At 63.0% G+C, this 56,190-nt stretch carries 52 protein-coding genes, 1 other RNA gene and 1 riboswitch (2 of these 54 only partly in view); of the genes, 32 read left to right on the forward strand and 21 right to left on the reverse strand.

Going from position 1 to position 56,190, the window contains the following annotated elements; all coding sequences use genetic code 11:
* The 7 genes from MKI86_RS05250 to MKI86_RS05280 form a co-directional block, all read right to left on the reverse strand.
* A protein-coding gene (locus tag MKI86_RS05250) for an ABC transporter substrate-binding protein (protein WP_241598308.1) crosses the window boundary here: on the reverse strand, positions 1-469 show its 5' portion. Its footprint begins 686 nt before the window's first position; the window shows 469 of its 1,155 coding nt (coding positions 1-469); the start codon lies at positions 467-469; the stop codon falls past the left edge of the window.
* A gap of 460 nt (positions 470-929) precedes the next feature.
* The gene (locus MKI86_RS05255) at positions 930-1,406 is read right to left on the reverse strand and encodes a 6,7-dimethyl-8-ribityllumazine synthase (protein WP_241598310.1); all 477 of its coding nucleotides are present in this window, start codon (positions 1,404-1,406) and stop codon (positions 930-932) included.
* Between the two features lie 86 nt (positions 1,407-1,492).
* A riboswitch (FMN riboswitch) is annotated at positions 1,493-1,639 on the reverse strand.
* Between the two features lie 104 nt (positions 1,640-1,743).
* A complete protein-coding gene (locus MKI86_RS05260) occupies positions 1,744-2,805 on the reverse strand; it encodes an ABC transporter ATP-binding protein (protein WP_241598312.1) in 1,062 nt (353 codons plus the stop codon).
* Positions 2,806-2,814: 9 nt separating this feature from the next.
* A complete protein-coding gene (locus MKI86_RS05265; RefSeq protein ID WP_241598314.1) occupies positions 2,815-3,597 on the reverse strand; it encodes an ABC transporter permease in 783 nt (260 codons plus the stop codon).
* A complete protein-coding gene (locus MKI86_RS05270) occupies positions 3,594-4,481 on the reverse strand; it encodes an ABC transporter permease (protein ID WP_241598315.1) in 888 nt (295 codons plus the stop codon). The genes MKI86_RS05265 and MKI86_RS05270 overlap by 4 nt, the downstream gene beginning before the upstream one ends.
* 91 nt (positions 4,482-4,572) lie before the next feature.
* The gene (locus MKI86_RS05275; RefSeq protein WP_370879890.1) at positions 4,573-5,676 is read right to left on the reverse strand and encodes an ABC transporter substrate-binding protein; all 1,104 of its coding nucleotides are present in this window, start codon (positions 5,674-5,676) and stop codon (positions 4,573-4,575) included.
* Between the two features lie 100 nt (positions 5,677-5,776).
* Complete coding sequence (locus MKI86_RS05280) at positions 5,777-6,658, reverse strand: MurR/RpiR family transcriptional regulator (RefSeq protein WP_370879909.1); 882 nt, start codon at positions 6,656-6,658, stop codon at positions 5,777-5,779.
* A gap of 191 nt (positions 6,659-6,849) precedes the next feature.
* Here MKI86_RS05280 and MKI86_RS05285 point away from each other — a divergent pair, with 191 nt between their 5' ends.
* From MKI86_RS05285 to MKI86_RS05325, 9 genes are all read left to right on the forward strand, one after another.
* On the forward strand, positions 6,850-7,611 hold the full coding sequence (locus MKI86_RS05285) for an N-formylglutamate amidohydrolase (RefSeq protein WP_241598320.1): 762 nt from the start codon (positions 6,850-6,852) through the stop codon (positions 7,609-7,611).
* Positions 7,612-7,745: 134 nt separating this feature from the next.
* Positions 7,746-8,255 (forward strand): TRAP transporter small permease subunit, encoded by a 510-nt coding sequence (locus MKI86_RS05290; protein WP_241598322.1) that lies wholly within the window; start codon positions 7,746-7,748, stop codon positions 8,253-8,255.
* Positions 8,252-9,574, forward strand: coding sequence for a TRAP transporter large permease (locus MKI86_RS05295; protein ID WP_241598323.1), 1,323 nt, complete (start codon positions 8,252-8,254; stop codon positions 9,572-9,574). Before MKI86_RS05290 ends, MKI86_RS05295 begins: the two co-directional genes overlap by 4 nt.
* A gap of 133 nt (positions 9,575-9,707) precedes the next feature.
* A complete protein-coding gene (locus tag MKI86_RS05300) occupies positions 9,708-10,763 on the forward strand; it encodes a TRAP transporter substrate-binding protein (protein ID WP_241598325.1) in 1,056 nt (351 codons plus the stop codon).
* A gap of 74 nt (positions 10,764-10,837) precedes the next feature.
* A complete protein-coding gene (locus tag MKI86_RS05305) occupies positions 10,838-12,208 on the forward strand; it encodes a glutamine synthetase family protein (RefSeq protein ID WP_241598328.1) in 1,371 nt (456 codons plus the stop codon).
* Between the two features lie 118 nt (positions 12,209-12,326).
* Positions 12,327-13,712, forward strand: coding sequence for an aldehyde dehydrogenase family protein (locus tag MKI86_RS05310; RefSeq protein ID WP_241598330.1), 1,386 nt, complete (start codon positions 12,327-12,329; stop codon positions 13,710-13,712).
* Positions 13,709-14,854 carry an iron-containing alcohol dehydrogenase gene (locus MKI86_RS05315; RefSeq protein WP_241598332.1) on the forward strand — a complete coding sequence of 382 codons (1,146 nt, stop codon included), beginning with the start codon at positions 13,709-13,711 and terminating at the stop codon, positions 14,852-14,854. The genes MKI86_RS05310 and MKI86_RS05315 overlap by 4 nt, the downstream gene beginning before the upstream one ends.
* A gap of 218 nt (positions 14,855-15,072) precedes the next feature.
* The gene (locus MKI86_RS05320; RefSeq protein ID WP_241598334.1) at positions 15,073-15,780 is read left to right on the forward strand and encodes an AAA family ATPase; all 708 of its coding nucleotides are present in this window, start codon (positions 15,073-15,075) and stop codon (positions 15,778-15,780) included.
* Positions 15,781-16,033: 253 nt separating this feature from the next.
* A complete protein-coding gene (locus MKI86_RS05325) occupies positions 16,034-17,557 on the forward strand; it encodes a globin-coupled sensor protein (RefSeq protein WP_241598344.1) in 1,524 nt (507 codons plus the stop codon).
* A 366-nt stretch (positions 17,558-17,923) separates the two neighbouring features.
* Here MKI86_RS05325 and MKI86_RS05330 read toward each other — a convergent pair whose 3' ends face one another.
* A complete protein-coding gene (locus MKI86_RS05330; RefSeq protein WP_241598347.1) occupies positions 17,924-19,336 on the reverse strand; it encodes a L,D-transpeptidase family protein in 1,413 nt (470 codons plus the stop codon).
* Positions 19,337-19,565: 229 nt separating this feature from the next.
* Between MKI86_RS05330 and MKI86_RS05335 the strand changes: the two genes are divergently transcribed.
* Together MKI86_RS05335 and MKI86_RS05340 are read left to right on the forward strand one after the other, a co-directional pair.
* Positions 19,566-20,420 (forward strand): DUF4432 family protein, encoded by an 855-nt coding sequence (locus MKI86_RS05335; RefSeq protein WP_241598349.1) that lies wholly within the window; start codon positions 19,566-19,568, stop codon positions 20,418-20,420.
* A gap of 70 nt (positions 20,421-20,490) precedes the next feature.
* Entirely contained in the window at positions 20,491-20,829 is a 339-nt protein-coding gene (locus tag MKI86_RS05340) for a protein tyrosine phosphatase family protein (protein WP_241598354.1), read from the forward strand.
* A gap of 144 nt (positions 20,830-20,973) precedes the next feature.
* Here MKI86_RS05340 and MKI86_RS05345 read toward each other — a convergent pair whose 3' ends face one another.
* From MKI86_RS05345 to MKI86_RS05360, 4 genes are all read right to left on the reverse strand, one after another.
* Entirely contained in the window at positions 20,974-22,623 is a 1,650-nt protein-coding gene (locus MKI86_RS05345; protein WP_241598355.1) for a thiamine pyrophosphate-binding protein, read from the reverse strand.
* Positions 22,620-23,816, reverse strand: coding sequence for a succinate--glutarate CoA-transferase (gene caiB / locus MKI86_RS05350; RefSeq protein WP_241598356.1), 1,197 nt, complete (start codon positions 23,814-23,816; stop codon positions 22,620-22,622). The genes MKI86_RS05345 and caiB overlap by 4 nt, the downstream gene beginning before the upstream one ends.
* A 162-nt stretch (positions 23,817-23,978) precedes the next feature.
* Positions 23,979-24,923: a DMT family transporter gene (locus MKI86_RS05355; RefSeq protein WP_241598358.1), complete on the reverse strand. Its 945-nt coding sequence runs from the start codon at positions 24,921-24,923 to the stop codon at positions 23,979-23,981.
* Complete coding sequence (locus tag MKI86_RS05360) at positions 24,920-25,879, reverse strand: alpha/beta hydrolase (RefSeq protein WP_241598360.1); 960 nt, start codon at positions 25,877-25,879, stop codon at positions 24,920-24,922. The genes MKI86_RS05355 and MKI86_RS05360 overlap by 4 nt, the downstream gene beginning before the upstream one ends.
* 175 nt (positions 25,880-26,054) lie before the next feature.
* Between MKI86_RS05360 and MKI86_RS05365 the strand changes: the two genes are divergently transcribed.
* The 5 genes from MKI86_RS05365 to metF all read left to right on the forward strand — a co-directional run bounded on the left by MKI86_RS05365 (position 26,055) and on the right by metF (position 30,700).
* A complete protein-coding gene (locus MKI86_RS05365; RefSeq protein ID WP_241598362.1) occupies positions 26,055-26,198 on the forward strand; it encodes a hypothetical protein in 144 nt (47 codons plus the stop codon).
* A gap of 210 nt (positions 26,199-26,408) precedes the next feature.
* Positions 26,409-26,819, forward strand: coding sequence for a ribonuclease T2 family protein (locus MKI86_RS05370; RefSeq protein WP_241598369.1), 411 nt, complete (start codon positions 26,409-26,411; stop codon positions 26,817-26,819).
* Between the two features lie 109 nt (positions 26,820-26,928).
* A complete protein-coding gene (ettA, locus tag MKI86_RS05375; RefSeq protein ID WP_241598371.1) occupies positions 26,929-28,578 on the forward strand; it encodes an energy-dependent translational throttle protein EttA in 1,650 nt (549 codons plus the stop codon).
* Positions 28,579-28,785: 207 nt separating this feature from the next.
* Positions 28,786-29,793, forward strand: a complete 1,008-nt coding sequence (locus MKI86_RS05380) for an ArsR/SmtB family transcription factor (RefSeq protein ID WP_241598372.1) — start codon at positions 28,786-28,788, stop codon at positions 29,791-29,793.
* A 1-nt stretch (position 29,794) separates the two neighbouring features.
* Positions 29,795-30,700 carry a methylenetetrahydrofolate reductase [NAD(P)H] gene (gene metF, locus MKI86_RS05385; RefSeq protein ID WP_241598373.1) on the forward strand — a complete coding sequence of 302 codons (906 nt, stop codon included), beginning with the start codon at positions 29,795-29,797 and terminating at the stop codon, positions 30,698-30,700.
* 484 nt (positions 30,701-31,184) lie between these two features.
* Here metF and MKI86_RS05390 read toward each other — a convergent pair whose 3' ends face one another.
* From MKI86_RS05390 to MKI86_RS05405, 4 genes are all read right to left on the reverse strand, one after another.
* The gene (locus MKI86_RS05390; protein ID WP_241598374.1) at positions 31,185-32,120 is read right to left on the reverse strand and encodes a DMT family transporter; all 936 of its coding nucleotides are present in this window, start codon (positions 32,118-32,120) and stop codon (positions 31,185-31,187) included.
* A gap of 115 nt (positions 32,121-32,235) precedes the next feature.
* On the reverse strand, positions 32,236-33,432 hold the full coding sequence (locus tag MKI86_RS05395) for a lytic murein transglycosylase (protein WP_241598375.1): 1,197 nt from the start codon (positions 33,430-33,432) through the stop codon (positions 32,236-32,238).
* A gap of 127 nt (positions 33,433-33,559) precedes the next feature.
* The gene (locus tag MKI86_RS05400; RefSeq protein WP_241598376.1) at positions 33,560-34,339 is read right to left on the reverse strand and encodes a glycoside hydrolase family 25 protein; all 780 of its coding nucleotides are present in this window, start codon (positions 34,337-34,339) and stop codon (positions 33,560-33,562) included.
* Between the two features lie 155 nt (positions 34,340-34,494).
* Complete coding sequence (locus MKI86_RS05405; protein WP_241598377.1) at positions 34,495-35,169, reverse strand: outer membrane protein; 675 nt, start codon at positions 35,167-35,169, stop codon at positions 34,495-34,497.
* Between the two features lie 233 nt (positions 35,170-35,402).
* Between MKI86_RS05405 and MKI86_RS05410 the strand changes: the two genes are divergently transcribed.
* On the forward strand, positions 35,403-36,962 hold the full coding sequence (locus MKI86_RS05410) for a putative bifunctional diguanylate cyclase/phosphodiesterase (protein WP_241598378.1): 1,560 nt from the start codon (positions 35,403-35,405) through the stop codon (positions 36,960-36,962).
* A 73-nt stretch (positions 36,963-37,035) separates the two neighbouring features.
* A complete protein-coding gene (locus tag MKI86_RS05415) occupies positions 37,036-38,442 on the forward strand; it encodes a serine hydrolase domain-containing protein (RefSeq protein WP_241598380.1) in 1,407 nt (468 codons plus the stop codon).
* On the opposite strand, the gene MKI86_RS05420 is transcribed toward MKI86_RS05415, so the two are convergent.
* Complete coding sequence (locus tag MKI86_RS05420) at positions 38,427-38,828, reverse strand: ketosteroid isomerase-related protein (protein WP_241598382.1); 402 nt, start codon at positions 38,826-38,828, stop codon at positions 38,427-38,429. The two genes, MKI86_RS05415 and MKI86_RS05420, sit on opposite strands and share 16 nt — an antisense overlap.
* Positions 38,829-38,909: 81 nt before the next feature.
* On the opposite strand from MKI86_RS05420, the gene MKI86_RS05425 reads away from it, so the two are divergent.
* The gene (locus MKI86_RS05425) at positions 38,910-39,497 is read left to right on the forward strand and encodes a GNAT family N-acetyltransferase (RefSeq protein WP_241598384.1); all 588 of its coding nucleotides are present in this window, start codon (positions 38,910-38,912) and stop codon (positions 39,495-39,497) included.
* Positions 39,498-39,506: 9 nt separating this feature from the next.
* Here MKI86_RS05425 and MKI86_RS05430 read toward each other — a convergent pair whose 3' ends face one another.
* The 3 genes from MKI86_RS05430 to MKI86_RS05440 form a co-directional block, all read right to left on the reverse strand.
* A complete protein-coding gene (locus MKI86_RS05430) occupies positions 39,507-40,430 on the reverse strand; it encodes a lytic transglycosylase domain-containing protein (RefSeq protein ID WP_241598386.1) in 924 nt (307 codons plus the stop codon).
* A gap of 131 nt (positions 40,431-40,561) precedes the next feature.
* Positions 40,562-41,191, reverse strand: coding sequence for a LysE family translocator (locus MKI86_RS05435; RefSeq protein WP_241598388.1), 630 nt, complete (start codon positions 41,189-41,191; stop codon positions 40,562-40,564).
* A 66-nt stretch (positions 41,192-41,257) separates the two neighbouring features.
* A complete protein-coding gene (locus tag MKI86_RS05440) occupies positions 41,258-42,472 on the reverse strand; it encodes a pyrophosphate--fructose-6-phosphate 1-phosphotransferase (protein WP_241598390.1) in 1,215 nt (404 codons plus the stop codon).
* Between the two features lie 239 nt (positions 42,473-42,711).
* Here MKI86_RS05440 and MKI86_RS05445 point away from each other — a divergent pair, with 239 nt between their 5' ends.
* The 5 genes from MKI86_RS05445 (at position 42,712) to rnpB (ending at position 46,862) form a co-directional block, all read left to right on the forward strand.
* Positions 42,712-43,452: a J domain-containing protein gene (locus tag MKI86_RS05445; RefSeq protein ID WP_241598392.1), complete on the forward strand. Its 741-nt coding sequence runs from the start codon at positions 42,712-42,714 to the stop codon at positions 43,450-43,452.
* Entirely contained in the window at positions 43,449-44,213 is a 765-nt protein-coding gene (locus MKI86_RS05450; RefSeq protein ID WP_241598395.1) for an N-acetylmuramoyl-L-alanine amidase, read from the forward strand. The genes MKI86_RS05445 and MKI86_RS05450 overlap by 4 nt, the downstream gene beginning before the upstream one ends.
* A 225-nt stretch (positions 44,214-44,438) precedes the next feature.
* A complete protein-coding gene (locus MKI86_RS05455; protein ID WP_241598404.1) occupies positions 44,439-45,125 on the forward strand; it encodes a lytic transglycosylase domain-containing protein in 687 nt (228 codons plus the stop codon).
* A gap of 79 nt (positions 45,126-45,204) precedes the next feature.
* A complete protein-coding gene (locus tag MKI86_RS05460) occupies positions 45,205-46,386 on the forward strand; it encodes an NAD(P)/FAD-dependent oxidoreductase (protein ID WP_241598406.1) in 1,182 nt (393 codons plus the stop codon).
* An 80-nt stretch (positions 46,387-46,466) separates the two neighbouring features.
* Positions 46,467-46,862: RNase P RNA component class A (gene rnpB / locus MKI86_RS05465), an RNA gene on the forward strand.
* A gap of 86 nt (positions 46,863-46,948) precedes the next feature.
* Here rnpB and MKI86_RS05470 read toward each other — a convergent pair.
* Positions 46,949-47,335: a hypothetical protein gene (locus MKI86_RS05470; RefSeq protein ID WP_241598408.1), complete on the reverse strand. Its 387-nt coding sequence runs from the start codon at positions 47,333-47,335 to the stop codon at positions 46,949-46,951.
* A 162-nt stretch (positions 47,336-47,497) separates the two neighbouring features.
* Between MKI86_RS05470 and MKI86_RS05475 the strand changes: the two genes are divergently transcribed.
* The 8 genes from MKI86_RS05475 to mraY form a co-directional block, all read left to right on the forward strand.
* Positions 47,498-48,304, forward strand: a complete 807-nt coding sequence (locus MKI86_RS05475) for a hypothetical protein (protein WP_241598411.1) — start codon at positions 47,498-47,500, stop codon at positions 48,302-48,304.
* Between the two features lie 519 nt (positions 48,305-48,823).
* A complete protein-coding gene (gene mraZ, locus MKI86_RS05480) occupies positions 48,824-49,264 on the forward strand; it encodes a division/cell wall cluster transcriptional repressor MraZ (RefSeq protein WP_134649582.1) in 441 nt (146 codons plus the stop codon).
* A gap of 14 nt (positions 49,265-49,278) precedes the next feature.
* A complete protein-coding gene (gene rsmH / locus MKI86_RS05485) occupies positions 49,279-50,304 on the forward strand; it encodes a 16S rRNA (cytosine(1402)-N(4))-methyltransferase RsmH (RefSeq protein WP_241598423.1) in 1,026 nt (341 codons plus the stop codon).
* A 3-nt stretch (positions 50,305-50,307) separates the two neighbouring features.
* Positions 50,308-50,697 (forward strand): cell division protein FtsL, encoded by a 390-nt coding sequence (gene ftsL / locus MKI86_RS05490; RefSeq protein WP_241598424.1) that lies wholly within the window; start codon positions 50,308-50,310, stop codon positions 50,695-50,697.
* Positions 50,697-52,439: a peptidoglycan D,D-transpeptidase FtsI family protein gene (locus MKI86_RS05495; protein ID WP_241598425.1), complete on the forward strand. Its 1,743-nt coding sequence runs from the start codon at positions 50,697-50,699 to the stop codon at positions 52,437-52,439. The genes ftsL and MKI86_RS05495 overlap by 1 nt, the downstream gene beginning before the upstream one ends.
* 62 nt (positions 52,440-52,501) lie before the next feature.
* Positions 52,502-53,953, forward strand: a complete 1,452-nt coding sequence (locus MKI86_RS05500; RefSeq protein ID WP_241598426.1) for a UDP-N-acetylmuramoyl-L-alanyl-D-glutamate--2,6-diaminopimelate ligase — start codon at positions 52,502-52,504, stop codon at positions 53,951-53,953.
* Positions 53,950-55,383 (forward strand): UDP-N-acetylmuramoylalanyl-D-glutamyl-2,6-diaminopimelate--D-alanyl-D-alanine ligase, encoded by a 1,434-nt coding sequence (locus MKI86_RS05505; RefSeq protein WP_241598427.1) that lies wholly within the window; start codon positions 53,950-53,952, stop codon positions 55,381-55,383. The genes MKI86_RS05500 and MKI86_RS05505 overlap by 4 nt, the downstream gene beginning before the upstream one ends.
* Before the next feature lie 114 nt (positions 55,384-55,497).
* Positions 55,498-56,190 carry the 5' portion of a phospho-N-acetylmuramoyl-pentapeptide-transferase gene (gene mraY, locus MKI86_RS05510; protein WP_134649576.1) on the forward strand. The gene runs 408 nt beyond the window's last position, so 693 of the gene's 1,101 nt are visible here — the first part of the coding sequence; its start codon is at positions 55,498-55,500; its stop codon lies off the right edge, out of view.

Raw genomic sequence — 56,190 nt, forward strand, 5'->3', positions numbered from 1 at the left:
TGCCCTGTCTGGTGAAACGGGCATTCTGGGTGCGTGCGTCGAAATTCGGCAGGCGGGACAGGTCCAGCGGATCGATCAGGCCGAGATGGGAATAGGTGGAGATCGTGTAGTTCGTCGGCACGAACAGATCCCATCTGGCGCTGTCGGTCTGAAGCGCTTCCAGCATCTCCTCGTTCGAGCCGAAGATGCTGACCTCCACCGCGACGCCGGTTGCGGCGGTAAAGGCCTCGAAGGTGGCGGGGTCGTGATAGTTCGGCCATGTCGCAATCGCCATGCTGGCGCCGAGATCGCCGCTGGCATGGGCGACCGAAGAAAACCCCGGCTGGCGGGCGAGCACGGCGGCCGCAAGGCCGAGCCCGGTGATGCCTAGAAATTGGCGCCGCGAAATCGAGCCGCGCTTGAGGCGCATGAAGGCGTCCGTCAGCGCGCCGGCATCCATGGGGGCATGTTCTCTGAACCATTTCGACATCGCGCTGTTCCCCTGTCGTTAAGACGGCCTCGCGTCACGGGCCGGAAGGACGAGCGTTCCGGTGGCGCCGTGCATGCCTTCCGAGACAGCCCGTGCGGCGATGTCGGGGAACGGCGGTGGCGTCTGAGCCGTACAGCCTTTGCGCGATCATCGCGCGATGACGCCGCGTGGTTTGCAGGGCCTGTCGGCACGCTTCAGGTCGCCGGCATGCACCCCGCGCAACAGGCGGTCGTCTGCACGATAAGCAGGGAGAGGTGTTTTATCCGTAAATCGCGCATCCCCCACATTAGCATTCCATCCGGAATGTCGATCGGATGCAGGAGGCCGGGCGCGCAACAAGGCAATGCATTGCCTTGTGACCAACATCGCAAACCCGGCGGTTGGCCGGGTCTGCGGTTTGTCTTTTCAATGTGTTACCGCCCTGCGCTGGCAGGGAGATTCCGGTCGTTGATGTGTCGATTCAAGCGACGGCTGCGAGGGCGGCCTGCGCGCGGGCATCGATGATCTGGCGCGCTGCGTTGGCGGCTTCCTTGCCCTTGATGACGAAATGGTCGCGGAAGAAGGCGATATGCGCTTCCGATTCCTGGAAATTGTGCGGCGTCAGCACGGCCGAGAGAACCGGCACGTTGGTATCGAGGCCGACGCGCACGATGGCATCGACCACGGTGCCGGCGACGAAATCGTGGCGGTAGATGCCGCCGTCGACCACGAGCGCAACGCCGAGAATGGCGGCATATTTTCCGGTGCGGGCGAGCAACTGCGCATGGAGCGGAATTTCAAGCGCACCCGGCACGTCGATCACGTCGACATCCTCGGCGCGACCGCCGAGCGCTTTCCATTCGGCGACGAAGGAATCGACCGCCTGATCGACGATGCCGGCATGCCAGCGGGCGCGGATGACGGCGATACGGGAGGAGGGGGTGGTATTCGCATTCATGTCTGAGGCCTTTCAAGGGTTGAGCCATTTTTCAACGGTCCCCTTGGGCGAACACGCAGAACTTCCGCCAACGCGGCGGTGGTCCTGCTTGCTCTCTTTCATCCGGACTGTGACCGTCGGCTCCGGCATCGCACCGGATCTGCTGACCCTTTCATTCGCGAAAGGCGCTCGCGGGCTCCCGGATTGCTCCGGATACCGCCGGTGGGGAGTTTCACCCCGCCCTGAGAACAGACAGACCATAACGGGCAAACGCCGGCGGATCAAATCCGCGGGCGACGCAAATAACGACTTTCACGACAGAATTTTTCAAGCTTCGCCAGAAGGCGGGAACGAACTGCTAATCGCGGATGATCAGCAGGTCACTCGCTACGAAGTGCAGCGTGACGGTCTCGCCTACCACCGGCGGGACGAGGCCGGGGCTGTTGAACATGTCGAACGAGATGACGCTTTCGCCGACCTTCATGCGGGTGCGGATGACCGAGCCGAGGAAATTGGTGGAGACGACGTCGCCGGAGAGCGCGGTATCGCCCTTGGCATCCGGCATGATCGACCCGGCTTCGGGGCGCAGCGCCAGCGAGATCGTGTCACCGACCTTCACGTCTCCGAGCGGCTCGCGCAGGGTGACGCCCTGGTCGCCGATCGACACACGGTGGGAGGCGGGATCGACGACCTTCGCCTCGATGAGGTTCAGCGTGCCGACGAAGTTGGCGACGAAGCGCGTGGCGGGGCGGTTGTAGATATCGGCGGGGGTGCCGATCTGGTCGGCGCGGCCGGCATTCATCACGACGATGCGGTCGGAGATCGACAGCGCCTCTTCCTGGTCATGCGTGACGAAGACGGTGGTGATGCCGAGCTGCTGCTGGATCATGCGGATTTCCTCGCGCAGCGACACGCGGATCTTGGCGTCGAGGGCCGACAGTGGCTCGTCGAGCAGGAGAACCTGCGGCTTTGGCGCCAGCGCGCGGGCAAGCGCGACGCGCTGCTGCTGGCCGCCCGACATCTGGTAGGGGTAGCGGTCGGCGAGGTGATCGAGCTTGATGAGACCGAGCATTTCCTTGACGCGCGCGTCGATCTCCGCCTTCGGGCGGCCGGCGACCCTCAGGCCGAAGGCGACGTTTTCCGCGACATTCATGTTCGGGAAGAGCGCATAGGCCTGGAAGACCATGCCGATGTTGCGCTGGTTGGGGCGCAGGTTCGCCTGGCTCTTGCCGTTGATGGTGATGGTGCCGCCGGAAGGCGTCTCGAAGCCGGCGATCATGCGCAGCACCGTGGTCTTGCCGCAGCCCGACGGCCCGAGGAACGAGATGAACTCGCCCTTCTCGATGGACATGTTGAAATCCTTGACGACCTGGACGGTGCCGAAGGACTTCAGGAGGCTGGTGAGGGTCAGGAAGCTCATAAAGGGTCCTTAGGCGGGGCTTTGCGCGCCCTTCTGGAGACGAGAGACAAGCTGGATAAGGCCGAGGCAGCCCCAGGTGATGCCGAAGGCGATCACGGCGAGAGCGGCTGGCTCGTAGGCGCGGTTGGCGCCGAGCAGCTGCATATACGGGCCGAACGCGGGACGGTTCAAAAGAGCAGCCATAGTGAACTCGCCGATGACGATGGCGAAGGTCAGGAAGGCACCCGAGAGAACCGCGACCAGCACATTCGGCAGAATGATCTTTGCGAGGATCGTGGTCCAGCCGGCGCCAAGGCTCTGGGCGGCCTCCGTCAGCGTCGCAATGTCGATGGCGCGCAAGCCCGTATCGACGGAGCGATACATGTAGGGCAGCGCCAGCGTTGCATAACCGAACATAAGAAGGATGTTCGTGCCAGTCACGCTACCTGTCAGCGGCAGCCAACTCGAGGTGTTGTAGAGCCTAATATAGCCGAAGACGATGACGATGGCCGGGATGACGAGCGGCAGGAGCGTGACGAATTCAACATAGGGGCGCAGACCTGGAAGCTTCAGGCGGATCCAATAGGCCGTCGGCACGACGAGCAGCACGCCGAAGGCGATGGTGAACAGCGCCATCACTACCGAATAGGTGAAGGTTTCTTGGAAACGCGGATCGCTGAGAACGACAGCATAGGCATCGAACGAATAAACGCCGCGCCGCATTTTGAGCGAAAAGTTGGTCATGCCGATGAGCGGCAGAAGGAAATAGAGCAACCCGAAGATGAGGGCGCCCCAGGCCCAAAACCTCTTCATTTCAGCCACCTTTCGCTGCGGGCACGAAGCCAGATGTAAACCGCATTGGCGATGCCCGTCACGACGATCATGCCGAAGGCGAGGGCATAGCCGAGATGCGGATTTCCGAGCACGTCGCCACGGATTTGGGCGAAGAGCAGGATCGGCGCAATGTTAAGCGACGAGCCGGTGAGCGCCATTGCTGTAGCGACCGCACCAAAGGAATTGGCGAAGAGCAGGGCGAAGGCACCAAGGAAGGAGGGTAGCAGGATTGGGAAGGCGACAAGGCGCCAATATTGCGCGTTCGTCGCGCCAAGGATTTGTGCAGCCTCGCGCCACTCGCGCTTCAGCGCGTCGATCGCAGGCGTGATGATCAGGATCATCAGCGGGATCTGGAAAAACAGATAGGTGATTGTGAGACCCCAGAACGACAGGAGGTTGAAGCCGAGCATCCGCAGGTTGATGCCAAACTGGGTCTGGAGAAACAGCGTGATCAGGCCGGCCGGCCCAAGTGTTGCGAGAAAGGCGAAGGCCAGCGGAACGCCGGCGAAGTTGGACGCGACCCCCGAGAATGTGAGAAGCGGGCCGCGTATGCCTCTGGGCAAGCCGCCCAGAACGACCGCAGCCGCTACGGCAAAGCCCACCAGACATCCGAGCAGGGCCGAGGCCACGCTGATCTTTATGGAAACCCAATAAGCCGAGAGGATCGTCGGGGTGAATAGGCCCTGTATATTCTCGAGCGTGAAGCCGCCGTCGGAGGTTTGGAAAGCGCCCAGGACGATGCGGAACGTCGGCAGGATCAGGAACAGAATGACGAACACGGCAAAGGGAACCGCACCAAGCCAGTGCAGAGGCAAACGCAACGCATTGTCTGGCTGCTTCGCTGGTGAGCTGTCTGACGACATCAGGATTGCCTCATGGGGTGGCGGTACAGACGCCGGATAGGCTCTTGGTGGCCACCGCCCCGGCCTGTCTGCCGGGGCGGTGAGGGGCGTATTACTCTACGTTTGCGCCGACGACGCTGTCCCACCCGCCGGTGACTGCAGCCTTGTTGGCGTCAACTTCCTCGAGCGTCGGGAAGTAGGCCTTTTCATAGGAAGCCGCCGGCGGCAGGGCGTCAATCAGGTCCTGCGGAACCTTGCCAGCCTTGACCATGGCGTTGAAGCGTGCCGGATGGCAATAGCCCTTCAGCCAGCCGAGCTGGCCGTCGTCGGAATAGAGGTGTTCCATCCACAGCTTGGCAGCGTTCGGATGCGGCGCGTAGGCGGAAATCCCTTGCACGTAGACGCCGGCCAGAACACCCTTTTCCGGAACCACGACTTCGGTCGGCGGGTTGCCGTTCAGCGTCTTGGCCCAGCCGAGCGCGTTGTAGTCCCACGCGACGATGATCGGTGTCGAGCCCTGCGCCAGCGTGCCGGACTTGCCGGTGACCGGAACGAAGTTGCCTGCCTTGTTCATTTCAGCAAAATAGGCAAGGCCGGCCTCACCAGCTTCCTTCCCGGACTTGGCGTCTTTGGCAAGGCCAGCGGCGAGAACGCCAAGAATGGCCTGGTTCGACGTGCGCGGGTCGCCGGCGAGAGCGACCTGGCCGGCATATTCCGGCTTCAAGAGGTCGGCCCAGTCCTTCGGCGTATTGGCAACAAGGTCCTTGTTCACGAAGAACGACATGACGCCGTAGTAGTCACCGTACCAGTAGCCTTCAGCGTCCTTGATGCTGTCGGGGATTTCGTCCCAAGTCGAGACCTTGTAGGGCTGCAGCAGGCCGTCGGCCTTGGCCTGCGGGCCGAAGGCGAGGCCGACGTCGATCACGTCGGGCGACTGCGGGCCCTTGTTGTCCTTGTTGGCCTTGATGGCTTCGATCTCGTCGGCCGAACCGGCATCCGGGTTCAGTTCATTGACCTGGATTTCCGGATACTTTGCCTTGAACGAGGCGATGACGTCACCGTAACCGCACCAGTCGTGCGGCAGGGCGATGGTGGTGAGCATTCCTTCCTTCTTGGCCGCTTCGATGAGTTCGGCGCTCGGCTCGGCAAGGGCGAGCGAGGGAAGGGCGATCGCCAGCGCGGTGGAGAGCGAGAGCAGACGTTTCGTAGATGACATCACGGGTGTTCTCCTTTTGTGTGTCAGTCAACTTCGGCGAAGCTGATACTGGTGGCGCATGAACCTTATGTGACAGTTCTGTATCGCTTTTTTCTTTTATTTATCGTGGTTTGTCGGTGACCTCCGGCCGGGGCTTGCGAAAAAGCCGGCTGGCCTCGAACAGGCCCTCCAGCGTCTTCATTCGGTCGCTGGTTTCCTCCCAGCCCGAACTCTGGACGGCCTCGATCAGCGCCTCGACGATGAACAGCGTCACGACGGAGGAATCCCAGGCGGAGGGCGCCTCGATATGCACGCGGAAAACCTTCGCGGCGGCCTTGGCTACCGGCGAGGCCCACTGGTCGGTGAAGAGCACGATTTCCACGCCGCGCTCGCGCGCCACGCGGCCGAGCGTCTCCATCTCCTGCTCGTAACGGCGGATATCGAAGATCACCAGCACGTCGCCGGCCTTCATGTTCAGCACGTAATGCGGCCAGGATGCAGGATTGGCGGCGATCTGCGTGACGTTCGGGCGGATGACCTGGAGATGGGTGAACAGATAGTCCGCCAGCGCCTTCGTGATGCGGCCGCCGATGATGTAGATGCTGCGCTGGCGGTCGGCCAGAAGGGCGCTTGCGCTGTCGAAGTCGGCGGTCTCCACCTGAGAGAGCGTCTGACGCATATTGTTCATGATCGCGTCGGCGAAGCGGTTCAGGATATGGGTACCGGGCGCATTCGCGGCCCAGCGGTCATGCTTGGTTATGGGGTTGGAGAGCGTCGCCTCCAGTTCGTGGTGCAGGCGCGTCTGAAAATCCGGGAAGCCGCGAAAGCCAAGCTTCTGCACCATGCGGGCGACGGTGGGTGTCGATACGCCAGCATTATCCGCCACGGTGGTGATGCTGCCCAGCCCGGAGACCGGGTAATTGTCGAGCAATGATGTTGCGAGCTGCCGTTCGGCGCGTGTCAGCGCATCGAAGTGGGCAGCGATAACATCCGACACCGTCATAGATGCTTGATTGAGTGTCAAATTTTTCCCCTGCAGCCCCGGTCTCCGCCAGGGTTTCAACGATAAAACGCCCTGTCACAATTCGAGTCAAATGTTTTTTTGAAGAGATTTCTTCACGCGACGGTTGACAGCGGCTGTTGAGTGAAGAATTCTTTTCAGTAACGATAAAAGCCGGTCGAGGGGATCAGGCTATGGCAATTCTGACTGGAGAGGAGGGCGACCCTGTCGCCCTGGAGAATGCTGTTGCGCAGGGCCGGGTGATCCTGGTTTGCGAACATGCATCGCGCCTGCTACCGGCGTCGCTCGGCACACTCGGCCTTTCCGTCGAGGCGCTTGCCAGCCATATCGCCTGGGATCCCGGCGCGCTCGCGGTTTCGCGGCTGATGGCGGAGCAACTCGACGCTACGCTGCTGTTCCAGCGCTTCTCCCGTCTCGTCTACGATTGCAATCGCCCGCCGGAATCGCCGGCCGCCATGCCCGAGAAGAGCGAAGTCTTCGACGTGCCCGGCAATGTCGGCCTCGACCAGGCGGCGCGCGATGCCCGCACCCAGGCGCTCTACATTCCCTTCCGCGATACGCTGCGCGACCTCGTGGAGGCGCGGATTGCGGCAGGCAGCCAACCCGTCATCGTGACGATGCACAGTTTCACGCCGGTCTATTTCGGCAAGCCGCGCGATGTCGAGATCGGCATCCTGCACGATGCCGATACGCGCCTTGCCGATGCCATGCTGGCGGCCGCGGGCACGGACGGCCGCTATACCATTCGCCGCAACGAGCCCTATGGGCCGGATGACGGCGTGACGCACACGCTTCGGGAGCACGGCCTGTCCAAGGGCCTTCCCAATGTGATGATCGAGGTCCGCAACGACCTTATTCAGGACGAAGCCGGTCAAGAGGTCGTGGCCGGCTATCTGACGGGGCTGCTCGGCGCGGCCCTGTCGGCAATTCAATAAAAAAGACCTGGGAACGAACGGCCCGTGGAAACGGAACTGAAAACGAACTGGAGAGGCGAAGCGAATGCTTGCGTTATCGCAATGGAGGGATGGTCCGGCTGAGAGACCCGGCGCTGCCGACGGAGGCAGAGACCATGCCTGATATCATCAAGAGCTATGTACGCTTCGTCGACACGTTCAACCGGCGCGTCGGCATTGTCGCGATGTACCTGATCTTCGCCATGTTCGCGATCCTGCTCTACTCCTCGCTGTCCAAGGCCTTCCGCCTGCCGGCGAACTGGACGCTTGAATCTGCGCAGTTCACCATGGCCGCCTACTATATGCTGGGCGGTGCCTTTGCCATGCAGACCGGCGACCACGTCCGCATGGACCTGTTCTACGGCACCTGGTCTGTCCGCAAGCGCGCGATCTTCGACATCGTGACCAGCATCGCGCTGATCGTCTTCCTCGGGTTCATGCTCTATGGCGGCATTTCGAGCACGACCTACTCCATACAGTTCAAGGAAAAGAGCTTCACCGCCTGGGCGCCCTATATGGCGCCGATCAAGATCGTCATGACATTCGGAGTGTTCATGATGCTCGCACAGTCGCTCTCCTCGCTCTTCAAGGATATCGCCGAATTGCGCGGAAGGCCGATCGCATGAGCTATGAATTCATCGCAATCACGATGTTCGCCGGCATGATGGTGCTACTGCTCACAGGGCAGCGCGTCTTCGCCGTGATCGGCTTCGTCGGCGTTGTCGCCGCCTTCCTGCTGTGGGGCGAGGGCGGCTCCGAGATGGGCTTCTCGTCTGCCATGAAGCTCGTCAAATGGTATCCGATGCTCACGGTGCCGATGTTCGTTTTCATGGGCTACATGCTCTCTGAATCGGGCATCGCCGAGGACATGTACAAGGCGATCCATGTCTGGATGGGGCCGATCAATGGCGGTCTGGCGCTCGGAACCGTCGGGCTCATGGTGATCATCTCCGCCATGAACGGGCTGTCGGTCGCCGGCATGGCGATCGGCGCGACCATCGCGTTGCCGGAACTGCTGCGTCGCGGTTATGACAAGGTCATGATGACGGGCGTGGTGCAGGGCGGCTCGACGCTGGGCATCCTGCTGCCGCCAAGCGTGGTGCTGGTGCTCTACGGCATGATCGCCCGCGTTCCGGTCGGCCAGCTCTGGCTTGCCGGCCTTCTGCCCGGCCTGATGATGGCGGCGCTGATGGCGATCTACGTCTATGTGCGCTGCCGTGTAAACCCGGCGCTCGGTCCGGCGCTGCCGCTGTCGGAGCGCAATGTGCCGTTCCGCGAGAAGGTGCGGCTACTTTCGGCCGGCATCGTTCCCCTCGGCATCTTCGTGCTCATGATGTGGCTGTTCCTCAGCGGGATCGCGAGCCTTGTCGAAAGCTCGGCCGTTGGCGCGATCTCCTCGGCGCTCGTCGCCTGGTGGCGTGGCCGCCTCAGCGCCCGGCTGTGGAACGATGTGCTGCAGAAGACGCTCGGCATCACCTGCATGTTCATGTGGATCCTGATCGCCTCGCTCTGCTTCGGCGCCGTGTTCGACGGTCTTGGTGCGGTGAAATCGATCGAGCGTTTCTTCCTCGGCGACCTCGGCCTCGAGCCCTGGCAGGTGCTGGTGCTGATGCAGCTCTCGTTCCTGGTCATGGGGATGTTCCTGGACGATACCGCGATGCTCGTCATCGTCGCACCGCTCTACATTCCGCTGGTGCAGAAGCTGGGCTTCGATCTCGTGTGGTACGGCGTGCTCTACACGATCACGTGCCAGATCGCCTACATCACGCCGCCCTTCGGCTACAACCTGTTCATGATGCGTGCGATGGCGCCGCCCGAAATCGGTATGCGGGACATCTACAAGTCGATATGGCCCTTTGTCGGGATCATGGCCGCAAGCCTGATCATCATCGGCGTGTTCCCGGAAATCGCGACATGGCTGCCGAACAATTACTACAGCAAATGACCGGGTTCCCGGCGGTGGGAGCCGCCGGGCATTCGATGGACACCACGAGGCCGACAGAAGAAAAAGGATTTTCCGACCGGGATGAACGGCCTGCCCGGCACCAGAAGAGTTATATAACCAGAGGGATAGAGACATGACGAACAGACGGCAATTTCTTACGCGCGCCGGCGCGGTCACCATCGGTGCGGCCGGAGCCGCCACGCTGGCGGCACCCGCAGTGGTGAAGGCCCAGACGACCATCAAGTGGCGCTTCCAGACCTATGCGGGCGCCGCGCTCGGCGAACACGTCACCAAGCCGATCATCGACGCGATCAATTCCGCGGCGCAGGGCGAACTGGAGATCGAACTCTACTTCGCCGACCAGATCGTGCCGACAGGCGAGCTCTTCCGCGCGCTCCAGGCCGGCACGATCGACGCCGTGCACTCCGACGACGACTCCATGGCTTCGCCGGCGGATGTCGCGACCTTCGGCGGCTATTTCCCGCTCGCCACCAAGCAGATCCTCGACGTGCCCGTGCTGTTCAAGCAGTACGGTCTCGCCGATATCTGGAAGTCCTCCTATGAAAAGGTCGGCGGCGTCGTATGGCTGTCGTCCTCTGGGCAGGACCCGTGCCACTTCAACACCAAGAAGGCGATCACGTCGCTCAAGGATCTCGATGGCCTGCGTCTCTATACATTCCCGACGGCCGGCCGCTTCCTGACCCAGTTCGGTGTCGTGCCCGTCACCATTCCCTACGAAGACGCGCAGGTGGCCGTTCAGACCGGCGAACTCGACGGCATGGCCTGGTCCGGCATCACCGAGGACTATACGGTCGGCTGGGCCGATGTGACGGACCACTTCCTGACGAACAACATTTCGGGTGCCTGGATCGGCTCCTTCTTCGTCAACGAGAAGAAGTGGGCGGAACTGCCCGATCACCTGAAGAAGCTGGTCATGACGGCCATCGAGGCCGGCAACAACTACCGCGACCAGTGGTACTGGGGCGGAGAGGCGAAGCTGCGCGCCGAGGGCACGAAGCTGAAGCTCACCAGCATCCCGAGCGAAGAATGGAAGGCCGTCGAAGATGCGGCGAAGGTGTTCTGGAAGGAAATCGCCGAACAGGGCGAGACGGCCGCCAAGGTCGTGAAGATCTTCGAGGACTACAACGCCATCATCAACAAGGCCGGCCCGCCCTACGTCAACGGCTGATGCCACAATGCTATCGAACCGGGCCCGCCAAGGCCCGGTTCATCACGACGCCATAACCCCGCAGGAACACCCCGATGACTGTGCGCTATACATTTGACGACCTGAAGAAGGATGTGGCCGAAGGCCGTATCGACACCGTGCTGGCCTGCCTTGTCGACATGCAGGGGCGCCTGATGGGCAAGCGGTTCCACGCGCAGTATTTCGTCGACAGCGCCTACGAGGAAACGCACAGCTGCAACTACCTGCTGGCGACCGACATGGAGATGGAAACCGTTTCCGGCTACAAATCCACCAGCTGGGAGGCTGGCTACGGCGACTATACGATGAAGCCGGACCTCGAGACGCTGCGAAAGCTGCCCTGGCTGGAAGGCACGGCGATGGTGCTGTGCGATGTGCTTGACCACCATACCCATGAAGAGGTGCCGCATTCGCCGCGCGCCATCCTCAAGAAGCAGGTGAAACGGTTGGAGGCCATGGGCCTCAAGGCCTTCATGGCAAGCGAGCTCGAATTCTACCTGTTCGACCAGACCTTCGATCACGCGCGCGAAAGCGGCTATCGCGATCTGCTGCCGGTCAGCGGCTATAATGAGGATTACCACATCTTCCAGACCACCAAGGAGGAGGATGTCATGCGCGCGCTGCGCAACGGCTTGCAGGGCGCCGGCATTCCCGTTGAAAATTCGAAGGGCGAGGCCTCTCCCGGCCAGGAAGAAATCAATGTGCGTTATGCCGAGGCGGTCACGATGGCCGACCGGCATTCCATCATCAAGAACGCCACCAAGGAAATCGCCTGGCAGCGCGGCAAGGCCGTGACGTTCCTGGCCAAATGGAACTACAACGCCGCCGGGTCTTCCTCGCACATCCATCAGTCGCTGTGGAGCCTCGACGGCAAGGAGGCGAAGTTCTTTGAGAAGGACGCCAAGTACGGCATGTCCGACCTGATGCGGAACTATATTGCCGGGTTGCTCGCCCATGCCAGCGAGATCACCTATTTCCTCGCGCCCTATATCAATTCCTACAAGCGCTTCGTCGCCGGCACCTTTGCGCCGACCAAGGCGATCTGGAGCAAGGACAACCGCACCGCAGGCTATCGCCTGTGCGGTGAGGGGACGAAGGGCATCCGCATCGAATGCCGCGTCGGCGGTTCCGACCTCAATCCCTATCTGGCGATGGCGGCCCTTCTCGCGGCCGGCATTGCCGGCATCGAGCAGAAGCTGGAACTGGAGGCCCCCTTCGAGGGCGACGCCTATCGCGGCAAGGATATTCGCGAAATCCCCAAGACGCTGCGCGCGGCGTCTGCGGTGCTGAAAACGTCCAGCATGCTGCGCGAGGCCTTCGGCGACGACGTGATCGACCACTATGTCCGCGCGGCCGAATGGGAGCAGGAAGAGTATGATCGCCGCATCACCGACTGGGAGGTGGCGCGGGGCTTCGAGAGGGCGTAAGGCTCAAGCCAGTCAAGGTCGAACCGACCCCGGCTTATAACCCTTCAGGGATATTTGCCGCGTGCCCGGATCGGCTATTGTCGGGCGGAAACTTCATATCGGAAACAGGAAATCGATCATGACCGTGATCAAATGCATATCCCCCGTGGACGGCTCGGTTTACGCCGAGCGTGAGGCGATGCCGCTGGCGACCGCACAGGCGGCCGTGGCCCGCGCGAAGAAGGCGCAGAAAGCCTGGGCCAAGCGCCCGCTCGACGAGCGTATCCAGCTCGTCCTGAAGGGCGTTGCCCGCGTCAACGAAATGGCCGACGAGATCGTGCCCGAGATTGCCTGGCAGATGGGCCGCCCGGTGCGTTACGGCGGCGAGTTCAAGGGCTTCAACGAGCGCTCGAACTACGTGGCCGAGATCGCCGGCTCGTCGCTGGCGCCGATCGTCATCGAGAATTCCGAGCGTTTCGAGCGCCGCATCGAGCGCGAGCCGCACGGTATCGTCTTCGTCATCGCGCCGTGGAACTATCCCTATATGACGGCGATCAACACGATTGCGCCGGCGCTGATGGCCGGCAATGTCGTGATCATCAAGCACGCCGCGCAGACGCTGCTCGTCGGCGAGCGTCTGGTGCGCGCCTTCAACGAGGCCGGTGTGCCGGAGGATGTTTTCCAAAACGTCTTCCTCGATCATGACACAACCTCGGCGCTGATCGCTGGCAACGCCTTCGATTTCGTCAATTTCACGGGCTCCGTCGAGGGCGGTCGTGCCATCGAGCGTGCCGCCGCAGGAACCTTCACGCCCGTCGGTCTCGAACTCGGCGGCAAGGATCCGGGCTATGTGATGGAGGACGCCGATCTCGACGCCGCCGTCGACACGCTGATGGATGGTGCGACCTACAATTCGGGGCAGTGCTGCTGCGGCATCGAGCGCATCTATGTCAACGAGGCGCTCTACGACGAATTCGTCGAGAAGTCGGTGGCCTGGGTTTCGAACTACAAGCTCGGCAACCCGCTGGACCCGGAAACCACGCTCGGCCCGATGGCGCACAAGCGCTTTGCCGCGACCGTTCGCGCGCAGATCGCGGATGCCGTTTCGAAGGGCGCGAAGGCTCTGGTCGATCCCAAGCTGTTCCCGGCCGATGACGGCGGCGCCTATGTTGCACCGCAGATCCTTGTCGATGTCGATCACTCCATGGAATTCATGACGGAGGAGACATTCGGTCCTGCCGTCGGCATCATGAAGGTGAAGAGCGACGCCGAAGCGCTCGCGCTGATGAACGACTGCAAGTACGGCCTCACCGTCTCGCTATGGACGAAGGACAGCGAACGCGCCGCCACCATCGCCCGCGATCTGGAAACCGGCACGGTGTTCCAGAACCGCGCCGACTATCTCGATCCGGCGCTGTGCTGGACGGGCGTGAAGGAAACCGGCCGAGGCGGCTCGCTCTCCGTGATCGGCTTCCACAACCTGACCCGCCCGAAATCCTACCACTTCAGGAAAGCACTCGCATGACCATCACCGCCAACTGGAGCTATCCGACCGCGATCAAGTTCGGGGCCGGGCGCATCAAGGAACTGGCCGACCACTGCAAGGCCGTCGGCATGAAGAAGCCGCTGCTGATCACCGACCGCGGCCTTTCGACCATGGCAATCACCCAGGGCGCGCTCGACATTCTCGACGCGGCTGGCCTCGGCCGGGCGATGTTTGCGGAGGTCGATCCGAATCCGAACGACAAGAACCTCGAAGCCGGCGTCAAGGCGTTCAAGGCCGGCGGCCATGACGGCGTGGTCGCCTTCGGCGGCGGTTCCGGCCTCGACCTCGGCAAGGCCGTTGCCTTCATGGCCGGCCAGACGCGGCCCGTCTGGGATTTCGAGGATATCGGCGACTGGTGGACCCGCGCCAATTCCGACGGCATCGCGCCGATCGTCGCCGTGCCGACGACGGCCGGCACCGGCTCGGAAGTCGGCCGCGCTTCGGTCATCACGAATTCCGAGACGCACACCAAGAAGGTGATCTTCCATCCGAAGTTCCTGCCGTCGGTGACGATCTGCGATCCGGAACTGACGGTCGGCATGCCGAAGGTCATCACGGCTGGAACGGGCATGGATGCCTTCGCCCATTGCCTGGAAGCCTACAGCTCGCCGTTCTATCACCCGATGAGCCAGGGCATTGCGCTGGAAGGCATGCGCCTCGTCAAGGAATACCTGCCGCGCGCCTACAAGGACGGCACGGATATCGAGGCCCGCGCCCATATGATGTCGGCCGCCGCCATGGGCGCGGTTGCCTTCCAGAAGGGGCTCGGCGCGATCCACTCGCTGTCGCATCCGGTTGGTGCGATCTACAACACCCATCACGGCATGACCAATGCCGTCGTGATGCCGCCGGTCCTGACCTTCAACCGCCCGGCCATCGAGGCGAAGATTGCCAGCGCCGCCGCCTATCTCGGCATTGCCGGCGGCTTCGACGGCTTCTTCGACTATGTGCTGCGGCTGCGCGAGGAACTCGGCGTTCCCGACAAGCTCTCGGCGCTCGGCGTCGGCACGGACCGGATCGACGAAATGTCGGAAATGGCGATCGTCGACCCCACCGCCGGTGGCAACCCGGTGGAACTCACGCTCGAGGCTGCCAAACGGCTCTTCAGCGAGTGCATCTGACTTCTCACCCGTGACAATTGATAGAAGCCCGGAAAGCCTTGGTTTTCCGGGCTTCTTCGTTTTCCGGACCCGACTTTTCACCCGCTTCCCCATCTTGAAGGTGCGGATATTTGCATTTCGTTAACCCTGTTTTGAAAGATTCGATTAACCGACGCCATTCCCTTCCGGCGCCTTGAAGAGAGCGATGACGCCGCTCAACCGCATCCATGAGGAACGCCATGCCAGTCATCACATTCGCCAATGCCAAGGGCGGCGCGGGCAAGACCACCGCAGCGCTGATCCTCGCGACCGAGCTTGCAAGCCAGGGATATCGCGTCACGATCCTCGATGCCGATCCGCAGCGCTGGATCAGCCATTGGCACGAGGTTACCGGCCGCCAGCGCAACATCGTCGTCATCTCCGAAGTGTCGATGGCATCCCTACAGGGCCACATCCGCGAAAACCGGGATACGACGGACTATTTCGTCATCGACCTCGCCGGTGCGCGCGATGCGCTCGTGGCCACCGCCATGGGCCTTTCCGACCATGTGATGATCCCCGTGCAGGGCTGTGCGATGGATGCGCGCGGGGCCGCACAGATCCTCGACCTGCTCGGCCAGCTTGCCGAGAAGGCGGGCATCCGCATCGCCCATTCCGTGGTGCTGACGCGGATGAACGCGCTGGTCACTACCCGCGCCATGACCGCCATCAAGACGCTGCTGTCGGCAAAGGGCGTGCATGTGCTGGATACGCCGATTGCAGAGCGCACGGCGTTCCGCGACATCTTCGACTGTGGCGGAACGTTTGCCACGATGGACCCGGCCAAGGTGAGCAATCTCGACAAGGCGCGTGAGAATGCACGGCTTCTTGCGCAGGAGGTGCTCCGGCTCGTGCCGGCGCGTCGTCGCAGGACGGGCGGCTCCGGCATGTCCCGGTTGGCAGCCTGATGAAGGACATTGATGGAATACAGGAACGGCTGCGACGATTTGTGAAGCCAGATCATATGGATAATCGCGTGGAGCGGTAATCAACAATTTACCATGGGCATCTAAGAGTGGCGCATCAGAAAGCCTCCACGGAAGGCCCTGTGCCTTCTGATAAACCCATGATGGGTGCGGGCTCTTGCATGCCGTCAGGCCTGCGTCCCGATGGAACAGTGCTGCTTTTCACATTCTCCATTTTTGCCGGGGTATTTTCAGTATGAAGTCCTTATCGCCCACTGCCGGACCTAATCACGATATTGCCCGTCGCCTCGACTATCTCGGCCTGGATGCGGCCGCGCTGGAACGGCTGCGCAGCCTGAAGCCTTTCATCGAGAAGGAGCTCGGCACGGCGCTGGACAAGTTCTATTCCGTCGTGCGCAACAGCCCGGAAGTGAACCACCTCTTTTCGAACGACGCCCATATGAACCGGGCGAAGACCGCGCAGCTCGGGCACTGGGCCAATATCGCCGCGGGTGACTTCACCGGCGACTACGCCGCAAAAGTGACGACGATCGGTCACGTTCACGCGCGTATCGGGCTTGAGCCGCGCTGGTATATCGGCGGCTATGCGCTGATCATCGAGCACCTGCTGACGGAGTCGGTTCGCTCGCTCTGGCCGAAGCAGGGCCTGTTCGGCCGTCAGGAAATCAAGCCGGAGGAGTTTTCCGCCCGGCTCAGCAGCCTCATCAAGGCGATCTTCCTCGACATGGACCTGTCCATATCGGTCTACATGGATACGTCCGACGTCGCCAAGCAGCAGGCGGTGCAGGCACAGGTTCTCGCCGACGAGCGCCAGCTCGTCAGCGATGCCTTCGGCGCGGCACTGAAGCGCATTTCGGACGGCGACCTGACCGCACGCATCACCGGCCCGCTGCCCGAAGCCTATGGCGCGCTGCGCGAGGACTTCAACCACGCCATTTCGGCCCTGTCGCAGGCAATCGGCAATATCGGCGTCGGCGCGGGATCGATCCATCTCAGCGCGCGCGAAATCGCGTCGGCGTCCGACGACCTTGCCAAACGCACGGAACGGCAGGCGGCCAATCTCGAGGAAACGGCGGCCGCCGTCGAACAAGTGACGACCACCGTTCGCCAGACCGCGCAGAGCGCCAACGAGGCCAATGCGCTGGTGATGGCCGCGCGCGACAATGCACAGCGCAGCGGCGAGGTGGTGGAAGAGGCGATCACCGCCATGGGCGAAATCCAGGCGTCGTCCGCCGCCATCGCCAATATCATCGAGGTCATCGACGAGATCGCCTTCCAGACCAACCTGCTCGCGCTCAATGCCGGCATCGAGGCCGCGCGCGCCGGCGAGGCGGGCCGCGGTTTTGCCGTCGTCGCTTCGGAAGTGCGTGCGCTCGCGCAGCGCTGCGCCGATGCGGCGAAAGACATCCAGAACCTCATCGCCAAGTCGCATGGGCAGGTGGAGGGCGGCGTGCGTTCGGTCAACGAGGTCGCCCAGTCGCTGCGCCAGATCGTTTCGCAGGTCGTGGAGGTGAGTTCGGTGTTTAACACCATTCGCGCCAGCACCGCCGAACAGGCGACCGGCCTCCAGGCCGTCAATCAGGCGGTCAACGCCATGGACCAGATCACCCAGCAGAATGCCGCCATGGTCGAGCAGGCCAATGCCGCGAGCCAGGCGCTGACGCAGGAGGCCGCCTCCATCGCCGCGCAGCTCTCCACCTTCCGCACCGACGGCACCGCGCGACCGGCGCAGGGCTCGGGCTATACCCGCGCGGCCTGAACCGCATCCTTCGACGAAAGGCCGGGCAGAGACCCGGCCTTTTTCATTTCTGCATGCGGGTCTTCAAAAGGTCCATCAACTTGCCGTGCCGGGCAGCGTGGCGCGTCCCAGAAGGCGATGAGATCGGCGGCGAGGGGCCGTGATGGGAAGCGTGGTGGCGAGGCTGAGGCTAAGCAGGTCCGACCGGAGTTTGTGGGCATTGATCACCGAAGAAGGGCTTTCGCCCCTTTGGAACGGGATGAGCGCACTTTCCGGGTAAAGTCAGCCGATTTCAGGCCGCGTAATGGCAGGGTGTTTGTTTCGCCGTTATGCTCGAAAGAAAAAGCCGGCCAAGAGGCCGGCTCGTTTCGGTTGCTTCCCCATCCGTCAGTCGACGAATTCGACGGTGACACCGCCGCTCGTCATCTTGGCGAGTTCGGTGGCGTCCCAGTTGGTCAGGCGGATACAGCCGTGGCTCTGGGTCTTGCCGATCTTCGACGGCTCGGGCGTGCCGTGGATGCCGTAGGTCGGCTTGGAGAGCGCGATCCACACCGTGCCGACAGGGCCGTTCGGGCCGGGCTGGAGGGTCAGCACCTTGTCGTTGCTGCCCTGCTTGAAATTGATCTTCGGATTGTAGGTATAGCCCGGATTGAGCGCGATGCGCTCGACCGTGACAGTGCCGGACGGCGAGGGGGTGTCGGCTGACCCGATGCTGGCCGGATAGGCGGCGATGAGCGTGCCGTTGGCATCGTAGGCCAAGACCTGCTTGCGGCCCTTATCGGCGAGGATCTTGGCGACCTTGCCGGTCTTCGGCTTGCCGATGTCCACGACCTTCACGAGCGTGCCGGGAATGGTGAAGTCCACGCCCGGATTGATCTCCTTCAGGTAAGCCTCGTCCATATGAAACTTCTCGGCCAGCATTTCCGTGGTCGAGGTGAAGGAGAGATGCGGCAGGGCCGCCTTGTGGGCATAGTCGTCCGGGATCGACGCCACATAGGGGCCCGCCGCGTCGGCGGCGGTGATCTCGTAGGTGGTGAAGGCCATGCCGCCGGACAGGCGCAGGCGTTCCAGGATGTCGTCGGTATTGTTCGGATCGAGCGTTTCGCCCGTCGCGTTCTGCCACGCCTCTATGGCCTTGGTGACGTTCGAGCCCTTCTTGCCGTCGATGACGCCCGGCGAGAAGCCCTCACGGTCGAGGAAAACCTGGAGCGCCGTGACCTCGTTGGACGACATCTTGCCGAGCGCCGTGGCGGGCGCGAATTTCGGGCCGGGCACGAACTCCTGGTTCGGATCGGCCGGCAGGGCGGCCATGTCGTCGTTGTTGAATTCGGGCAGGGCCTGCGAGCCGCCAAAATCGGCATCGGGGAGTTGCTGGCGCTCGATGTCGCCCGGCAGCGCCTCGCGCATCTCCGGTACGGATCCCGTCGTTACGTCGTCGCCATAGTCCGAGCCGGGTGCCGGCGGAAAGTATTCAGGGTTGGTTTCGTCATAGCCGCGCACCGGGCGATAGCGGTCGCGACGGGGGCGATAGTCATCGCCGCGGGCGAAGTAGCGGTCGGCCGGCATGGCGGTGGCGATGACGTCACCCCACGAATCGACCAGCACCGAGCGGCCGCGATTGTCACGCGTCCAGCGGACGCTGCCATCGTTGGGAACGTAGTCGAGAATGTCGCCATCAGGCGAAACGAGAACCGTATCGCGGGGCAGCTGGTGCTGTTGCGCGGCGGCGGGCAGGGTGGCGATTCCGAGAGCGGAGATCGCAGCAATAAGCGAAATGCTTGATTTCAATATCGATTTCACGGTCTTAACCTGCCAGACTGCATATATCGCGCGGACGGAACACTTGAATTCAGACCTTAATATGGAAAATCTGAATCGATGGTGAACGTAACGTCAACGCATCGTGCAAATAGTTGTTACCAATGCTTTGAGCCGCCGGAAATATGCGGGCCTCCACGCGCTGCCGGTGGTGTTGCGTGACCGTTCGCTCTAGCATCTCGTCCTCCTCAATCCCTGGCCGGAGCCACTCATGACCTTTGCCCTCACCGCCTCGACGGAAGACCAGGCCTTTCGTCTTGAGCTGACGCCGCACTCGGCACTCGATGTCGGCACCGCCGTGTTTCATGGCGTGGACATCACTCCAGGCACGGCCATACCGTCTGACGGCGATCCTCGTATCGATAAGGCGCTACCCGGCTTTTTGTTCACATGCGGGCCTGATCACATCCGCCACCCCGTGCCTGTGGAGGGGGCGGCGGACGGCAGTCGCTACCCGTTGCACGGGTCGCTGTCCTCCCATCCCGCCCGCGATATCCAGATCGAGGCGGACGAGGACGAGGTGGTCTGCGAGGGACAGGTCGATGTTGGGCTGGCGCATGGCGGCGCGGCGACGCTGTCGCGCCGCTGGCGGGCCGACCGGCTGACCGGCCACATCACGCTTGATGATCTCGTAACGAACACCGGTGAAACGTCCTGGCCGCCGTTCGCGATGTACCACATCAATTTCGGCACGGGGCTATTCGATGCCGATACGCGATTGACCGGCGCCATGCTGCCCGGCGGCAGCGTGCCGTGGCGCTTCGAGGACGGCGACATGCGGATCTTCTGCGTGTCGGCAACGGACACGGCTGAGCATGGCTGGGCCGAGATATCGGTCGGGCCGATCGCCGCGCTGGGTGGGCGCAGCGTGCATATCCGGTTCCGGACCGATACGCTGCCCTGGCTTCAGGTGTGGCGCAACCAGTCGCCGGGATGCGCGGTGCTCGGCATCGAGCCGGTATCCCATCGCCTTGCTGCGCGCGAAGAGTTGATCGCAAGCGGCGAGGCGCCGGATTTCGCGCCTGGCGAAAACATCGGTTATGCGCTCTCCTTCGAGGTGCGCTAGCGCATATGATTGACGGTCCCGCGGCACAGGCTTAAACGGTGGGCGCATCTTTTTTGGAAAGGACACGTCCATGGATATCCGCGAGATCAACGACGAATATTCCGTTTCCGGCCAGATCACGGTCGAAGACCTCGACGCGATCGCCGCCATGGGGTTCAAGTCCATCGTCTGCCACCGCCCCGACCATGAGGAAGCCGGCCAGCCGGAATTTTCCGCGATTGCCGCGCGCGCCAGCGAATTCGGCATCGAAACGGCGCATGTGCCTGTCGGCCCGATGGGCGTGACGCCGGAGGCGGTGAGGGGGATGGTCGACGCGCTCGACGAACTGCCGCGCCCCATGCTCGGCTATTGCCGCTCTGGCATGCGCTCGACGAAGACCTACGAACAGACCCAGCATATTCGCGGCTGAAGCGCGCGGGTGAGGGCAGTCCCTCATCCGCCTGCCGGCGCCTTCTCCCCGCAAGCGCGGCAAAGGGGCATGCCGAACCGGTTTCCAGAACCATCACCTATGCAAGGGAATGGCCATCGGGATGCGGGGCCTCCGGCCGTGCGGTTATTTTCCACCCCGGATATCCGAGAGCGTGCGCATGGGCGTGATCGCTTCCGGGTCGAGTTTCACCTCGATGATCGCCGGCTTGCCGCTGGCGCGCGCGCGCAGGAAGGCGGGCGCGAAGTCTTCCGTCTTCTCCACCGTCTCGCCGTGGCCGCCATAGGCGACGGCGAGCGCCGCAAAGTCCGGGTTGGTGAGGTCGGTGGCGCTCACGCGGCCGGGGTATTCCCGCTCCTGATGCATGCGGATCGTGCCGTAGATGCCGTTGTTGACGACGACGGTGATGATCGGCAGACCGTAGCGCACGGCTGTCGCGAATTCCTGACCGTGCATCATGAAGCAGCCGTCACCGGCAAAGCAGACGACTTCGCGCTCGGGAAAGAGCTGCTTGGCGGCGACTGCCGCCGGCAGGCCATAGCCCATGGAGCCTGAGGTCGGCGCGGCCTGCGTTGCGAAACGGCGGAAGCGATGAAAGCGATGCACCCACGTCGCGTAGTTGCCCGCGCCATTGGAGAAGATCGTGTCCTCGGGCGTGTTTTCCTCGATCCAGGCCATGATAGGGCCCATCTGGACGTCGCCCGGGCCTACCATCGGCGGTGTCGACCATTTCAGATAGGCCTCATGCATGGCTGCCGTGCGGGCGGCCCAGCGCGGGGCGGCTTTCGGGGCGAGGTCATCCAGTGCGGCGACGAAATCGTCGGGTGCGGCGCAGATGGCGAGGTCCGGACGGTAGACACGGCCGAGTTCGGACGGATCGGGATAGACATGGACCAACGTTTGCTGCGGGTAGGGGCTTTGCAGCAGGCTATAGGTAGATGAGGGCATTTCCGAATAGCGGCCGCCGAGCAGAACGACGAGGTCGGCCTCGCGGATTTCCTTGCCCAACACCGGGTTTATGCCGATGCCGGAATCGCCGGCGTAGTTCGGGTGCAGGTGATCGAACAGCATCTGCCGCCGGAACGAACAGGAGACCGGCAGCGACCAGCGCTCGGCAAAGGCGGTGAAATCCGCAACTCTTTTCTGCGACCAGCGCGTGCCGCCGAGAATGACGATCGGGCGCTCGGCCTTTTCGAGCAGGGCGGCAAGTTCGGCCATCTGTTTTGCGCCGGGATGGGCCTCCACCGGCATATAGGCCTTTGCGTCCACGGTCTCGACCGCGTCCCTCAGCATGTCCTCGGGCAGGGCGAGCACGACAGGGCCGGGGCGGCCTGAGGTCGCGACGGCAAAGGCGCGGGTGACGAATTCCGGGATGCGACGGGCGTCATCGATCTCCGCCACCCATTTGGCCACCTCGGTGAAGGCGCGGCGATATTCGACCTCCTGAAAGGCCTCGCGTTCGCGCGCGTCGCGCTGCACCTGGCCGATGAACAGGATCATCGGAATGGAATCCTGCCGGGCGATGTGCAGGCCGGCAGAGGCGTTGGTTGCACCCGGGCCCCGCGTGACCATACAGATGCCGGGCTCGCCGGTGAGCCGGCCCCAGCAATCCGCCATCATTGCCGCGCCGCCTTCCTGGCGGCAGACGAGCACGTCGATATCGGTGTCGTGCAGCGCATCGAGCACGGCGAGATAGCTCTCGCCCGGTACGCAGGCAATGCGTTTGACGCCATTGGCGACGAGGGCATCGACGATCAGCTGGCCACCGGTCTTCATGCGCTTTTCTTTCCGGTTTCAAGGGTTGCGAGTTCGGCCATCACGGCCTCGGTGTGCTCGCCGAGTCGCGGGCTCGGCCGGTCATAGGCGAGGGGTGTGCCGGAAAAGACGATGGGTGTGCGCACGCCGGGAATGATATTGCCGTCGGCGTCCTGCAGGTCGATGCGCAGACCGCGTGCCTTGACCTGCGGATCGTCGAAGGTCTCCGCAATCGAGTTGATCGGACCCGCGGGCACACCGTCCCTCTCGCAGGCGGCCAGCAGTTCGGTCTTGGCGATCGTGGCCGTCGCGGCGGTGACACGGCGGCGCACCTCGTCGCGATTGGCGACGCGCGCGCGGTTGGTGGCGAAGCGCTCGTCGTCCGCCACGCCGTCGAGTTTCAGGATGTTGCAGAGCTTGCGGAACTGCCCGTCGTTGCCGACCGCCAGAATGATATGGCCGTCCGATGTCGGCACCACTTCATAGGGCGAGATATTGGGATGGGCGTTGCCCAGACGCGCCGGCGCCTTGCCGGAAGCGAGGAAATTCATGTTCTGGTTCGCCATGACGGCGGACTGCACGTCGAGCAGCGCCATGTCGATGTGCTGGCCCTGACCGGTCTTCATGACATGGATGAGGGCGGCCTGAATGGCGGTGACGGCATAGATTCCGGTGAAGATATCGGCGATGGCGACGCCCGCCTTCATCGGCTCGCCGTCCGGCGCGCCGGTGACAGACATGAAACCCGACATGCCCTGCACGATATAATCGTAGCCGGCGCGTGCGGCATAGGGGCCGTCCTGCCCGAAGCCGGTGATCGAGCAGTAGATGAGCTTCGGATGCTGTTTGACGAGGCTCGCAAAGTCGAGCCCGTATTTCACGAGGCCGCCCACCTTGAAGTTTTCGATGACCACATCCGCCGTGGCGATGAGGCGGTGAACGGTGTCACGGCCTTCCTCGGTCTTCAGGTCGACGGCGATGGAACGCTTGCCGCGGTTGGTGGAGTGATAATAGGCGGCAGACAGGTTTTCGCCGTCCTTGCCCATCACGAAGGGCGGCCCCCAGGCGCGGGTGTCGTCGCCGCCATCCGGGTTCTCGATCTTGATGACATCGGCGCCCAGATCGGCCAGCATCTGCCCTGCCCAGGGGCCGGCCAGGACCCGTGCCAGTTCGATGACCCTGATGCCGGCAAGTGGCAGGTTCGACTTGTCCATGGTGCACTCCTCCGCGATGGGCGCATGCATGCCCAACGGGCTTTCCGCCTGTTTTCCCTTGGATAACAAAAAGCCTGCAGGCCGCATAGCGGCGGGGGCACGGCAGATGATGACGGCTCAGACTGAGTTGATGCCTGCCGCGCGCGCCGCATTTCGCTTTCGTCAGATCGGTGTGTTGACCGTCGGGATGGTTGCGGTCTTGCCGACCTGGCGTTCGCGCCAGATGACATAGAGGCCCGAGCTGATGATGATGGCGATGCCGAGCCACTTGATGGCATCCGGCAGATGATCGAACACCCACCAGCCGAGCACCGTCGCGGAAACGATCTCCAGATATTGCAGGGGCGCGAGCGTCGAGGCGGGCGCGGAGCGGTAGGCATAGACCCCGAGCACGCCGGCAATGGTGGCGGCGATCGCGGCGCCGGCAATATAAAGCGTATTCGTCATGTCGGGCATGACAGGGGTCAGCATGCCGATGCCGAGGCTGCCGCCGGCGGCGAGCAGCAGGCCTGAGAACAGCGCGCCCCAGAAGCCTGCATAGAACTGCATCGACCACGGATCTTCCTTCTGCGCCACCAGCCGGGTGAGCAAGTAGAAGAGTGCGATGGAGAATGCCGCGACGACAGGCATCAGCGCGATGAGACCCACTTCCTGCAGACTGGGCTGGATGACGAGCAGCGAGCCGAAGAAGCCGACGGCGCAGGCGGTGTAACGCCGCCAGCCGATGGTCTCCTTCAGGACGATCGACCCGAGGATCGTCAGGATGATCGGCTCGACGAAGAAGATGGCGATGGCATCCGCCACCTCCATGACGGCGAGCGCCGTGACGAAGCTGATCATGGTGATCGCCATCAGCAGACCGCGGGCCGCGTGCAGGCCCATCTTGCGCCAGGTCACATCCAGCAGCGTGCCGCGCGCCAGGCAGATCGGTGCCAGCACCACCATCTGGAAGAGCAGGCGGACGAACGTGATCTCGGTGGCCGGCACGGCGGTGACGGCGAGCTTGGCGAAGATATCGATGACCGGGGAGACCAGCACCGAGAGGACCATGAGGAAGAGGCCGAGGCTCACCTCGTTGCGCAACGGTGTTACGGCAGACGTGCTCATGCGGCTTCGGGGCTCCGGCGTTTCTTTTCCGCCACGCGCCGGCACCAGCCGGCAAAGGCGCCCACGGCCGGGTCGCGCAGGGGCGGGATCTCGTTCAGCGTCTCGTGGCGCATGCCGGGATAGACGATCATCGTCACGTCCTCAAGCCGTGATTTTTCAAGCCGCGCTGCGAAGGCGCGCGTCGCGTTGCCGTGGTCCGTCGCCGGATCCTCCCCGCCGCCGACCAGATGGATCGGCAAGGCTTTCGGCAGGCGGCCGAGCCCCTCGGCGGAAGCGCCGGCGAAGGTGACGGCGAAGATGTCGAGCCACATGGAGACATTCACATCGAAGCCGCAGAGCGGATCGGCGATATAGGCGTCCACCTCGGCTGCATCGTGCGACAGCCAGTCGAAGGGCGTGCGCGCGCCGGCGATGCTTTTGCCCCAGGCGCCAAATGTCAGGCGGGGCAGAATGCCGCTCGGCACATCGGACCCCTTCAGCATGCGTTCCGCGGCCAGCACGACCTGGGCGACCCGCCCGGCCGTCCCCGGTTCCAGGTTGGAGTTCCACACGGCCAGCGCATCGATATCGCCCGGATGGGCCTCGGCATAGGCGAGCGCGAGCAGCCCGCCCATGGAGTGGCCGAAGAGCACGAGGGGCAGGCCCGGATGCCGGCTGACGGCCAGGTCGCGGACCGCGCGCATATCCTCCAGCACGCGGACGATGCCGTTCTTCGGCGCAAACTGACCACGCGGCGCATCCCGCGCCGTGGTATGGCCGTGGCCGCGATGATCGTGCGTATAGACGTGGAAGCCTTCATCCGCCATGCGCGCCGCGAATGAGGCGTAGCGCGCGCTGTGTTCGGCTAGGCCGTGGCTCAGGAGCAGGATGCCGCGTGCCTTGCCGCGTGCCGGCGCATGCCGCAACGCAAGCATCGCACCGCTCGGGCTATTGAGCGTCTGGACTTCGCAAAACACCGGCCATTCCTCCCGTTTGCCCAGAGGACAACGTGATTTGCGCAGGAAAGACAATGGGATGCCGCGTGTAATTTTGGCTTCGTTCGCGTTTATCTCGATTTTTGTCCTCTGGGGTTGCATTTTGGTGATTTTTGGTTGCATATGATCTTGTTTTGTTCTCATCGGGGAGCCCGTCATGAAGACGATCGTCACCTTGCCTGCTCAGGTCGCATTATCCCTGCTTATCGCTTATCTCCTTGTTCTCGCTCCGCCCGCAGCATGGGCGCAATCCGCGGTCGCGACGGGCGGCACGCGCGAGGTGCTGTCCGTCGGCTGGTAGGCCGGCTACTGTGCGGCGCGGCCGAAGAGCAAAGGCTGCGCAGGGTTTTCGCCGTCCGCCGATGCGGCACGACGCTTCTCGCTGGTCGGCCGTTTCCAGCCGCGCAAGAGCTATTGCGGCATCGAGGCCGGCCTGGCGCAGAAGGCGAAGAAGGGGGCATGGACCGATCTGCCCGAGGTCAGGCTCGCATCGGCGACCAAGGACCGTCTCATGGCCGCCATGCCGGCTGCGCGATCCGGTTTCGACCGCAGGCTGTGGCTGAAGAGCGGCAGCTGCGTCGCGGCTTCGGCGGAAGCCTACTATGGCCGGTCGCTGGACCTGCTCGACCAGCTCAACGCATCGCCGGTGTTGACCCTCCTTACCCGCAAGGCCGGCGGCACGGTCACGCTGGCGGAGGTGCGCGCGGCCGTCGACACCGCCTTTGGCGCGGGGGCCGGCGAGCGTGTCCGTCTGACCTGCCGCAAGGCCGGCAACCGCACCGTCGTCACCGGCCTGACCATTGGCATCGGAGCCGGAGAAGGAACGCTGACAACGCTGATCGCAGGTGCGAAGCCGACGACGTCGCGGTGTACGGAGGGGTGGACGGGCATGCCAACGGTCGACCGGGCGGCCTTGCAATAAGACGCTGGCTTATCGCATGTGGCTTGTATGCGCTGGCTTCAAGAGATTGCCGCGGGCGGATAATTCGCCTACATAGCGGGCAAATTTGTCCGACCCGGAGCGCGTTTGCATGGCACGTCAATTCATCTATCACATGTCGGGGCTCAACAAGGCCTACGGCGCCAAGAAAATCCTCGAGAACGTCAACCTGTCTTTCTACCCGGATGCCAAGATCGGTATCCTTGGTCCCAACGGTGCGGGTAAGTCGACCGTTCTGCGCATCATCGCGGGCAAGGACAAGGAATATACCGGTGAAGCCTGGCTCGCCGAGGGCGCGACTGTCGGTTACCTGGAGCAGGAGCCGCAGCTCGATCCGGCCAAGACCGCCTTCGAGAACGTGATGGAAGGCGTGGCCGACAAGCAGGCCGTTCTCGACCGCTACAACGAACTGATGATGAACTATTCCGACGAGACGGCGGATGAGGGCGCCAAGCTCCAGGACATCATCGACAGCCAGAACCTCTGGGACCTCGAGCAGCAGGTCGAGATGGCCATGGAAGCGCTGCGCTGCCCGCCGAAGGATTCCGATGTCACGGTGCTGTCGGGTGGTGAGCGCCGCCGTATCGCGCTCTGCCGCCTGCTTCTGTCTCAGCCGGACCTGCTCCTGCTCGACGAACCGACCAACCACCTCGACGCTGAGACCATCGCCTGGCTGGAAAAGCACCTGCGTGACTATCCCGGCGCCGTGATGATGATCACCCACGACCGCTACTTCCTCGACAACGTTACGGGCTGGATTCTCGAGCTCGACCGCGGCCGTGGCATTCCGTACGAGGGCAACTACTCCGCATACCTGCAGGCTAAGGCCAAGCGCATGCAGCAGGAATCGCGTGACGAAGCCGGCCGCCAGAAGGCGCTGTCGCGCGAACAGGAGTGGATCGCCTCCAGCCCGAAGGCCCGCCAGGCCAAGTCCAAGGCCCGTATCAAGGCGTATGAGCAGCTGGTCGATGCCGCCGAGAACATCCGTCCCGGCGATGCGCAGATCATCATTCCTGTGTCCGAGCGCCTCGGCAACGTGGTCGTCGAGCTCGAGGGCATCAAGAAGGGCTTCGAAGGCCGCACGCTGATCAACGACCTGTCGATCAAGCTGCCGCCGGGCGGCATCGTCGGCATCATCGGGCCGAACGGCGCGGGCAAGTCGACGCTGTTCAAGATGATCACCGGTCAGGAGCAACCGGATGCGGGTTCCATCCGCGTCGGCGACACCGTGCATCTCGGCTATGTCGACCAGAGCCGCGACACGCTCGACCCTAACAAGACCGTCTGGGAGGAAATCTCCGGCGGTGCGGAAGTCATCAAGCTCGGCAAGTTCGACATGAACAGCCGCGCCTATTGCGGCGCCTTCAACTTCAAGGGCGGCGACCAGCAGCAGAAGGTCGGCAATCTCTCGGGCGGCCAGCGCAACCGCGTGCACCTGGCCAAGATGCTGAAGGCCGGCGGCAACGTGCTGCTGCTCGACGAACCGACCAACGACCTCGATACGGAAACGCTGGGTGCGCTGGAAAGCGCGCTTGAAAGCTTTGCGGGTTGCGCGATCATCATCAGTCACGATCGCATGTTCCTCGACCGTCTCGCGACGCATATCCTCGCCTTCGAAGGGGACGGGCATGTCGAGTGGTTCGAAGGCAACTTCGAAGACTATGAGCAGGACAAGGTCCGCCGCCTCGGTCCCGATGCCCTCAATCCGGGCAGCCAGTCCTACAAGCGCCTGACGCGCTGATAACTGGTGCCAGCGAGCTTGAAAAACCCCGGTTCTCCGGGGTTTTTCTTTGCCACCGTTAGTGGGAAGATCAGTATGCAGCGGTTCACTGGTTTTCCTGCGCACGGACGCCGGGGCCGGACCGGCGGAACTGGTTGGTGTGGATTGGCTCTTGCAACGGCCAAGTTAATCACATAAACATATCTTTATGTCTTGATTGGAAAAGCCATGGGCGACGCGCAGAAACTCGGACTTGATGACATCGTGGAGATCCTGAAGGCCGCCGGCGAGCCGACGCGCCTCCGGCTGCTTGCGCTGCTTTCCCATGGCGACCTGACCGTGACCGATCTGACCGACATTCTCGGCCAGTCGCAACCGCGCATTTCGCGTCACCTGAAGCTTCTCGCCGAAGCCGGGCTTGTCGACCGGTATCAGGAAGGGGCGTGGGCCTTCTTTCGGCTCAGCCAGGGCGGTGCGGCCGTCGCGCTGGCGCGGCGTCTCCTGGAGGCGGCCGATGAGGCGGATGCGGTTCTGGCGCGTGACGACGAGCGGCTGCGGGTGCTGAAAAAGGTGCGCGCCGACAAGGCGCAGGCCTATTTCAGCCGCAACGCGGCCGACTGGGATGCGATGCGCCGCCTCCATGTCAGCGATGCGGAGGTGGAGGCGAAGCTTGCCGCGATGATCGGCACCGAGCCGGTCGATGCCTTTCTCGATCTCGGCACCGGCACAGGCCGCATTCTCCAGCTCTTCGAAGGGCTTTACCAGCGCGGCGTCGGTGTCGATGCCAGCCGTGACATGCTGGCGGTAGCGCGTGCCAACCTCGACCGTGCGGGCATCACGAAAGCCTCCATCCGCCACGGCGACATCTTCAACCTGCCGCTCGAGCGCGACGAGTTCGACGTGGTGACGATCCACCAAGTGCTGCACTTCCTCGATGAGCCCGAGGCGGCCATCGTGGAAGCGGCACGCATGCTGGCACCGGGCGGACGCCTCGCCATCATAGACCTTGCGCCGCACGGCCTGGAGCATCTCAGGGACGACCACGCCCATATCCGCCTCGGTTTTTCGCACCAGATCCTTACGGACTGGATGGAGAAGGCAGGGCTGGATGTCGAGGAGATCGTCGATCTGAAGCCCGCGCATTCGGCCGCCGATGCGCTGACCGTGACCATATGGCTTGCCCGCGACCGGCGTGAACCGGCGGCCGGCAAGATTGCAATTCGCAGAAGGAGTTGACATGACCAAGGCGACCGACAGCCCGTCCCGCAGGGATATCCGCCTGTCTTTCGAGTTCTTCCCGCCCAAGACGGCGGAAGCGGAAAAGCAGCTCTGGGAAACGGCCACGCAGCTTTCGGCCTATGATCCGGCCTTCCTGTCGGTGACCTACGGTGCCGGCGGTTCCACCAAGGCGCCGACGCTGGCGACGGTGCGTCATCTCCTCAGGATGGGGCTGCCTGCCGCCTCGCATCTCACCTGCGTCGGTGCGACGAAGGACGAGGTCAATGCCGTCGTTGCGGAGTTCCAGGCCATCGGCGTCAAGAATTTCGTGGCGCTGCGCGGCGATCCGCCGGGCGGCGTGGGCACGGCCTACCAGCCGCATCCGGGCGGCTATGCGAACGCGGCGGAACTGGTCGCCGGGTTGCGCGGCCTTGCCGATTTCGAGGTCTCTGTCTCCGCCTATCCGGAAAAGCACCCGCAAAGCCCCGATGTCACGGCTGATATCGACATGCTCAAGCGCAAGGTCGATGCGGGCGCGACACGGGCGCTGACACAGTTCTTCTTCGAAAACGACCAGTTCGAGCGCTACCTGGAGCGTGTCCGCCGGGCCGGCATCACCATCCCGATCGTGCCGGGCCTGCTGCCGGTGCATAATCTTTCCCAAGTGCAGAAATTCGCCGGAATGTGCGGTGCCACCGTGCCGGTATGGCTCGCCGAGCGGCTGTCGCCTGTCGACGAGAACCCGCAGGAGCGTATGGCAGTCGCAGTGGAACTCGCCGTGCGCCAACTCGAGGATCTCGTGGCACGCGGCATCGACGAATTCCATTTCTATACGATGAACCGCGCCAATCTCGTCTCGGCGGTCTGCGATGGCGCGGGGCTCGCGACGATCGACCGCCGTCCGGCTGCCGGCGCCGCGGCCTGAACAAAAGCTTACTTATCCCCCAAATGAAAAATGCATGGCACCGTCTCCGGGGCCATGCATTTTTCCAAAAGGTTCGGGCAGGGATTTCTGGTTTGTAGCCTGCCGCTCGGGTTTCGCTTGTATCGCCTCAGATGAAGATCATCGTTGCGATGAAGAGGAATGCTGCACCGATCATCAGAACATTCAAGGAATGTGTGAGTCCCATGGCGACCTCCTTGCGTTAACTGTTCGATATTACGACCGAAAAAACCGGATTGAAAAGGTGTTTTGTTGCTGCGTTGCAACATTCGTACTTTGGCAGTCGGTTATTCACAGGTCTAACGCATTGTAATTTCTGCGCAAAAGCATCCGCCACAAAAATTTCACAATCCCTACCAGATGACGAATGCCGGCAATGTTCATTTACCAGTATGGCGCAACCGTGGCATCGCAAGGCTGCATATTTCGCAAAAACGGCCGTGAAAGGCCTTTGTTCCTGAGGCGATTAACGTTTTGGAAACCGGGCAAGGAGGCGGCCGTCTAGAACGACGAGGCCGAGCAGGACCAGCGCCATTCCCAGCATTCCGAGCATCGTCAACCGCTCGCCAAGGAACACCGCGCCGAGCACAATCGCGCTGGGCGGCACCAGCAGGGTAACGAGAGAGGTGTTGGTGGCTCCGGCTGCCGCCATGATTCGGAAATAGAGGATATATCCGTAGGCCGTGGAAAGAAGCGCCAGCGCCAGAACAGCGAGGATGGCGCCGGTCGGGGGCAGGGAAAGCTGCCAGGGCGCGTCGATGGCGAGTGAGACCGGCAGCATGAGCAATGTAGAAGCCGTCAGTTGCCCGGCTGCGATGACCGGCGGGGCGGTGCCGCGGAAACGCTTGCCGTAAGTCGCGGCGAAACCGTAGGACACGGCGGCGAGCACGGGAAGGACGACGGCCCAGAGCGGCGGGCCGCTGTCGCCGGTGAACGGCGCAAGCGCACGCGGGCCGATGAGGACGGCGGTGCCGGCAAGGCCGATGAGGCAACCCGCAATCTTTGCGGGCGAAAGCTTCTCGTCCGCAGTCATCCGGTTGGCGATGAGCACGGTGAAGATCGGCGTCGTCGCATTGAGGATGGAGGCGAGGCCGGCGCCGATCTGCGTTTGACCGAGAAAGATCAGCATATGCGGCACGGCATTGTTGATGAGGCCGAGCAACAGGAAGGAGCGCCAGCGGGCGCGCAGCGTGGCATAGATCGAAAAGCGGCCGGCAATGTAGATGTGCAGGGCGATGGCGGCGATGGCCACGCGCAGCAGGACCAGCGTCGCCGGCGGCACATGGGGAACCGCCACGCGCGCGAAGAAGAACGAACCGCCCCAGATGAGGCCAAGCAGGCTCAAAAGCCCCCATGTGGCTGCAGTCATGCGCGTCGAAGCCGGTGATGCCTGCTGTTCCATCGGATGTTCCAAGCGTCAGGATGAAAATGAAGCGGCGCCGCCGGTCTCGGCCGGTAGCGCCGCTCAGGTTTTCAAAGTCCTAGCGCACGGGATGGCGCCACGCCACCCGATTTCGTCAGAGCGCGGCGAGCAGGGCCGGCGTCGCCCAGCCATCGGCGGGCATGCCGAGGCGCAGCTGTTCCTTCTGGATGGCCGCGCGCGTGCCGGAGCCGAGAATGCCGTCGATCTTGCCGACATCGTGGCCGTGGGCCTGCAGCTTCGTCTGAAGCTCCTTCATGGCGTCGCCGGACAGGCCTTCCTCGGGCGTGCCGCGCTCATAGGGCGGGGCACCGGCCAGGCGCGTGGCGAAATAGGCAGCCGACGTCGTGTAGATGAAGGACTGGTTCCAGGCGAGGTAGATATTGAAGTTCGGATAGGTGATGAAAGCGGGGCCCTTGCGGCCCTGCGGCAGCACGAGCGAGGCTTCGAGATTGCCGAAGGAGGTATCGCCGTCGCGCGGCTTCACACCAAGGGCAAACCAGTCCGATGCCTTCATGCCCGGCTGGAGCCCCGTCTTTTCGAAGGGCAGGACATCGGGAACGGACACTTCCTGGATCCACGGCTGACCCTTTACGAAGCCGAGATGCTGGATGAACTTCGCGGCCGTGAGGATCGCGTCGGGCGCGCTCTGCTTGACATTGATGTGGTTGTCGCCGTCGCCGTCGACGCCGAATTCGATGATATCCTTCGGCAGCATCTGTACCTGACCGATCTCGCCGGCCCAGGCGCCCGTCGTGCCGTTCGGGTCGAGGTCGCCGTGACCGACCATCTCGACGGCAGCGATCAGCTGCGGACGGAAGAGTTCCGGGCGGCGGCAGTCATGCGAGAGGGTGACGAGCGCGTTGCGGGTGTTGAAATCGCCCTGCACTGCGCCGAAATCCGTCTCCATGGCCCAGAAAGCGGCAATAACGGGGCCGGGAACGCCGAATTCCTGCTCGGCGCGGCCGAACACCGAAGACAGCTCGCTCAGCTTCTTGCGACCAATATCGAGGCGCGACTGGCTGACCGTGCGCTTGGAGAATTCAAGAAAGGTCTGGCGGAAGACGCCCTGCGCGCGGTCGCGCGACAGAACCTTCTGGTCGATGGCGGCGCCGGCAAGCGCGCGGTCGGCCACATCGGCGGAGACACCGTGTGTCAATGCTTCGGCCTTCACGCCTTCAAGAAAGGCGCCGAGGTCGCCGCCGCAGGCCGTTGCCGTCTGGGCCTGCGCGCCGCCGGCCAGCAGGAAGGCCGTCAGGCCCGCTGCGAGTGTCGTCTTCAGGTTCTGCCGCATCTGGTGCTCCTTGGGTCCGCTGCCCTTCTGTAACATAGGGCGGCTGTCTCAGATGAATGTGACGGAAGCAAGAAGAAAAAGGCAAGCCAGGAGGCTCGCCGTTATTTCCCTCGTCAGTGTTGCGTCGTCAGCGGGAAACGGAGGCGACCCACTTGTTCCAGTTCTTTGCGGAACCGGCGAAGACGTTGATATCGGTGTTGCCGGAAAGGCCGGGCACGACGCCGGTCGAGGTATATTGCCAGAACGCCCACTTGCGCGCCGGGTAGATGTTTTCCGGGTGGTTGGCGACCGAGCGTAGCCAAAAGTGATAGCCCTCGAAATGACCGACGAGATTGTCGCGGTGGAAATCCACGGTCGTGTAGATGATCGGCCGCTTGCCGTAATGGGCTTCCAGGCGGTCCATGAAGCGTTTCAGGACCGTGCGCACCTCGTCGGCCGGTGGGCGCAGTTTGCATGTCGGCGAGGCCGCGTTCCATTCGGCGTCCAGAACCGGAGGTAGGTGCACGGCCTCCTTCGGCACATTGGCAATGAACCAGTCCGCCTGCGCATCGGCCGTCGAGCAGAAATAGTAGAAATGGTAGGGCGCGTGAGCGACGCCTGCGGCCTTCGCGCCGCGCCAATATTCCGTAAAGCGGCTGTCGAGACGGTCCGTGCCTTCGGTGGCCTTCAGGAAGGCGAAGGAAACCCCGCCTGCCTTGGCGGCGCGCCAGTCGATATCGCCGTTCCACTTTGAGACGTCGATGCCGTGGACCTCGTGACGATGCGGATTGCGGGCGCCGAAATCCTGCGGATCCTTGTCCTCGAAGCGCGGCGGCACGGTAGAGGTGACCCCGAGATCGTAGTCGGTGGTGGAACAGGATGTGGCGAGAAGGGCGAGCGGCAGGAGGGCCAGAATGAGCCGACGCATGTGTGTTCCGTTGTTACGCGTTTACCGATCCTGCCTCGAAAGCGGCGGAGCGTAAAGAGCAGCGCGCGAGACGGCCCACGACCTATCGCATATTCTGGTAAAATTACGGTTAGCAGAGCGTTAAGCCGGGGCGATGGACCGCCCCGGCTTCAACCTCAGAATTTCATGCTAACGCCAAGCATGAGGGAGTGCGTCTTGAAGTCGCCCCGTACGCCCTGCGCGTCGAACACGTCCGACTTGCCGTAGTCGCTATAACGATATTCAAGACGGCCGGTTACTGTGTCGGTGAAGGCCTGTTCGACACCAGCGCCGATCGTCCAGCCATGGAGCGTGTCCTTTTCCCGAACGCCGGTCGTCTCGTTTTCCAGAGCGGCGTTGGTGAAGGCGTAACCGCCGGTGCCGTAGATCAGCGTGCGGTCGATGGCGTAACCAACACGGGCGCGAACCGAACCACCCCAGAGGGTTTCCGCCTTAAGGGTATCACCGGCGAAATCGAAGCGCTCGTCGTTGAAGTCGCGCTTGACGTCCGCTTCGACACCGTAGACGAAGCCGTTGTTGAAGAAGTTGTAGCCCGCATAGGCGCCGACCGCCCAACCGTTGAGGTCACGATCGTACAAGGGCGTCCCGGACCCGGCCGCGGAGTAGTCGGCACCGGTCCAGCCATAGCCGGTGTTCACACCGACGTAGAAGCCGCCCCAATCATAGACGCCGGCAACTTCCGTGATGGGCGTTTCCATAGGCGGTTCGGCGACCGCCATATCGGCGGCGAATGCCGGCAGTACGCCAGCGGTTACGATGATGCCTGCGGCACCGAGGATCATGGATTTCATGTAAGGGTCCTTCCCACTCTATGGTCGCGCGAAGCCCCGCACGCGAATGACAACACCCCCCAAACGCCCGATTGCCGGCTTGGTTCCGAGAAAAATTACCCCCGTTAATTCTTGTGATGCGAACGCCAATACACTCTTAACACTCTGTCATCCTTTGTCCGCTAGAACCGTGATGCGCTGATATGTGGCTGGGCGCGTCCTGTTGTCATGATAACAACGGTTTAGGGTGCATGATGTTCAAAACCTTGTTGCCAGGGATCGAGCGGCGCTATGCGCTTGCGGGATCGATCTTCGGTGCCTTCCTGCCAACGATCTGCCTGGTGGCGGATCACGTCACACAAACCGAGATTCACGAAAGCATCTTCGATTTTTCGGTGCCGACGGCGACGGCGCTGGCGCTGATGCCCGTCTTCTTCGGGGTCGGTTTCTACCAGATCGGCCGATCCAAGGCGCAGCTGATGCGCGAGCTCAACCAGCGCCGCCAGACGGAGCGGCTTTTGGCGCATGAGGCCCATCACGACCGCCTGACGGGGCTTTCGAACCGGTGCTGCCTCGAGCGCGATATTCAGACCCTCGTGGAGGCGAGCGGAAAAGGGGCGCACTCGGCGCTGCTGCTTCTCGATCTCGACCGTTTCAAGTTCGTCAATGACAGTCTCGGCCACGATGCTGGCGATCTTCTCCTGGCGACAATTGCCTGCCGGTTGAAGCACACGCTCTCCCCGGCAGCGCAGGTCTACAGGCTGGGCGGCGACGAGTTCGTGGTGACGATCCCGGGCAGCCCGTCACAGGGCAAGGTAGAGGACGTCTGCCGCACCATCTGCCGTCTCTTCGAAGTGCCGATGGACCTGAAGGGAAATCGCGTGACGAGCGGCTGCAGCATCGGCATCGCGCTGATTGCCGATGCGGACTGCAAGACAAGGGAACTGTTGAAACGGGCGGATGCCGCGCTCTACGAGGCCAAGGCCATACCCGGAAACAGCTACCGCTTCTTCGACGCCGTGCTTGCAGCCGACATCGAGGCGCGCGCGTCTATCGAACGCGATTTGACGCGGGCGATCGATGCGCAGGAATTCTTTCTTGAATACCAGCCCATCGTTGGCGTCGAGAGCGGTTCGGTTCGTGCCTTCGAGGCATTGCTGCGCTGGCGGCACCCGGACAAGGGGATCATCTTGCCCGACGTGTTCATTCCCGCTGCGGAGAAGACAGGCCTCATCCTGCCGCTCGGAAGCTGGGTGGTGCGCGAGGCCTGCCGACAGGCCAGCGGATGGCCGGCGCCGACGGGCGTGGTGGTCAATGTGGCGAGCGCCCAGTTCCGGGACAGGGGGTTCGTGGATCACGTGAAGCATTGCCTGGACGAGGCCGGCCTTGCGCCCGGTCGCCTTACCGTCGAGGTCACGGAAGCGGTATTTTCGTCCGATGATGCGGCCGTGTGCGAGGGGCTTCGCGCACTGCGCGCTCATGGCATCCGCGTCGCGCTCGACGATTTCGGCATTGGCTTCTCGTCGATCAACAACCTGCGCACATTCCCGATCGACCAGTTGACCGTGGACCGCTCCTTCGCCCGAGCGATGATGGAGAGCAAGCGGGAGGCCGATCTCGTCGACATCATTCTCAAGCTCGGCCAGACCTTTCAGGTGACGACGACGGTCAAGGGCATCGAGTCGGAAGAACAGCTCGACTTCATTCGCCAGCGCGGTGCTTGCGAGGCGCAAGGCTATCTTATCTCGGCGCCGGTGCCGGCGGCGGACGTGCCCACATTTCTCGCGAGACCGGAAAGCCGGCTTTCGGCCTGACCTATCACGCGCCTGAAAGGTCTTTTCATGACGGTCAAATCCTGATTGTGTCCGTAGTGGAAGGAGAGGCTGCATGAGACGATTCTACAGGCGTCTGGCCTGGACAATCTCCGCGCTCGCATTGTTCGTTGCAGTGGCGGCGAGTTGGCTCATCGTTTCGCCGCCGGCACTGCTCAGCGTCGGCTCCGGCTATGCCGCCAAGATCGTGTGCTCCAACACGTTCATCGCCGGCCGCGACCCCGCTCAGGTGTTGAACGAGGATGTGCAGGCGCCGGGTCATCCGCTGCTCAAGCTCATGCGTCAGGACGTCGATCTCGACGGAAAGACGGTGACGACCCGCCTATTGGGCCTTTTCGCACCCGGCTACGCGGTATGGCACGAGGGCTTCGGCTGCACGGGGGTGCCGGACGGCGACTTTCAGGCGGCGCGCCAGGCCGTGTCCGACGTGGCTCTTCCCTCGATTCCCGCGGGAAATCCCGCTATCACCTGGCCTGACGGGGAGGGGGTGTCGCAGGACGAGCGCATTACCGCCCTGCTTGCCGATCCAGAACTGACGGGGCCCGGAATGCGGGCGGTCGTCGTCGTTCATGACGGCCGGATCGTCGCGGAAACTTATGGTCCGGGCTTTTCGGCACAAACGCCGCTGCTCGGCTGGTCCATGGCGAAGTCGGTCAATGCGGCACTCCTCGGCCGGCTGATGCAGGCGGGCGCGCTGTCGCCGGGCATATCAGGGCTGTTTCCTGAGTGGCAGGGCGATGCGCGGTCCGGCATCACGATCGCCCAGCTGCTTGCGATGGAGAGCGGGCTTGCCTTCAATGAAAGCTACGGTTCCGTCACCGACGTCACGCGCATGCTTTTCCTCGAGCCCGACATGACGCGTTACGTCATCTCGCTGCCGCTGCAGGCCAATCCGGGCGAGGTGTTCAACTATTCGAGCGGTACGTCGATGCTGCTGACGCGTCTGTGGATGAGTGCGGCCGGCGGACGGGCGCAGGCGCTGTCCTTTCCCTCGCGCGCGCTGTTTGCGCCGCTTGGCATGGCGAGCGCGGTTCTGGAGCCGGACGAAACGGGTATCTTCGTCGGCTCTTCCTACATGTACGCGACGGCGCGCGACTGGGCGCGCTTCTCGCTTCTGCTGCTGAATGACGGGGTCTGGAAGGACGATCGCCTGCTGCCTCCTGGCTTCGTGACCGCCATGGCGACGCCGACGAAGGCCTCAGGGGGCGCCTATAGCCATATGCAGACATGGACGAAGGGGCCGGGCGAAAAGACCGACGCGGAATACGGCCTGCCGCCGGGCTCCTTCTGGATGTTGGGGCATGACGGCCAGTCGGCCGCGATCATGCCGGCCCGCAGGCTTGCGGTGATCCGGCTGGGGCTGACGCCGTCGAAACTCGGCTATCGGCCCCAGCCGCTGGTCAGGCGCATCCTCGAGGTGCTGGATGCGTCGGGCACTCAGGCGGATCAGCCGCCGACCTGAGCGATCCAATCGTTGAGGTTGTAGGTGTTGGTGATGCGCGCGACCTTGCCGTCACGGATTTCGAAGAAGGCGCCGGCGGGCAGCACATAGGTCTGGCCGTTGGCTTCCGGCAGGCCCTCATCCGTTGCCAGATACTGGCCGTTGACGACGAATTCAGCTGAGCCGCGCGTGCCATCCTCGTTCGACATGATGACGATGTCGGTCAGCGTTTCACGATAGCTGCGGTTCATGTGGGCCATGAAGTCGCGGAAGGCGTCCTTGCCGACCTGACGTCCGCCCTGGTTGATATCGTGGACAACCTCATCATGCAGGAGGTCGAAGAAGGCCTCCATGTCCTGCCTGTTGAAAGCGTCGTAATAGGCGCGGATTGTCTCTTTTGCTGGCATGTCATCCCTCATATCTTTATCTCTCGGCCGAAGCCGACCGACTTATAGCACTGTTCAAGCCCCTGGGAACATTCGCGTATCATGCAAATCAAGATTGTCCATGGCGACGCCGTGACGCCTTACATCGTCGACCTTGCCCGCCTGCGCATTGCCGTGTTCCGCGCCTTTCCCTACCTCTACGAGGGCAGCGAGGACTACGAAGCGTCCTATCTTGCGACCTATGCGAAATCGCCCGAAAGCCTGTTCGTGCTGGCGCTCGACGAGGACCGCATCGTGGGCGCTTCGACGGGCGTGCCGATGACGGACGCCTCCGGCGAGTTCAAGGCGCCGTTCATCGATGCGGGCATCGATCCGCAGACTGTTTTCTATTTCGGTGAATCCGTATTGCTGGACAGCTATCGGGGCAGGGGGCTCGGCGTGCGTTTCTTCGAGGAACGCGAAGCCTATGCAGGCCGTCTCGATCGGTTCGACTGGTGCGCCTTCTGCGCCGTCGAGCGCCCCGCCGGTCATCCTCTGCGTCCGGCCGGCTATGTGCCGCTCGACGCCTTCTGGGGCAAGCGCGGCTATAAGAAGCGCGCGGATCTGCGCGCCATGCTTTCCTGGCAGGATATCGGCGAGGGCGAGGAGACCGAAAAGCCCATGACGTTCTGGCTGAAGCCGGCGCGCTAGGGCTACGGCTTAGCGCAGGCCGGTCTCGTCAAGCAGGCCTTTTCGCTTGGCGTGATAGTAGTAGCCCGCCGCGTAGAGGCGCACGGCGCCGTCGTTCTTGTCATCAGCAACCAACCAGGCGCCACGCAGATACTTGCCGGCATATTTGATGTTGGTCTCGGCGTCGAACAGGCCCTCGGCCGGGCCTTCGTAGCCCATGCTCCTGGCCGTCGCATACTTGATCTGCATCAGACCATAGTGGCCGCGGTTATAGGCCCTCGGATTGTAGGTGCTTTCGCGCCTGACGACGCGATGCAGAAGCGATTCCGGAATGCCGTAGAGGGCGGCATATTTGGTGATGATGTCGTCGATCGGCGTGCCGGACTTCCTGAAGGGCTGTTCGGCGCGCGGCACGACGAGGCCGGTCTGCGTGGTAAGCACCGCGTTGCTGATCGTCGGCTTGGCCATCGGCACGATCTTGTGTGTCGCGACGAGCTGCTCGAGACCCTCCGGTTCACCCGTGTCGAAGCCCGGCTCCATGACCGAGACGCCGATAACGGTATCGGTCGCCTGCGGCATTTCGGCGACGGCGACCACACCGCCATTCGTCTGGCCGGCAAGAGCAACCGTCGCGGCAGCGGCACCGGTTACAGCCTTCGTCTCTGTCAGGGCGGAGACGGGGGCATTTTCCGTCACGCCTGCCACGGCGATCGGGGTTGGCAGCGCCATGGCGGTGTTTTCCGTGCCGGGCTTGGCGACAGGCAGGGCGGCGTAGGCCACTTCCGTCGTCGCACCGTCGGTGGCGGCAAGCTCCGTCGTCGTGGCTGTCGGCGTCACCGTCTTTGCCGAGGTAGCATCGTCGGCAACGCTGGCGCAGCCGGCGAGCGTCACAAGGAGACCTGCACAGGCTAGCGCGGAGATGCGCGCCGGACGGAAAACGGGGGTATCAGCCATGATCGTCGTACTCGGTTTGCCGGGATGCGGGGCACCGGAACGCCCCTGCTTTTGCAAATCAATCGGCCGTGGCCGTCAGACGCTCTTAACCGATCAGGCGTGCCGCGGCAACCCGCCGAACCGGGTCTGGCCTAGGCGGAGGCCCGCTTGAGGCCCGCCGTCAGCAGTCCGGCACCAATGAGAAGCGTGCCGCCCGTGCGGTTGACGACCTTCTGGACGGAGGGTTTCCGGATGGTTTTGCGAGCGGCTGAGGCCACCAGCGCATAGGTGAAGGCGTTGAGTGTCGCCAGCACGAGGAAGGTGATTTCGAAGATCACCATCTGCGGCAGGACGGGCCGGGAAAGATCGAGGAACTGCGGGAGAAAGGCGACGAAGAACACGATGCTCTTGGGATTGAGCGCGGTGACGACATAGGTGTGCGCGAAGACGCGCAACGGCTTTTCGTCTGCGGGTGCCGCGGCGTCCGCGCCCGCTCCGACCGGCGCGCGCCACAACTTGATGCCGAGCCAGACAAGATAGGCGGCGCCGATCCACTTGAGCACGGTGAAGATCGCCGCGGAGGTGGCGAGCAGTGCGCCGAGACCGAGCATGGAGGCGGTCATGGCCGTGAAGTCGCCGAGCGCCACGCCTGCAACCGTGGCGCCTGCGGTGCGGCGCCCGTGTCCCAGCGCGTAGGAAATGACGAGCAGGATCGTCGGACCGGGAATGGCCAGCATGACGGCCGAAGCGGCGGCGAAGGCCAGCCAATGTTCGAAAGACATGAAAAACTCCCCGGATCGATCTTATCCGGGGAGCAAGCCATTCTCTGTTCGGGACGTCAAGCGGGTTTAAGCCGCGGGCTTCCACTTCTGGCCGATCACGTCCATCACCTCGCCGAACCACTTTGCAGACGTGTCGAAGTGCTTGCCGCCCTTGATGCGCGGGAACTCGATGGTGCGCAGTTTGCCGCCCTGGCCCTCGTCATGGCCGGTAACGCCCGAGACCTTGTTGAGCGCGCTCTCGACGGCAAGGTCGGTCATGCTCTGGATGAGGCGCAGATCGTCACGGTTGGCCGGTGCCGAGCGGGCATAGTAGCCCGACTTCTGCACCATGGAGCGCTCTGCACCCAGAAGTGCTGCGAACTGCTTGGAGAACCAGTTGCCGACATTGATCGTGTCGATCTTCACATGGCCGAAGGCGTCGCGCTTGACGGTCTCGCCGGAGGCTTCCCGTTCCGCCACGATGGCGTCGAGGCAGGCGCCTTCCGACACGAAGAGCGTGACGAAGCCGGTGCGCTCCATGATCGCTTTCAGGCGCTCGGCTTCGGCTGCCAGATTGAAGTCCATTTCCGGCAGGTAGAGGCCGTCGATGTTCTTCATCTGCGCGTTCATCATGAAGCCGTCGACATATTCGTTGGCGCTCGTCTTCTGAATGTAGGCGCGGGCGGTCGCGGCGGTGAGCCAGCCGCTGTGGCGGCCCATCACTTCGTGCACGACGAGGGTCTTGGGTGCCGCGCTCTGCTCATTGCTGACATTGTCGAAGAAACCGGCGCCGACTTCGGCCGCCGTCCAGGCGCCGAGCGACTGGCGGATCGGAACGACGTCGTTGTCGACGGTCTTCGGCAGGCCGACGACGGTGAGATTGTAGCCGTTGGCGCCGAGATAGGCGGCGAGGTCCGCAGCCGTCGTGTTGGTATCGTCACCGCCGATCGTGTGGAGAATGGCGACGCCGTCCTTGGCGAGGCGCTCGGCGGCGACGCGCAGCGGGTTTTCGCCTTCCTTGACAAGGCCGCGCTTCACGCAGTCGGCGGTGTTCGTCAGCTTCACACGGCTGTTGCCGATCGGCGAGCCGCCATAGCGGTGGAGGAGAGGGGCCTTCTCGCGCATCTGCGGGGTGATCTCGATGCGATCGGCGAGCAGCAGGCCCTGATAACCGGAGCGATAAGCGATGAGTTCGATATCCGGCGCCACGTCGCTGTAGCGTTCGATAAGGCCGCCGACAGCGGACGACAGGCAGGGCGCAAGCCCGCCCGCGGTCAGCATTGCGACTTTCTGCTTTGCCATGATTCCTCCTCGGCTTCTGCACGTCTGGTGTGTTGGCGTTGCTCGTAGCGCAGAATCCCTTTTAAGGGAAACGGCGGGGCTAACTTATCCGCACTCCATGACGGATTGTCTTCATCGTCCACAGCGCCGGTGCGGCGCTCACAAAATTCGGATGACCCACTTAATGAGGGTCATCAAAATTTATTTATCCTGCCCTTCCTGCCTTGCTTTCCCTGCAATTGTCTGATCAAGATCACCTTATGTTCCAGAATTCGCCCAGTTGCTTCATCAGTGCCGTGTGGGATCGCCTCGTCGGCATGGTCTCGGATGCCGCCAGCAATGTGCTGACGGGCGTGGTTGAGGCCGTGCGTACCCTTTTCGAGGGCGATCCGGAGACCCGCCGGCAGGTTGCCTTTTCCGTCGCGATGATCGCGCTTTCGGCCAAGATGGCGAAGGCCGACGGCATTGTTACGACCGCCGAGGTCGATGCGTTCAAGGATATCTTCAAATATCCCGACAATCAGGCGGCCAATGTCGCGCGCCTCTATAATCTCGCGCGTCAGGACGTCGCGGGCTATGAAGCCTATGCCGAGAAGATGAAGGCACTGTGCGTCTCCTGCGAGAACAATTGCCCCATCCTCGAGGACATCATAGACGGTCTCTTCCATATCGCGAAGGCCGACGGTCTCATCCATGAGAACGAGATGGCATTCCTCCAGCGCGTCGCCGATATCTTCGGCATGGCCGAGGATCGCTTCGAGCAGATCACGGCGCGGCACGTGCATGTCAGCGGCCGCGATCCGTACAAGGTGCTGGGCGTCAAGCCGAGCGACGACTTCGCCGACATTCGCAAGCGCTACCGCGTGCTTGCTTCGGAGAACCATCCTGATAGGCTGGTGGCCCGTGGCGTGCCGGCAGAGTTCCATCAGATTGCGAACGACCGCATGGCCGCGCTCAACGCTGCCTATGAGGCGATCGAGAAGGAACGCTGCGCTGCATGAGCGCATTCACATGTGACTATGCCGGCGCCGTCCCCGCGCCGTCGCCGAACTTCGGCGAACGGGCAGGCGGACGGACCCCGGATATCATCCTCCTGCACTATACGGGTATGGAAACGGCCGAAGGCGCGCTGAAATGGCTGCGCGCGCCCGAAAGTCAGGTTTCCTGCCATTACTTCGTGCATGAAGACGGGCGCGTCGAGCAGCTCGTGCGCGAGGCCGATCGCGCCTGGCATGCCGGCAAGAGCTTCTGGAAGGGCGTGGTCGATATCAATTCGGCCTCCATCGGCATCGAGATCGTCAATGCCGGCCATCCCGGCGGCCTGCCGGATTTCCCCGAAAAGCAGATCGACGCGGTCGTGGAACTGTGTCTCGATTGTGGCCGAAGGTGGGGTATCGCCCCCGAACGGGTGCTTGCGCACAGCGATGTGGCCCCCATTCGCAAGGTTGATCCGGGTGAAAAGTTCCCTTGGGAGCGCCTTCATTCGGCAGGGGTCGGGCACTGGGTCGAGCCGTCCACGATTGCCGGCGGTCGCTTCTTCCAGAAGGGGGATGCGGGCCAGCCTGTCGAGGCCCTGCAGACCATGCTGTCGCTTTATGGCTACGCCATTGAAATCGATGGTATTTATTCGGAAAAGACAGAAGGTGCATTAGCGGCTTTCCAGCGGCATTTCCGGCCCGCGCGGGTTGACGGAATTGCCGATTTTTCGACCATCGACACCCTTCACAGGCTGCTCTCCGCATTGCCCCGTCTGGGTGCCTGAGCGTATATCGATTTCATCTAATGTTACGATATGTAACGGAAGTTTACCGCTTCGCCACATCCTGACCCGATTGGGGATGTTCTTTCCGCTTGCGTTCGTTGCAGCGCAACATGCGGTCAGGGCCTGATCGCTATCAACAAGGATCAAGACGTTTGCGCGGGATGCGCGGCTTGATAGCCGCGCGCCCAAGGCTCTGCCTTTGCGCCTTTTGGAGACGATAACTCGATGAGAAGACTTTCTGCTGCCATCAGCGCGGCCTGCCTTTTTGCGTCCGTTTTTTCCGCCGGAATGGCGCATGCAGGGCGAGGCGACTACCGGACGAGCGGCACACAACCCGTTTTGCAAACCTCCACGAAGGACAAGGCCGACAAAGCCAAGAAAGAGCAGGCAGATGCAGCCAAGAAGCCCCGCAAGGTTTCCGGCAAGCGCAACAAGCGAAATGCCGGAGCAGACAAGGGCGATGTCGTCGTTGGTACGCTGAAGACCTATCGCAGCACCGCCGGATATCCCAAGGCGGAGAACCCGTTGGTGGCGGGTGTTAAGACTGCGAGCTATTCCGGCCTGATCCAGACCTACGCGAAAACCTATGGCGTGCCCGTCGATCTTGCCCATGCCGTCGTGCGCATCGAGAGCAATTTCAATCCGCGGGCGCGGGGAAGCGCCGGGGAGATCGGCCTCATGCAGATTAAGCCGGCCACGGCGCGCATGATGGGCTATCGCGGGGGCGCCAAGGGGCTCTACGATCCTGAAACGAACATCAAGTTCGGCATGAAGTATCTCGCCATGGCCCATGAACTGGGCGGCGGCACGGTCTGCGGCACCATCCTGAAATACAATGCCGGCCACGGCGCCAAGCGCATGAACCCGGTCTCCAAGCGCTATTGCGGCAAGGTGCAGAGCTACATCGACTGATAGGTGGAAAAGTCCTTTTCCTTGCCGCTGGAATCGGCGCATCGTCATGTTATGCCTTGGGCAAAGAGTAGGGCGGCACGTGGTTCAGCATTTCGATTTCGTGGTGGTGGGAAAAGGCATGATGGGGGCGGCCGCGGCGCGGCACCTGTCGAGAACGGGCGCTACGGTCGCGCTCGTCGGACGCGGTGAGCCGGCCGACTGGCAAAAGCATGACGGCGTTTTCGCCAGCCATTACGACAGCGGCCGCATCACCCGCACCATCGATAGCGATCCGGACTGGGCTTTGCTCGCCCGCCAGTCGATTGCCCGATATCGGGACATCGAGGCGGAGAGCGGTATCGGCTTCTACAGCGAAGTCGGCTGCCTGATCACCGGCGCATCCCGTGGCACCTTCGTCCGCTCCGTCGAGGATGTCGCGCAGCGCTATGCGCTGGAGGCTCCGTCGCTGGACCGGGAAGAACTGCGTGTCCGTTTTCCGTGGTTCGCTCTGCCGGAAACATCGGCTGGCGTGTTCGAGCAGACGGGGGCGGGGCATATCGATCCGCGCAAGCTCGTGGCGGCGCAGGTCGCGTGTTTCGAAAAGGCCGGCGGGGTTTGCATTGAAGACGATGCCGTCGCGGTGACTGACATCGGCGACCGCGCCTCCGTCAGCCTGAAGTCTGGCGGCGCGGTGACCGGCGGCCGCGTGCTTGCAGCCACCGGCGGTTTTTCGCGTGCCCCGGGACTTTTGCCACGGTTGCCGGATGTGGTCGTGAGGGCCCGGACGGTCGTGCTGGCGCAGCTCACATCGGCGCAGGCCCACGCTTATCGCGACATGCCCTCATGGATCGATGAGAGCGGCGAGCCTTCGGAGCACTTCTATTTCCTGCCGCCCATCACCTATCCCGACGGCAATAGCTACCTCAAGATCGGCGGCGACCCGACCGATATCGAGATGGAAGAACAGGGCGCCATCCTGGACTGGTTCCGCGGTGAGGGGAATGGCGAGGCGAGCCAACACCTCAAGGCGCTACTGATGCGGTTCATTCCCGATCTGGCGCCGGTGCGCATGGTTTGCGCACCCTGCGTCACGACCTACACAGTGCATGGCTATCCGTATGCCGGGTTCGTCGGGGGGGAGCGTGTAGCCCTGCTGACCGGCGGCAATGGGGCGGCGGCGAAGAGCTCCGACGAGATCGGCCGCATCGGTGCCGACCTGCTTCTGCGCGGGCGTCTGGACGAGCCGGATTACCGCACCGACTTTGCCGTCCATTTCCGCTAGTCAGAAAACCGGCTCTTGCCGTCACCGGAATCGCGCCATGCCTCTGGTGTTTCATCTCCGCATGGGCTAGTCAGCGCCTGCCAGTTGGCCGGGCAGCCGCGCCTTGCAAGGGCCGAAAGGCCGCAGGGTGAGGAAAGTCCGGGCTCCACGGAAACACGGTGCCGGATAACGTCCGGCGGGGGCGACCCCAGGGAAAGTGCCACAGAAAGCAAACCGCCTTCTTCGGAAGGTAAGGGTGAAAGGGTGGGGTAAGAGCCCACCGCGTGCATGGCGACATGGACGGCACGGTAAACCCCACCGGGAGCAAAACCGAATAGGGATGACGCGGAGCGCGCAAGCGTTCCAGCCTGTTTCCGGGCCGGTCATCCGGGTGGGTTGCAAGAGGCCGGGCGCAAGTCCGGTCCCAGATGAATGGCTGCCACGTTCCGGTGAAAGCCGGAGCCTTACAGAACCCGGCTTACAGGCCAACTGGCAAATTCCCTTCGCGGGAGCGAGGATGCCCCGATGTCCATGTTCGGCGCGCGGGCGGCAGGGGGAGGCAGGTTGCGCTCCCCGAGGTTGCCTAGCGCACCGTGACGGTGATGCAGCCAGACAGCGTTTTGCCCTTGATCTTGGCCGACCGGTTCTTGGTGCAGAACCTGTCCTTGCCCTTGAAGTTCGGGCCTGGCGTGTAGACGAGCCCCTTGCCGGCCACGACCGAGACGCTGCCCTTTGCGGGCTTGCGCGTGATGGTGACGTCCGTGGCAGGCGTGCGGGTCTTCCTCACATCGTCTATGAAGCCGGGAAAGCTGATCCTGCAATTCTTGTCGCTTGCGGTCATTTCAAACTGTCCGTTGCCGTTTCCCTTGCCCCAGCCACGTCCGTTGGTGCCGGTGCAGGCGGCATGGGCAGTCGATACCGAAAGAATTCCGGCGGCGGTGAGAACAATGAAGGTTATGGAGGAGCGCATGTCTGGAGCCTTTCTGACGTGTTTGCCAATTACGCTTCCATTCCTTTCGAGAAGGTCGTTCTGGAACAAATGAAAAAGGCGACTATTGACGAAAAATCGGAAACTGCGCAGAATTATACATCGCCGCCAATGAGTTAAATCAGCAATGCCGTCGAGGTGCAAATGGGGGATGCGGACTTCGGAAAGTGGTCGGAGTTCGACAAGTGGCATCTCCTCTTCGATGAACTGTGCAATCGGTCCGGTGACTACGACAATGCTGCTCTCGGCAGTCGCTATTGCAGCCTCATGGGACGGCGCGGCGAGGCGCATTTCGAAACGGCTGTTCGCAATCTTAGAAACTGGCGGGCCGGGAGGCATATCCCCCGCCAGCGAAACTTCATGTTCCTGTCCCAGTTGCTCGACGTGGCGAGCGACACCGCGCTTTCGACGCGATGGAACGAACTCTATCTGAAGGCTCGGGAGGCGGAGGGGAGGGCGGAGCTTGCCGATGACCTGCCTGAGGCCGCCGACGCGGGCGACACCTTGGTGGCCGCCAACGCCACTGCGCCGGCTGCCCGCCGATTTGATGGCCGACGCCTGGCGATGGCCGTCGCTATCTTCTGCTGCGGGGTGCTTGCAAGCGAGCTCTATCGTGCCGAGCCGTGGCGCTGGACATACTCGGTCGAAAAACTGCCCCTCATTGTCCTGCGTCCGCATGTTTCCCTGATGGTGGGGGAAAGCCTGGTCATCCACGGGGAGCGTGGCGACTGCGGAAAGCCGCCGCCGGATTGGGAATATGTTCTGACGCGGCTTCCCATCAGCCGGATCGGCTCGTTTTCGGACGGCGGAATTGTCAGGCGCAACAGCAATTTCTGCCGGGGAGAAACGCCGGCCCGCGCCGTGACCTTCACTGCCCAAAAGCCTGGCGTCGAAGAGCTGCTAGTTCTAGGGGATGTCATGCGTGTGACGGTAACCGGACCATCTTCCTGAGCGTGGTTGATCGGCGTCTCGTTAAAATATTTCTTCCTGTAATAATTCGTGATGTCGTCGCGTCCCTGTCGATATGGGCGACCTGCGCGGACCCACGAAAATCCGCGCTCTTTCAAATGCCTCAGCGCCGTTTCCTGTTTTGTTCCAGGCATTGCTTTTTAACGTCATGTTAACCCTTCCTATCTAAGGTTAACAAACTGTTTTTACGTGCGAAAAATTGCCCGCGAGAGTGAGGTTTCCAGGCCGGTGCCAAGGCATGTGCCGGCATGCATCCGACGGTCCAAAGAGGGGAAGTGAGGTTCTCTTCCCATTGACGCCCATATGGTCCCATGGTATCCCAAAATCACACTGCACGAGGACGCATGAGCGTCCGATCATCGCAAAGTCTAGTAGCAAACCGGCCGGGGACGGTGCGGCGCGCAAGCGTTGCATCATGGTTGGTGTGTGGGCGTTGTTTTGTGTCGGTAGTGCCGGGGGGAATGCACAGCGTCCCGGCTTTGGAAGCGGCTGTATCGCGTCATGAACCGGTTCCTGTCGAATGCGACAAACAAGATCGATGCCAAGGGGCGGGTTTCCGTGCCTTCGGCCTTTCGTTCAGTTCTGTCGCAGCGAGACATCCGGGATCTGTATTGCTTCCAGGATTTCCTGTTTCCGGCGATCAGCGTCGGCGGGCTGGATCTGCTCGATCGTTTCGAGCGCCAGATCGTCAGCGAGGATGCGTTTTCGCCGTTGGCCAATCAGATGTCGCTCCTCATTCACGGGGGCGGGGTCTTCATGAAGCTCGATTCGGAGGGGCGCCTGCCAGTCACGGATTTCATCCGGGACTATACGGGGATCACCACGGACGTGACCTTTGTCGGTCGGGCGGATCATTTTCAGCTCTGGGCACCGCAGGCATTTCAAGCCACGCAGGCGGCGGCCCGGGAAGAGTTCAGAATGCGAGGTCTGGGCTCGGGGTAAGACGGAGAGACGGGATGGCGACGGACCTTGGCGGAGGCTCTTTAGAGGCCGATGGCGGACCGGTCCGTCACATCCCGGTTCTTCTATCCGAGGTGATCGAGGCGCTGGCGCCCAAGCCAGGCCAGACGATCCTCGACGGCACCTTCGGGGCGGGCGGCTATACGTCGGCCATTCTCGCCGAGGGTGCCAACGTTATCGGCCTCGACCGCGATCCCAACGCGATTGCCGGCGGGCAGCAGCTGGTCAACGCATCCGGCGGGCGGCTCACTCTCATCCATTCGCGCTTTTCCGACCTTGCCGAGCATGCGCCCGCGGGCGGGCTCGACGGCATCGTGCTGGATATCGGCGTATCCTCCATGCAGATCGACGAGGCCGAGCGCGGGTTCTCCTTCCAGAAGAACGGTCCGCTCGACATGCGCATGTCCGCTTCTGGCGTTTCGGCGGCCGATGTCGTCAATCGCGCCAAGGTCTCGGACCTCATCCGCATCTTCGGTTTTCTCGGCGAGGAAAAGCAGGCAGGGCGCATCGCCCGCGCCATCGAGCGGGAGCGTGCGAAGGAGCCCTTCACGACGACGCGCCAGCTTGCCAACCTCATCGAACTGACCACGCCGCGCAAGGCCAAGGACAAGATCCATCCCGCCACGCGTGTTTTCCAGGCGCTGCGCGTCTTCGTGAATGACGAACTGGGCGAGCTCGCCCAGGCGCTGCTGGCGGCCGAACGCGCCCTGAAGCCGGGCGGCCGGCTGGTCATCGTCAGCTTCCATTCGCTGGAAGACAGGATCGTCAAGAAGTTCTTCCAGGATCGCGCCGGCAAGGCGGCGGGCTCGCGGCATCTGCCCGAAGTTCACGATCGCGCCGCAACCTTCACACCAGTCGGGCGTCCTATGGTCGCCGCCAGCGACGCGGAGAGTGTGGTCAATCCACGCGCCCGGTCTGCGAAACTGAGAGCGGGCGAGCGCACGAGCGCTCCCGCCGGGACAGATGACCTGTCCATTTTCAACCTGCCAAACCTTGCCGCCCTCGAAAAGATGGGAAGCTGAGCCATGTTCCGTACCCTCGATGTCGTGATGATCGCGGTGATGACCGCCGCAGCCACCGTCACCTACTCGATCAAGCATCAGGCCGAGAACAAGCGCGAGGAGGTGCGTAAGCTCGACGCCGAGATCAAGCTCGAAGAGGATACGATCGACCTGCTGAAGGCCGACTGGGCGCTGCTGACCCAGCCGAACCGGCTGACGCGGCTCGTGAAGACCTTCGAAGCGGACCTCAAGCTCGTGCCCACGGAATCGACCCAACTCGCCCAGCCGAACGAACTGCCCATGCCGACCGCCGAGCTGCCCGCGCTCGAGCCGGAGAAGGACGACAAGGTGGCGAAGTCGAACAAGAATGGTTCCGCTACGGACACAATCCAAACCGGATCGGTGGCACGCTGATGTCGTTTCTCTCCCGCATCATGGACGTCAAGAGCAAGGCGCACTTCAACGCCGGCGGAAACAACAACAACCGCACGGGCGGCCCGGCTTTCGAAGGCACGCGCAAGCGTACGGGATCGCAGGCCCGCAGCCGCGTCGCAGTGATCATCTGCTGCTTCGGCGTGGCCTATGCGGCCATCGGCGGTCGCCTCGTGCAATACGGAATGGCCTCGTCGGAAACGACGTCCAGCATCGGGCCTGCCGACCACCTGATGGCGTCGCGCCCTGACATCGTCGACCGCAACGGCGAGATCCTCGCCACCGACATCCGCACCGTTTCGCTCTATGCCGAGCCACACAAGATCGTGGATGCGGACGAGGCCGTCGAAATGCTCGCGACGGTTCTGCCCGATCTCGACCGGCGCGGCATCTACCGCAAGCTCACCTCCAAATCCCGCTTCCAGTGGCTGAAGCGTCAGCTCACGCCCAAGCAGCAGAGCCGTATTCTTGCGCTGGGCATTCCCGGCGTCGGCTTCCGGCCGGAGAAGCGCCGCTTCTATCCCGGTGGCGCCACGGCCTCGCATATCGTCGGCCACGTCAATATCGACAACCGCGGTATTGCCGGTATGGAGCGCTATATCGACAGCCAGGGGCTGGCCGACCTTGCCGCCATCGGCATGACGAGCGACGCCAAGCTGGAGCCGGTGCGCCTGTCCATCGACCTGCGCGTGCAGGCTATCGTGCGCGATGTCGTCAAGGAGGGCATGGAGAAGTACAAGGCGATTGCCGCCGGCGCCGTCGTTCTCGACGTGAATACCGGCGAAGTCCTCGCCATGGCCTCCTATCCCGATTACGATCCAAACAATCCGGCGGAAGGCGCCAAGGACGGCTGGATGAACCGGATGTCGAACGGCACGTTCGAGATGGGCTCCACCTTCAAGTCTTTCACCACGGCGATGGCGCTCGATTCCGGCAAGGTTAAGATCACCGACAGTTTTGATGCGCGCGCGCCCATCCGCATCGGCGGCTTCACTATCAAAGACTTCCACGGCAAGCACCGGGTGCTCTCGGTTCCGGAAATCTTCCAGTATTCCTCGAACATCGGTACGGCCAAGATGGCCGATGTCGTCGGCATCGAGGCGCACAAGGAGTTTCTGACCCGCATGGGCCTGCTGACGCGCATGGAAACGGAGCTGCCCGAGGTCAAGACGCCGAGCCAGCCGCGCGAATGGAAGAAGATCAACTCGATCACCATCTCCTTCGGCCACGGCGTCTCCACCACGCCGCTGCAGACGGCGGTGGCCGGTGCCGCGCTCATCAACGGCGGCAGGCTCATCAATCCGACCTTCCTGCCGCGCACCCGCGAGGAAGCGGACGAGATCGCCAAGGCGGTCATTTCGCAGAAGACGGTGGATAGCATGCGCTACCTCTTCAAGCTCAATGCCAATGACGGCTCGGGCCGCCGGTCGCTCGTGCCGGGCTTCAATGTCGGCGGCAAGACGGGCACGGCCAACAAGGTGGTGAACGGGCGTTATTCCAACACGCAGAACTTCAACGCCTTCTTGTCCGGTTTCCCGATCGACGATCCGAAATATGTCGTGCTGACCTTCATCGACGCGCCGCAGACGGGCGAGGGCGGTGGCCGCACCGCCGGCCTCAACGCCGCGCCGATGGTGGGCGAGATCATTCGCCGTTCCGCCGCTCTTCTCGGTGTAAAGCCGAAATTTGGTGAGGACGGGTCTGCCTTGCTTGTGTCTTATTGAATCGAGAAGACGAGGCGCCGATTCGAGACGGGCCGGCGCCAACGAAGATTGCAGAGCGGACAATGAAGATCAGTGACCTCGCCGGAACCGACATCGACAACCTGGGCACCGCTGCCGCTACCGATGTAAGCGGCATTACCAGCGACAGTCGAACGGTGAGACCCGGCGATCTCTTCGTTGCCCTTTCCGGCAGCAAGGCCGATGGCAGCAGCTTCATTGCCGATGCCGTTGCGCGCGGTGCCGCCGCCGTGGTGGTCGCCGAGGGTACGTCCTGCGATGTGTCGGTCCCCGTCATTCCCGTTTCCGTGCCGCGACGGTTCCTGGCGCTGGCCGCCGCACGTTTCTACGGCCGTCAGCCGGAAACCATGGTTGCCGTCACCGGCACGGCGGGCAAGACCTCCGTCGCCTCCTTCACCCGTCAGATCTGGGCGCATGCGGGCCATGCCGCAGCGATGATCGGCACGACCGGCGTCGTGGCGCCCGGCCGCAACGATTACGGTTCGCTGACGACGCCCGATCCGGTCTCGCTGCACAAACTGCTGGCCGAACTTGCCGATGCCGGCGTGACCCATGCGGCGATGGAAGCCTCCAGTCACGGTCTCGACCAGTTACGCCTCGACGGCGTGAAGCTTGCCGCCGGCGGCTTCACCAATCTTGGCCGCGACCACATGGATTACCATCCGACGGTCGAGCACTACATGGCCTCCAAGATGCGGTTGTTCGATGCGCTTTTGAAGACGAGCCAGCCCGCGGTCATCTATGCCGATGACGAGTGGTCGGGCGTGGCGATCGACGCGGCGCGCAAGGCCGGCCTCGACGTGCGCACCGTCGGCCGCAAGGGAGAGTTCCTGACGCTCAAGCGCGTCGAGCATTTCCGCCACAAGCAGACCGCCGAAATCCATGCGGGCGGCGACATTCACGAAGTGCACATTCCGCTGGCGGGCGATTTTCAGGTGGCGAATGCGCTGGTCGCGGCCGGTCTTGCCATGTCGACGGGCGTCCCTGCCGCCGTGGCGATGGCCGCGCTTGAAAAGCTGATCGGCGCTTCCGGTCGCCTCGAACTGGTCGGCCATGCCAGAAACGGCGCGCTCGCCTATGTCGACTACGCGCACAAGCCCGATGCGCTGGAGAATGTGCTGACCTCCGTGCGTCCGTTCACCACCGGCCGCGTCGTCGTGGTGTTCGGCTGCGGCGGCGACCGCGACAAGGGCAAGCGCCCGATCATGGGTGAGATCGCGACGCGCCTTGCCGATGTGGTGATCGTCACCGACGACAATCCGCGCTCCGAGGTTCCTGATGTCATCCGCTCCGAGATCATGGCCGCCGCCAAGGGCGCGACGGAAATCGGCGACCGCGCGGAGGCGATCCGCAGTGCCGTCGGCATGCTGCAGCCGGGCGACACGCTGATCGTGGCCGGCAAGGGGCATGAGGAGGGGCAGACCGTGGGTTCCGTCACGCATCCCTTCTCCGATCACGCGGAACTGCGCAAGGCGCTGGAGGGCCTTTCCCGGTGAACTGGCTCTGGACCACTCCCGATCTTATCGCTGCCATGCATGGCAGGCCCGTGGGCAACCTGCCGCAGGGCGTGACCGGCATTTCCATCGACAGCCGCGCCATTGCTCAGGGCGAGGCCTTCTTCGCGATCAAGGGTGACCGCGTCGACGGGCATGATTATGCGAGCTTTGCGGTTGCCAACGGCGCTTCACTGCTTGTGGTGAGTGAAGGCAAGCTGCCCGCGCTCGGCCGTCTCGTCACCCCCATGATCGTGGTGCAGGATGTGCTTCAGGCGCTGGTCGATCTCGGTTGCGCCGCACGCGATCGTACCGCGGCACGGATCATTGCCGTCACCGGCTCGGTCGGCAAGACGACGACGAAGGAAATGCTGCGCCAGGCGCTTTCGCCCTCCGGCAGCGTGCATGCCTCCGTCGCTTCCTTCAACAATCACTGGGGCGTGCCGCTGACGCTTGCCCGCATGCCCGAGAATACCGATTACGGCATTTTCGAAGTCGGCATGAACCATGCCAACGAAATCCGCCCGCTCGTCTCGATGGTGCGCCCGCATATTGCTGTCATCACGACCATCGCGCCGGCCCATCTTGGCAATTTCCGCAATCTCGAAGAGATCGCAGCGGCGAAAGCAGAGATATTTGAAGGCGTTGTGCCCGGCGGACATGCCATTCTCAACCGTGACAACGAGCAGTTCGGCTTCCTGGAGAAGGCGGCACGGGCGGTGGGTGTCGCGCATATTCACAGTTTCGGCGCGGCTGCCGATGCCGAGTTCCGGCTGCTCGACTTCATCAGCGGCCCGGATGGCGGGCTGTTGCGCGCGTCCGTCGGCGGCCAGACGCTGGAGGTGCCGATGGGCGCCCCCGGCCGGCACATCGCCGAGAACGCCGTTGCCGTGCTTGGCGCCGTGCATCTTGCGGGCGGCGATATCGAGAAGGCGATGGCCGGGCTTGCGACGATGCAGCCCGAAAAGGGCCGCGGCCGGCGCTACCAGCTTGCCAAAGACGGTGGCTGGTTCACGCTGATCGATGAAAGCTACAATGCCAATCCGGCATCGATGGGCGCGGCCATCGCGCTGCTGCGCGATACAGAACCCTATGGTAGCGGCCGGCGCATTGCGGTGCTCGGTGACATGCTGGAGATGGGCGAACATTCGCAGGCCGTTCATGCCGGGCTTGTTGGGCCGCTGCTGGAATCGGGCATCGGCACCGTCTGGCTTGGCGGCCCCGACATGGCGGCGCTACGCGATGCACTGCCCGAGGACATCGAAAGGGAATACCGCGAGACCGCGGATGCGCTTGCGCAACATGCGGTCGAAAGCGTGCAGCCGGGCGACGTTCTCGTCGTGAAGTCGTCGAAGGGGACCGGCTTCAGCCGCATCGTTGCGGCGCTGCTTGACAAATATCCGGCATTCTCCGAGAGGGAACGCCAAAGTTGATGTGAGGTTCGGCCGGGCTTTCGCCTGCCGGACCTTCTTTTATGGAATCTGCTTCTCCTGCGCGGTCGGTCACGCCGCGGATCGATCGGGGAACCTGTTGGGGAAAGGGTGACAATGCTCCTTTGGCTCGTCGAGCTGGCGAACACCGTGCCGGTGTTCAACCTGTTCCGGTACATCACGTTCCGGACGGGCGCCGCGCTGTTCACCTCCGCCACCATCGTCTTTCTGTTCGGGCCGATGATCATTTCCTCCCTGCGCATTCGCCAGGGCAAGGGCCAGCCGATCCGCGCAGACGGACCGCAGACGCATTTCAAGAAGGCCGGCACACCCACCATGGGCGGCCTGATGATCCTTGCCGGTATCGTCGGCAGCGCACTGCTCTGGGCCGACCTTTCCAACGTCTATGTCGTCGCGACGCTGCTCGTCACGCTCGGCTTCGGCGCCATCGGCTTCTATGACGACTATCTCAAGGTCACCAAGCAGACGGACAAGGGCTTCTCCGGCAAGGCGCGCCTTGGCCTGGAATTCCTGATCGCCGGCATCGCGACCTATTTTATGATGCGCGCGACGCTGTCGGCGGGGACGGCGGGCTCGACCTTCGGCTCGTCCATCACCTTCCCGTTCTTCAAGGACATGCTGGTCAATCTCGGCATCTTTTTCGTGCTGTTCGGCGGCTTCGTCATCGTCGCTGCCGGCAATGCGGTGAACCTGACGGATGGCCTCGACGGTCTTGCCACCGTTCCGGTGATGATCTCGGCGGCGTCCTTCGGCGTCATCGCCTATCTCGCCGGCAACGCGGTGTTTGCG

It is taken from the genome of Shinella sedimenti (genome assembly GCF_022601905.1).
GTDB lineage: Bacteria > Pseudomonadota > Alphaproteobacteria > Rhizobiales > Rhizobiaceae > Shinella > Shinella sedimenti.

Excerpts from the sequence above, each read along its gene's own strand:
- MKI86_RS05475 (WP_241598411.1), top strand. The coding sequence starts at position 47,498 with ATGGGGGATGCGGACTTCGGAAAGTGGTCGGAGTTCGACAAGTGGCAT.
- MKI86_RS05315 (WP_241598332.1), top strand. The coding sequence starts at position 13,709 with ATGACCATCACCGCCAACTGGAGCTATCCGACCGCGATCAAGTTCGGG.
- MKI86_RS05435 (WP_241598388.1), bottom strand. The coding sequence starts at position 41,191 with ATGTCTTTCGAACATTGGCTGGCCTTCGCCGCCGCTTCGGCCGTCATG.
- MKI86_RS05290 (WP_241598322.1), top strand. The coding sequence starts at position 7,746 with ATGCCTGATATCATCAAGAGCTATGTACGCTTCGTCGACACGTTCAAC.
- MKI86_RS05450 (WP_241598395.1), top strand. The coding sequence starts at position 43,449 with ATGAGCGCATTCACATGTGACTATGCCGGCGCCGTCCCCGCGCCGTCG.
- MKI86_RS05280 (WP_370879909.1), bottom strand. The coding sequence starts at position 6,658 with ATGACGGTGTCGGATGTTATCGCTGCCCACTTCGATGCGCTGACACGC.
- MKI86_RS05495 (WP_241598425.1), top strand. The coding sequence starts at position 50,697 with ATGTCGTTTCTCTCCCGCATCATGGACGTCAAGAGCAAGGCGCACTTC.
- MKI86_RS05390 (WP_241598374.1), bottom strand. The coding sequence starts at position 32,120 with ATGGAACAGCAGGCATCACCGGCTTCGACGCGCATGACTGCAGCCACA.
- MKI86_RS05470 (WP_241598408.1), bottom strand. The coding sequence starts at position 47,335 with ATGCGCTCCTCCATAACCTTCATTGTTCTCACCGCCGCCGGAATTCTT.
- rsmH (WP_241598423.1), top strand. The coding sequence starts at position 49,279 with ATGGCGACGGACCTTGGCGGAGGCTCTTTAGAGGCCGATGGCGGACCG.
- MKI86_RS05265 (WP_241598314.1), bottom strand. The coding sequence starts at position 3,597 with ATGAAGAGGTTTTGGGCCTGGGGCGCCCTCATCTTCGGGTTGCTCTAT.
- MKI86_RS05285 (WP_241598320.1), top strand. The coding sequence starts at position 6,850 with ATGGCAATTCTGACTGGAGAGGAGGGCGACCCTGTCGCCCTGGAGAAT.
- MKI86_RS05260 (WP_241598312.1), bottom strand. The coding sequence starts at position 2,805 with ATGAGCTTCCTGACCCTCACCAGCCTCCTGAAGTCCTTCGGCACCGTC.
- MKI86_RS05270 (WP_241598315.1), bottom strand. The coding sequence starts at position 4,481 with ATGTCGTCAGACAGCTCACCAGCGAAGCAGCCAGACAATGCGTTGCGT.
- MKI86_RS05300 (WP_241598325.1), top strand. The coding sequence starts at position 9,708 with ATGACGAACAGACGGCAATTTCTTACGCGCGCCGGCGCGGTCACCATC.
- MKI86_RS05325 (WP_241598344.1), top strand. The coding sequence starts at position 16,034 with ATGAAGTCCTTATCGCCCACTGCCGGACCTAATCACGATATTGCCCGT.
- MKI86_RS05445 (WP_241598392.1), top strand. The coding sequence starts at position 42,712 with ATGTTCCAGAATTCGCCCAGTTGCTTCATCAGTGCCGTGTGGGATCGC.
- MKI86_RS05420 (WP_241598382.1), bottom strand. The coding sequence starts at position 38,828 with ATGCCAGCAAAAGAGACAATCCGCGCCTATTACGACGCTTTCAACAGG.
- MKI86_RS05500 (WP_241598426.1), top strand. The coding sequence starts at position 52,502 with ATGAAGATCAGTGACCTCGCCGGAACCGACATCGACAACCTGGGCACC.
- ftsL (WP_241598424.1), top strand. The coding sequence starts at position 50,308 with ATGTTCCGTACCCTCGATGTCGTGATGATCGCGGTGATGACCGCCGCA.
- MKI86_RS05305 (WP_241598328.1), top strand. The coding sequence starts at position 10,838 with ATGACTGTGCGCTATACATTTGACGACCTGAAGAAGGATGTGGCCGAA.
- MKI86_RS05405 (WP_241598377.1), bottom strand. The coding sequence starts at position 35,169 with ATGAAATCCATGATCCTCGGTGCCGCAGGCATCATCGTAACCGCTGGC.
- MKI86_RS05380 (WP_241598372.1), top strand. The coding sequence starts at position 28,786 with ATGGGCGACGCGCAGAAACTCGGACTTGATGACATCGTGGAGATCCTG.
- MKI86_RS05275 (WP_370879890.1), bottom strand. The coding sequence starts at position 5,676 with ATGTCATCTACGAAACGTCTGCTCTCGCTCTCCACCGCGCTGGCGATC.
- MKI86_RS05310 (WP_241598330.1), top strand. The coding sequence starts at position 12,327 with ATGACCGTGATCAAATGCATATCCCCCGTGGACGGCTCGGTTTACGCC.
- MKI86_RS05410 (WP_241598378.1), top strand. The coding sequence starts at position 35,403 with ATGTTCAAAACCTTGTTGCCAGGGATCGAGCGGCGCTATGCGCTTGCG.
- MKI86_RS05365 (WP_241598362.1), top strand. The coding sequence starts at position 26,055 with ATGAAGACGATCGTCACCTTGCCTGCTCAGGTCGCATTATCCCTGCTT.
- MKI86_RS05440 (WP_241598390.1), bottom strand. The coding sequence starts at position 42,472 with ATGGCAAAGCAGAAAGTCGCAATGCTGACCGCGGGCGGGCTTGCGCCC.
- caiB (WP_241598356.1), bottom strand. The coding sequence starts at position 23,816 with ATGGACAAGTCGAACCTGCCACTTGCCGGCATCAGGGTCATCGAACTG.
- MKI86_RS05340 (WP_241598354.1), top strand. The coding sequence starts at position 20,491 with ATGGATATCCGCGAGATCAACGACGAATATTCCGTTTCCGGCCAGATC.
- metF (WP_241598373.1), top strand. The coding sequence starts at position 29,795 with ATGACCAAGGCGACCGACAGCCCGTCCCGCAGGGATATCCGCCTGTCT.
- ettA (WP_241598371.1), top strand. The coding sequence starts at position 26,929 with ATGGCACGTCAATTCATCTATCACATGTCGGGGCTCAACAAGGCCTAC.
- MKI86_RS05335 (WP_241598349.1), top strand. The coding sequence starts at position 19,566 with ATGACCTTTGCCCTCACCGCCTCGACGGAAGACCAGGCCTTTCGTCTT.
- MKI86_RS05425 (WP_241598384.1), top strand. The coding sequence starts at position 38,910 with ATGCAAATCAAGATTGTCCATGGCGACGCCGTGACGCCTTACATCGTC.
- mraZ (WP_134649582.1), top strand. The coding sequence starts at position 48,824 with ATGAACCGGTTCCTGTCGAATGCGACAAACAAGATCGATGCCAAGGGG.
- MKI86_RS05295 (WP_241598323.1), top strand. The coding sequence starts at position 8,252 with ATGAGCTATGAATTCATCGCAATCACGATGTTCGCCGGCATGATGGTG.
- MKI86_RS05455 (WP_241598404.1), top strand. The coding sequence starts at position 44,439 with ATGAGAAGACTTTCTGCTGCCATCAGCGCGGCCTGCCTTTTTGCGTCC.
- MKI86_RS05395 (WP_241598375.1), bottom strand. The coding sequence starts at position 33,432 with ATGCGGCAGAACCTGAAGACGACACTCGCAGCGGGCCTGACGGCCTTC.
- MKI86_RS05255 (WP_241598310.1), bottom strand. The coding sequence starts at position 1,406 with ATGAATGCGAATACCACCCCCTCCTCCCGTATCGCCGTCATCCGCGCC.
- MKI86_RS05400 (WP_241598376.1), bottom strand. The coding sequence starts at position 34,339 with ATGCGTCGGCTCATTCTGGCCCTCCTGCCGCTCGCCCTTCTCGCCACA.
- MKI86_RS05370 (WP_241598369.1), top strand. The coding sequence starts at position 26,409 with ATGGCCGCCATGCCGGCTGCGCGATCCGGTTTCGACCGCAGGCTGTGG.
- MKI86_RS05355 (WP_241598358.1), bottom strand. The coding sequence starts at position 24,923 with ATGAGCACGTCTGCCGTAACACCGTTGCGCAACGAGGTGAGCCTCGGC.
- MKI86_RS05345 (WP_241598355.1), bottom strand. The coding sequence starts at position 22,623 with ATGAAGACCGGTGGCCAGCTGATCGTCGATGCCCTCGTCGCCAATGGC.
- MKI86_RS05320 (WP_241598334.1), top strand. The coding sequence starts at position 15,073 with ATGCCAGTCATCACATTCGCCAATGCCAAGGGCGGCGCGGGCAAGACC.
- MKI86_RS05415 (WP_241598380.1), top strand. The coding sequence starts at position 37,036 with ATGAGACGATTCTACAGGCGTCTGGCCTGGACAATCTCCGCGCTCGCA.
- MKI86_RS05430 (WP_241598386.1), bottom strand. The coding sequence starts at position 40,430 with ATGGCTGATACCCCCGTTTTCCGTCCGGCGCGCATCTCCGCGCTAGCC.